The sequence below is a fragment of the Methylobacterium sp. 1973 genome (assembly GCF_040545035.1).
Lineage (GTDB): Bacteria > Pseudomonadota > Alphaproteobacteria > Rhizobiales > Beijerinckiaceae > Methylobacterium > Methylobacterium fujisawaense.
In genome coordinates this window covers 1-55,385 of record NZ_JBEPLA010000012.1, presented here as the reverse complement: position 1 = coordinate 55,385, position 55,385 = coordinate 1, and the positions used below count along the sequence as shown (strand labels likewise).

The window sequence follows — 55,385 nt, the reverse complement described above, 5'->3', positions numbered from 1 at the left end:
GATCGCGGAACGTCGCGGAGCGGCGCTCGGCCTCCCGCAGCCGGTCCGCGTCGAGGCGCAGCACCCGCCCGCCCACCTGCACCAGCCCGCTGACGGCGTTCGGCAGCCGGCCCTGGCCGATGATCCCGCCGACCGCCCCGTCGTGACCCACGCTCGCGGTCTCCGCCATCCGGCCGTCGTGGGTGGCGACGACCAGAGCGACAACGGCCTGGTCACAGGGGAAGATCACAGGGCTCGCGCCGGATTCAGCCGTGAGGATCGTGTCCCCCCTGGCGACGGTCACCGGTTCCAGATCGCGTTCGATCAGCGCGCGGTCCGAACCCGAAAGCGCGTCGAGGAGCAGGTTGCCGGTGGAGGCGGCAGGTTCGATCGGCATGGGGCGGCGAGATGCGGCAGAGAGGGTCCCGTCAGGACCCTCACGGATATGCGCCCGTCAGCGTGCGGACTCGCCAGCCATAGCCCGCAGGCTGCGCCCTCGAACTAACTTAGGTTTCGTTGCACCCGTTCATCTACTTGTCCGTGCATAGACCCTGCTCCGAGAGTCTCCTGTGCTCGCGCGGGTCGCAGTCGGTGGCCAGGAACGAGGCCCAGTCGGACGGGGTCCCGTAGAAGGCGTTGCGGTCGACGTCACCCCGCACGCCCGGGACCCGACCCGTGGAGGTGAACTGCCACAGCATCCACTTACGGTTGACGAACCGCTGCTCCGGCTCGGCCGCGGTGGAGCGCAGCCAGTGCGGATAGTCCGGGAGTTCGCCCTCCAGCACGTCCTTGTGGAAGGTGATGTCGGTGTAGATGATCGGGCGCTTGCCGGTGTAGCGCTCCATCTCCTCCAGCATCTCGGTGACCATCGCCAGGGCCTGGGCCTTGGGCAATTTCTTCGGGCAGGTCTGCGAGTGGCCGTTCCACTCGACGTCGAGGACCGGCGGCAGAGCGGTGGGGTCGTTCGGAACGTTCCGCTTGAACCAGTCCATCTGCTCCCTGGCGGAGCGGCACCAGAACACGAAGTGGTACGCGCCCCGCGGCACGCCGGCCCGCGCCGCGCCGTCCCAGTTGGTCCGGAAGCGCTCGTCGACGTGGTCGCCGCCCTCGGTGGCCTTGATGAAGGCGAACTGCGTTCCGGCGGCCCGGACCGAGGCCCAGTCGACGTTGCCCTGCCACTTCGAGATGTCGATGCCCTGGATCGGGTGGAGCTTGGCCTTGGCCACGCCCGGATGGGGCTTGGCGTCACCCTTCGTCGGATAGAAGTCGTTGTTGGAGGCACAGGCCGCGAGGCCGGCCAGGATGGCGGCGGCGGCGAAGCGCCCGGCGAGGCGCCGGGCCGGCTTCAGACGGTCGGTCAGACTCCGAGCGACTTCCCCGAACGGCGACCGCGAAAGTTTTGAAATCCGCGACATCAGTGTTTAGCCCGCCACCGAAGAAGCGCCACAGTCAGGCGTATTCGATGGCCCCGGCGCGGTTAACGGAGCTTTGCGATCATTGCGGCGGAATTCCGGGACGCGTTGCCTGCCCGCGACATACGGCGCCCATCCCCGGTTGGTTCACAGGGCGAGATCCGGCTAAGTCGCGGTCCCGCAACGCGAGTCCGGACACGGCGCCGTGAGTAAGCAACTCTTTACCATAGGCTACGAAGGCCTCGATTCGGAGCGCCTCGTCGGGGTCCTGCGCTCGGCGGGGGTCGCAACGCTGGCGGATGTCCGGGCGGTGGCGAACTCACGCAAGCGCGGCTTCTCGAAGGGTGCGCTGGGCACATCCCTGCGCGAGGCGGGCCTGGGCTACGCGCATCTGCGCAGCCTCGGGACACCGAAATCCGGCCGACAGGCGGCCCGGGCCGGGGACGCGGCGCTGATGCGCCGGATCTACTGCGAGGAGGTGCTGGACACGGCCGCAGGCCTCGCGGCCCTCGACGAGCTCGCCGCGCTGGCCGAGGGGGCCCCGATCTGCCTGCTGTGCTTCGAGCGCGATCCGGCCGGCTGCCATCGGCGCGTGCTGGCCGAGCGCCTCGCACCGCGCGGCTTCGTGGTCAGCGACCTCTTCGGCTGAGCCGGTCTCAGCGGCCCGACAGGGAAGGCGCGCGCATGCCCAGCGCGCCCGCGAGACGCCGGACGGGGCCGAGGGCGGCCGTCAGACCCAGCGGCGCGGCCTTGCGCGGCGCACGCGGCCGGCGACGGTCGGCATCCGCGACCGGCTCGACCGGCAGGTACAGCGCGTCGAAGAAGGACATCTCCAGGAGCGTGGCGCCGTCGTCGTCGGTGATCACCATCGCCGCCTCCATCAGCCGCGGGTCGCCGCCGTGCTGGCGCATCAGCCCCTGCACGATCGTGCGCGCGGTGGACCGGGCGGCCTCGACATCCTCGACCCACTGGGCCGCCGAGGCCGGGAGCGAAGCGTTGCCGAGGCGGATGGTGAAGTGGGCGCGGACCATGAAGCGCTCCTGGGAGGGGACCGGCGGGGACACCGCCGGCAACGGGTGTCAGGCGGCCTGGGCGTCGTCGACGGCTTCGGCGACGGGTTCGGCGACGGGTTCGGACTTCTCAGCCGCGGATTTCGGATCGAAGGCGTCCGCGAGCAGGACGAGGCGCCGCGCCATGTCCCGCACCTCGTTGAGCGCGATCGACTTCTGGCCTTCCTTCACCGCGCGGGTGATGTCGCTGACCTGCGTGGTGGCGATCCGCTTCAGTTCGTCGGCGAGCTGCTGGCTGGTCATCATCGCATCCGGACTCGGCTTGTCAGGCTGAGCCGGGACCGTGAGGGAACGGGGCTTACCAAGGCGTTTCGCCGGGCCGCGCAGCCTGTGGACAAGAGCGGGATGCGCCCTTCGGCTCACCCCTCCAGATGGCGTGCGGCGATGATCGAGGCCGCCGTGCGGTTCTCCACGCCGAGCTTGGCGTAGATGCCCTCGAGGTGCTTGGTCACGGTCCGGTGGCTGAGCCCGAGGATCTCGCCGATGTCGCGGCTCGACTTGCCACGGGACAGCCAGAGCAGAACCTCCGCCTCGCGGCCGGTGACCGGGAGGCGCGCCCGGAGCCGCTCGACCCCCGCCGAGAGCGCGTCCCGCGACAGGCGGAGCAGGATCTCGTCCGGCGTGCGGCCGATGAAGCTCAGGGCGTAGGCGAGGCCGTCGCGATCGGTCAGCGTCAGGGGCTGCGCGGCGCCGGCGAGGCATCCGCGCAGCCAGTCGCGCGCCTTGGCGGGCAGTTCGACGGCGCCGGAGCGATCGGCGCCGAGCCCGGCCAGCAGCCGGCCGGCCTGAGGCGTCGACCACAGCACATGCCCGTCCTCCGAGACGGCGAACAGGGTCCGCCCGGCCGTGTCGAGGGCAGCCCGGGCGCTCTGCGCGGCGCGGGCGCTGGCGAGGTGCACGCGGATCCGGGCCAGGATCTCGTCCGGCGCGATGGGCTTCGTGACGTAGTCGATGCCGCCGGCGGAGAGGCCCTTCACGATGTGCTCGGTCTCGCTCAAGCCGGTCATGAAGATCACCGGCACGCCGGCGAGATGCGGCTTGGCCTTGAGCCGCCGGCAGGTCTCGAAGCCGTCGAGCCCCGGCATCACCGCGTCGAGCAGGATCACGTCGGGCGTGATCTCATCCACGAGGGCCAGGGCGAGGTCGCCGCCGACCGCGACCAGCACGGTGGCCCCGGAGCGCTCGATCGCCTCGGTGAGGAAGCTCAAGGTGTCGGGCGAATCATCGATCACCAGGACGATGTCCCGGTTCGGCTGGAGCTTCGGCGCCTCAGCCATGACGGGCGAGCTCCTGCAGGACCGAGAGATAGCGGCGCAGGTCGTACCCTTCGACCAGCCCGCGCATCCGGGCGACGAAAGCGGGCGGCACGGTCGCGTCCTCCTCCATCTGGATCAGCTTGGCCTCGATGGCCCGGATATGCCCGATCCGGCCGAGGCGCAGGAGCTCGCCGATATGCTCGGGCCCGGGCCCCGGCCCGTCCGCGAAGGCCGGAACAGGCTCGGGCTGCGTCGGCGCGGGGCTCTCGGTCCATTCGAGGTGCAGGAGCTTGCCGATCCGCTCCATCACGTCGCGCAGGTCGAAGGGCTTGGCGAAGATGGCGTCGTGGGGCGCGTCGTCGCCGCGAACCGGGCTGATCTCGTGGACATTGGCGGACATCATGGCGATGGGGCCGGTATGTCCGGCCTGTCGCAGGGCCGCGGCCGCCGCCCAGCCGGTCATCCCGGGCATCGCGATGTCGAGCAGGATCAGGTCGACCCCGCCCCGTGCGACGATGGCCAGGCACTCCGGCCCCGAGCCGGCCTCCAGGACGGAGATGCCCTGCGGCTCCAGGATCGCCCGCATCAGCGCGCGGTGGGCGCTGTCGTCGTCGGCGACCAGGACGGTGCGTCGCGCGCCCGCATAGACCCGCTCCGGGGCCGCCGCCGGCGCGGGCGGGACAATCGGTGCCGGCTGGGCCACGGAGGCCAGCATCAGCCGCAGACGCGCCTGCGTGCCGCCGCCCGGCGCCGCCGTCACGGTAATCTCGCCGCCCAGCAATTGGGCCAGCAGGTTGGCGATGGTGAGCCCGAGCCCGGTCCCCGGCGTGCTGCGGGCGGCCGGCGTCGAGCCGCGCTCGAACGGCTCGAAGATCCGCGCGAGATCCGCCTCCGGGATGCCGGGACCGGTGTCGCGGATCGTGAAGATCGCGATCTGGCTCCGGTAGCTCAGGTCCAGTGAGACGGTGCCGGTTTCCGTGAACTTGATGGCGTTCGACAAAAGGTTGAGCAGCACTTGGCGCAGCCGCTTCTCGTCGGTGGCGACCACGGCCGGCAGGATCTCCGGCCGCGAAAAGCGGAACTCCAGCCCCGCCTCGCGCGCCTGGAGCCGGACCATGTCGACCAGCTGGTCGAGAAAATCGGCGAGGCGCACCTCGTCGCGGTGAATCTGAAGGCGTCCGGCCTCCATGCGCGAGATATCGAGGAGGCCGTCGATCAGCCCGGACAGGTGCTGGGCGCTGCGGCGGATCACCCGGAGACCGTTGAGGCGGTGCGCCGGGATCGCCGGATCCGATTCCAGGAGCTGCGCGTAGCCGAGCACCGTGGAGAGCGGCGTGCGCAGCTCGTGGCTGATCCCCACCACGTAGCGGCTCTTGGCCTGGTTGGCGGCCTCGGCCCGCTCCTTGGCCTCCTGCAGCTTGGCGTCGGTGATCTTATGGGCGGCGATCTCCGCCTGGTAGAGCGCGGTCTGGCGCATCGTCTCGGCCTGGGCGACGCGCCGGCTCTCCTGGGCGAGCACGAACAGCCACGCCACCACGCCGAGGATCACCACCAGGGTGAAGAACACGCTGGTCAGCGCCGTGCGCAGGAACTCGCGATTCTCCGGGTGGGCAATCGTCGCGCCCGCATGCACGATGCCGAGGATCAGGCCGATCACCGCGCAGAGCGTCAGCATCACCGCGAGGTAGCGGCCGAGCGGCGCGCCGATCCAGGCTGCGGTCCGGCCCGGCAGGATCTGGGCGGCTACGGCTTGCGCCTGCACCTCCAGCCTTCCGTGCGGCTTGCACAGGTCGCCGCAGCGGGCGTCGAGCGAGCAGCAGAGCGAGCAGATCGGCGCGTCGTAGGCCGGGCAATGGGCCATGTCCTCGCCCTCGAAGGGCAACTCGCAGACCCGGCAGGTGACCTCGGCGGTGCCCCAATCCTGCTTGGGCGTCCGGGCGAGATACCAGCGCCCCCCCGTCGCCCAGGCGATCGCCGGCGCGGCGCCGAAGGCGACGGCGAGGGTGAGCAGCGGCGCGAAGGGCTGCAGGATCGAGCCGAGCCAGCCGAGATAGGCCGCGCCGCCGGCCGTCAGCGCCAGCGCCATGGCGCCGGTCCCCACCGGGTTCACGGCGTAGAGATGGGCGCGCTTGAACTCGATCCCCGGAGGCGAGAGGCCCAGCGGCTTGTTCACCGCGAGGTCCGCGGCGAGCGCCCCGACCCAGGCCGAGACCACGGCTCCGTAGAGCGGCAGCGTGCTCTCGATGGTCTTGTCGATGCCGAGCTCCATCAGGAGCACCGCGATGGCGACGTTGAACACGAGCCAGACCACCCGTCCCGGATGGCTGTGGGTCAGCCGGGAGAAGAAGTTCGACCACGCGATCGAGCCGGCATAGGCGTTGGTGAGGTTGATCTTGAGCTGCGAAACGATGACGAACAGCCCGGTGAGCAGCAGCGCTGCCCGGCTGCCCTCCCCCGTCAGGTAGCCGAAGGCCACCGCGTACATCCGGGTCGGCTCGGCGGCGTGCTCGGGCGGGACGCCGTGCCCCAGGGCCAGGACCGCGAGGGCGGCGCCGAGCAGGATCTTCAGCATGCCGGGCAGGATCCAGCCCGCGCCGCCCGCTAGGACCGCCAGCCACCAGCGGCGGTCGCGCGGACCTGCCGGCTCCGGCACGAAGCGGAGGAAGTCGACCTGCTCGCCGACCTGCGCCAGCAGCGCCAGCAGGACGCCCGTGGCGAGCCCGAATCGGGCGAGATCGAAGCCGGCGCCGCCGCCGTCGAGGCCCGGGAAGACGGTGAGCGCGCGCAGCGGCCCCGCGCCCTGTGCCGCCACGAAGATCAGCGGGAGCAGGCTCAGCCCGATCCAGATCGGCTGCGTCCAGATCTGGAACCGGCTGATCAGACGGATCCCGTAGACGACGAGCGGGATCACCGCCCCGGCGCAGAGCAGGTAGCCGACGCCCAGCGGCAGCCCGAAGCAGAGCTGCAGCGCCAGCGCCATGATCGCCGCCTCGATGGCGAAGAACAGGAACGTGAAGCTCGCGTAGATCAGCGACGTGACGGTCGAGCCGAGATAGCCGAACCCGGCGCCGCGGGTGAGGAGATCCATGTCGACGCCGTGACGGGCGGCGTAGACCGTGATCGGTGCCGCCGTGGCGAAGATGATCAGGCCGACGACCAGGACGGCCGCCACCGTGTTGGGGAGCCCGGCCGTCAGCGCCAGCGTCCCGCCGATCGCCTCGAGCGCCAGGAACGAGATCGACCCGAGCGCGGTCTGCGCCACTTCGAGACTGGACCAGCGCCGCGCCTTCTTGGCGGTGAAGCGGAGGGCGTAATCCTCCAGGGTCTCGTCGGCGACGAAGCGGTTGTAGTCCCGGCGGATCGGGATGATGCGCTGCGGCCCGCTCATGGCGCCGGAGACCGGACGACCCGGCCGCCGCCCATGGCCGGCGCGGCGCATGCGGCGCCGACGGGCGCGGGCGCGCGCGAAACATCGAGCACCCGAACGGTGCTCACGCTCTTCGCGCTCCCCGTCACCCCAACCTCAAAGTATTCCGCGGCGATGGTGCACCGCATGCAAGAGTACGGCCATACGCAAAATCGCGTATAGGCCGCACCGCAACCCAGGACCTAGCCTGCGCTCGTCGATCCGCGGCCGCCTCTCAAGGCCCCGGACGCGAACAGGGTCAGGCACATGGCAGACGACACCGAGACCGGCGCCGATCACGGCTTGCGCTCCCCGCTGCGGCGCAGGCTGCTCATGGGACTGGCCGGCGCCCCGGCGCTGGCGCTGATGCCGCGGAAGGCCTGGGCGGCGCCGCCGACCGCGGCGGTGAACACCACCGGCCTCGCGGTGACCGACACCGAGGTGACGGTCGGCATCCTGCACTCGATCACCGGCACGATGGCGATCTCCGAGACCGGCGCCCAGGAAGCGGAAAAACTCGCGATCCAGCAGATCAACGATGCCGGCGGCGTGCTCGGCCGCAAGATCAAGATCATCCAGGAGGACGGCGCCTCCGACTGGCCGACCTTCGCCGAGAAGGCCAAGAAGCTCCTCGTCAACGACCATTGCGCCGCCGTGATGGGCTGCTGGACCTCGGCCTCGCGCAAGGCGGTGCTGCCGGTCTTCGAGCAGTATAACGGTCTTCTCTACTACCCGACCTTCTACGAGGGCCTGGAGCAGTCGAAGAACGTCTTCTACACCGGCCAGGAGGCCACGCAGCAAATCCTCGCCGGCCTCGACTGGGTGCACAAGGAGAAGGGCGGCGACAGCTTCTACTTCATCGGCTCCGATTACATCTGGCCGCGCACGTCGAACAAGATCGCCCGCAAGCACGTCGAGAACGTGCTCAAGGGCAAGGTCGTCGGCGAGGAGTACTTCCCCCTCGGCCACACGCAGTTCAATTCGGTCATCAACAAGATCAAGCTCACCAAGCCGAAGGTGATCTTCGCCGACGTGGTCGGCGGCTCGAACGTGGCGTTCTACAAGCAGCTCAAGGCGGCGGGCATCGACCTGTCGAAGCAGGTGCTGATGACGATCTCGGTCACCGAGGACGAGATCGACGGCATCGGCGGCGAGAACATCGCCGGGGCCTATGCCTGCATGAAGTACTTCCAGTCGATCGACAACGAGAACAACAAGGCGTTCGTCGCCGCCTTCAAGAAGATGTGGGGCGAGAAGACCGTCATCGGCGACGTGACGCAGGCGGCCTATCTCGGCCCGTTCCTGTGGAAGATGGCCTGCGAGAAGGCCGGCTCCTTCGACGTCGACAAGGTGGTGGCGGCCTCGCCGGGCATCGAGTTCAAGGGCGCGCCGGAAGGCTACGTCAAGATCGACGAGAACCATCACCTCTGGTCGAAGACGCGGGTCGGCAAGGCCAAGACCGATGGCCAGTTCGAGATCGTCTACACCAGCCCCGAGCTGATCAAGCCGGATCCGTTCCCGAAGGGCTACCAATAGCCCCAGGCCCGCACACAGTCCGCGCCGCCGCTCACCGGATGGAACGCGGGTCCCCTCTCCCGTGTGGGAGAGGGACAGGGTGAGGGACGAGGTCCTTCCGGAGAAGGCACATCCCTCACCCCAACCCTCTCCCGAACGGGAGAGGGAGTCCGTCGCGGACTTCAGAACCGGCACCGAACAATCCGCTCGGAGGACGCTCGCCCTCCGCCCCGATCTGCAGCGGAAGACCAAGACATGCTCGGCGACTATTCCCTCGGCGACCTCGGCGCGATCTTCGCCATGCAGGGCTTCGCCGGCCTGATCCTGTTCTCTGTCTACCTGCTGATGGCGCTGGGGCTCGCGATCATCTTCGGCCAGATGGGCGTGATCAACATGGCGCACGGGGAGTTCATGATCCTCGGCGCCTACGTTACCTATCTCTGTTCGACCTTCTGCCAGACCTACCTGCCGGCGCTGTTCCCGATCTACTTCTTCATCGCCATGGGCCTGGCGTTCCTCGCCTCCGGGGCTTTGGGCATGCTGGTGGAATGGGGCCTGATCCGGTTCCTCTACAAGCGCCCGCTCGACACGCTCCTCGCCACATGGGGTCTCTCGCTGATCCTCCAGCAGGCCTACCGGTCGATCTTCGGTGCCCGCGAGGTCGGCGTCGAGCTGCCGTCCTGGCTGATCGGCTCGGTGCAGGTCACCGACACGATCGAGATCCCGATCAACGGCCTGTTCGTCATGGCCGTGACCATCCTGATCACCGTCTGCGTCGCGCTGCTGATCTTCCGCTCGCGCTTCGGCCAGCAGGTCCGCGCCGTGATGTCGAACCGCGCCATGGCGGGCGCCGTGGGCATCGATACCGAGAAGGTCGACCGCTACACGTTCGGCCTCGGCTGCGGCATCGCGGGGATCGCCGGCTCGGCCTTCACGATGATCGGCTCCACCGGGCCGACCTCGGGCCAGCTCTACATCGTCGATACCTTCCTGATCGTCGTGTTCGGCGGCGCCGCGAGCCTCTTGGGCACCATCGCGTCGGCCTTCTCGATCTCCCAGACGCAGTCGACCCTGGAGTTCTTCCTCTCCGGCTCGATGGCCAAGGTCATCACCCTGCTCGCGGTGGTCGGCATCCTGATGCTGAGGCCCCAGGGCCTCTTCACCCTCAAGGTCCGGCGCTGAGGATGTTTTCCCGATGACGAACCCGGTCCAGACCCTCACCAAATCCGTCACCGTCAACGACAACCCGTTCATGAAGCCGGTGGAGTGGCTGAGCCTCTTCCTCCTGGCCGGGGTGATCCTGGTCGTCCTGCCGCTGATGCTCGACGGCTTCCGCCTCAACCTCGTCGGCAAGTACCTCACCTACGCGTTCGTCGCCCTCGGGCTGGTGATCTGCTGGGGCTATGCGGGGATCCTGTCGCTCGGCCAGGGCGTGTTCTTCGGCCTCGGCGGCTACGGCATGGCGATGTACTTGAAGCTGGAGGCTTCGAGCATCGAGAACACCAAGATCCAGTCCACGCCCGGCATTCCGGACTTCATGGACTGGAACCAGATCACGGCGCTCCCCTGGTTCTGGCAGCCGTTCAAGAGCCTGCCGCTCACCATCGTGCTGGCGGTCGCCGTGCCGGTCCTGTTCGCGATGCTGATCTCCTTCGCGATGTTCAAGCGCCGGGTCGGCGGCACCTATTTCGCCATCATCACCCAGGCCATCGCGGCGATCCTGACGATCCTGATCGTCGGCCAGCAGGGCTATACCGGCGGCATCAACGGCATCACCGATCTGCGCACCCTCCACGGCTGGGACATCCGCACCGACTCGGCGAAATTCATCCTGTACTTCGTCAATGGCGGCCTGCTGATCGCCTGCATCCTGGCGGCGCAATACGTGAAGAAGTCGAAGCTCGGCCGCATCCTCGTCGCCATGCGCGACAAGGAGGACCGGGTCCGCTTCTCCGGCTACTCGGTGGCGGGGTTCAAGGTCTTCGCCTTCTGCTTCGCCGCCGGGCTGGCGGCGATCGGCGGCGCGATGTTCACCCTGCAGGTCGGGTTCATGTCGCCCTCCTTCGTGGGCATCGTCCCCTCCATCGAGATGGTGATCTACGCCGCGGTCGGCGGGCGCCTGTCCCTGTTCGGCGCCGTCTGGGGCACGCTGCTGGTCAACTGGGCCAAGACCAGCTTCTCCGAGAGCTTCCCGGACCTCTGGCTGTTCGGCCTCGGCGCCCTGTTCATCGCGGTGGTGCTGGCCTTCCCGAACGGCCTCGCGGGGATCTGGCGCGAGCATATCGAGCCGCGCCTGACCCGCCGCGCCAAGAGCCTGCAGGCGCCCGAACCCGCCATCGTCCCGCCCCACGGCGCCCCGGCCGAGTGAGCACGCCATGAACGCCGCGATCCTCCCCTCCCCCGTGGTCGGCGCCGAGGCGGCCCCGCCCGACTACCTCCTCGCCGTCGAGGCGCTCACCGTCTCGTTCGACGGGTTCAAGGCGGTGAACGACGTGTCGTTCTACGTCGATCCCGACGAGATCCGGGTGATCATCGGCCCGAACGGGGCCGGCAAGACCACGGTGCTCGACCTGATCTGCGGGCGCACCAAGGCCAGCGCCGGCTCGATCAAGTACAAGGGCCAGGAACTCACCAAGCTCTCCGAGAGCGCCATCGTGCAGGCCGGCGTCGGCCGCAAGTTCCAGACGCCGTCGATCTACGACGACCTGACGGTGTTCGAGAACCTCGAGATCTCGTTCCCCCGCGGCCGCTCGGTGTTCGGCGCCCTGACCTTCAAGCGCGACGCCGAGGTCCGCGACCGCATCCACGCCATCGCCGAGACGATCTTCCTGAAGGACCAGCTCAAGGAGCGGGCCGAGTTCCTGAGCCACGGCCAGAAGCAGTGGCTGGAGATCGGCATGCTGCTGATCCAGGACCCGGAGCTGCTGATGCTCGATGAGCCGGTGGCCGGGATGAGCGTCGGCGAGCGGATCAAGACCGCGGAGCTGCTCAACCAGATCATCAAGGGCCGCTCGGTGCTGGTGATCGAGCACGACATGAAGTTCGTCGAGGACATCGCCCACCGGGTGACCGTCTTGCACCAGGGCAAGGTGCTCTCCGAAGGGTCGATGGACCGGGTCAAGAACGACCCGAAGGTCATCGAAGTGTATTTGGGACATTGACGATGGCGTCGCTCCAGACCGCGCACTCGGCCCCCGTCCAGGCGCCCCCGCTCGCCACGATCCCATCCGCCACGCCGGCGCTCGCCGTCGAGGACCTGCACGCCGCCTACGGCCAGAGCGAGGTCCTGCACGGGCTCACCTTCTCGGTGGCGCCGGGCGAGATCGTCGCCGTGATGGGCCGCAACGGCATGGGCAAGACCACCCTGATGAAGACCCTGATGGGGCTCGTTCCCGTCAAGGCCGGGTCGATCCGGGTCGAGGGGGCGGATGTCGGTGCCCTCAAGAGCCATGCCCGGGTCGCCAAGGGCCTCGCCTACGTGCCGCAGGGCCGGATGATCTTCTCGACCATGACGGTCCAGGAGAACATCGAGACCGGGCTCACGGTCACCGGCACCCGCAAGGTGCCGCAGGACCTCTACGACATGTTCCCGGTGCTCCTGGAGATGAAGGGAAGGCGCGGCGGCAACCTGTCGGGCGGGCAGCAGCAGCAGCTCGCCATCGCCCGGGCGCTCGCGAGCCGCCCGAAGGTCCTGCTTCTGGACGAGCCCACCGAGGGCATCCAGCCCTCGATCATCCGGGAGATGGGCCGGACCCTGAAGAAGATCCGCGACGCGCGCGGCCTGTCCATCGTCGTGTCCGAGCAGGTCCTGAGCTTCGCCCTGGACGTGGCCGACCGGGTGATCGTGCTGGAGAACGGCGCCATCGTCCACGAGGCCCCGCGCGACGGCATCGACGAGGCCGCCGTCGCCCGGTTCCTGTCGGTCTGAGGAGCGCGGAATGGCCGATTACGAGATCTTTGAACTCGGCGACTTCGTCCTTCAGTGCGGCAAGACGCTGCGCGCGGCCAAGCTCGCCTACAAGACCTTCGGGACCCTGAGCCCCGCCAAGGACAACGCCATCGTCTACCCGACCTGGTACTCGGGCCAGCACACCGAGAACGAATGGCTGATCGGCCCCGGCAAGGCGCTCGACCCGGACAAGTACTTCATCATCATCCCGAACATGTTCGGCAACGGGCTCTCGTCCTCGCCGAGCAACACGCCCGCGCCCTGGAACGGGCCGCGCTTCCCCGACGTCACCGCCTACGACAACGTCCGCGCCCAGCACCGCCTCGTCACCGAGCATTTCGGCATCGAGAAGTTGGTTCTGGTCACCGGCTGGTCGATGGGCGCGCTCCAGACCTACCACTGGGCGTCGATGTACCCCGACATGGTGCCGAAGATCCTGCCGTTTCAGGGCTCGGCCAAGTGCTCGCGGCACAACTACGTCTTCCTGGAGGGCGCCAAGGCGGCGCTCCAGGCCGACGCCGCCTGGGCGGAGGGCTGGTACACGATCCCGCCGACGCGGGGGCTGCGCGCCTTCGGCCGGGTCTATGCCGGCTGGGGCCTGTCGCAGACCTTCTACCGGCTCGAGGCCGACATCACCCACATGGGCTACGCCTCGCTGGAGGACTTCCTGATCGGGTTCTGGGAAGGCCTGTTCTACGAACGCGACGCCAACAACCTGCTCGCCATGCTGTGGACGTGGCAGCACGGCGACATCAGCGCCAACGACACCTTCAAGGGCGACTTCAAGGCCGCGCTCGGCGCCATTCGCGCCAAGGCGATCCTGATGCCCGCCTCCACGGATCTGTATTTCCCGCCCGAGGACAACGCCATCGAGGCGGCTGCCATGCCGAACGCGGAGCTGCGCGTGATCGACACGTGGTGGGGCCATTTCGCGGGCGGGCCCGGCACCAGCCCGGACGACATCAAGGTCCTCGACGACGCGCTGAACGAGCTGCTCGCGAGCGGGTGAGATTCGCGCACCGGCGCGCGGATGGGGTCCGCCCCAAGGTTCTAGGGAGCTGGAGACAGAACATGCCCGAGACGCTGATCAAGGTCGATCTCACGCAATCGGCCTACGACAACGACATGGTGCACAACCGCTGGCACCCGGACATCCCGATGGTCGCCTATGTGAAGCCGGGCGCCGACTTCATCGTCGAGACCTACGACTGGACTGGCGGCTTCATCAAGAACAACGATTCCGCCGACGACGTGCGCGACATCGACCTGTCGATCGTCCACTTCCTCTCGGGTCCGATCGGCGTCGAGGGCGCCGAGCCCGGCGACCTGCTGGTGGTCGATCTCCTCGACATCGGCGCAAAGCCCGAGAGCCAGTGGGGCTTCAACGGCTTCTTCTCGAAGAAGAACGGTGGCGGCTTCCTCACCGAGCACTTCCCGCAGGCCCAGAAGTCGATCTGGGACTTCGAGGGCATGTTCACCAAGTCCCGCCACGTGCCGGGCGTGCGCTTCCCGGGCCTGATCCATCCCGGCCTGATCGGCTGCCTGCCCGATCCGAAGATGCTGGAGACCTGGAACACCCGCGAGAAGGCGCTCTACGACACCGATCCGGAGCGCGTGCCGGCGCTGGCTACCCTCCCCTTCGGGCCGACGGCCCATATGGGCCGCCTGAAGGGCGACGCGAAAGACGCCGCGGCGGCCACCGGCGCCCGCACCGTCCCGCCCCGCGAGCACGGCGGCAATTGCGACATCAAGGACCTGTCGCGCGGCTCGAAGATCTACTTCCCGGTCTACGTCCCCGGCGCCGGCCTCTCGATGGGCGACCTGCACTTCAGCCAGGGCGACGGCGAGATCACCTTCTGCGGCGCCATCGAGATGGCCGGCTGGGTCCATCTCAAGGTCGAGCTGATCAAGGACGGCATGGCGAAGTACGGGATCAAGAACCCGATCTTCAAGCCGTCGCCGATCACGCCGAAATACGACGATCACCTGATCTTCGAGGGCATCTCGGTCGACGAGAGCGGCGGCCAGCATTACCTCGACGTCCACATCGCCTACCGGCAGGCCTGCCTGAACGCGATCGAGTACCTCAAGAAGTTCGGCTATTCGGGCGCCCAGGCCTACTCGATCCTCGGCACGGCGCCGGTCCAGGGGCACATCTCGGGCGTGGTCGACATCCCGAACGCGTGCGCGACGCTCTGGATACCGACCAAGATCTTCGAGTTCGACATCAACCCGGGCGCCGACGGACCGACCCAGTTCCTCGACGGCTCGATCCAGATGCCGCTCTCGCCGGATCTGTGATCAGGCCGTCTGCTGCGTGTCGCGCCCGCTTTCATCGGACGCGACCTGCCCCCTCTCCCGTGCGGGAGAGGGTTGGGGTGAGGGACCCGGTCTTTCCGGAGAGGTCGCATCCCTCACCCTGTCCCTCTCCCGCACGGGAGAGGGAACCCGCGTTTCGCCCGACAGCGGTCTGATCCGGCAGCCTTTCTGAAAGCGTCGCCATGCCCGTCTATGATTACGCCTGCGAGGCCTGCGGGCCCTTCACGGTAATGCGGCCGATGGCCGAGTTCCGCGATCCGCATGCCTGCCCGGACTGCGGCAGCTCGAGCCAGCGCGCCTTCCTGACCGCGCCGCGCATCGCCGGCATGGATGCGGGGCTGCGGGCCGCCCACGCCACCAACGAGCGCAGCCGCCACGCGCCCCGTCGCTCGGGGAGCCACGGGGCCGGCTGCGGCTGCTGCACCCCCAAGAAGGCGACCGCGGCCCCGGCCGCCGCCAAGAGCTTCCCGAAGGCGCGGCCCTGGATGATCAGCCACTAAGTCGAACGCGCATAGCCCTCCCCCCTCTGCGGGGGGGGGGGGGGGGGGGTGGCCCTCGCGTCAGCGAGGGTCGGGAGAGAGGAGCGCCGCATCCGGATGTGTCGCGACCGACGCGCGATCCTGCCGCGTCGCGCTGCCCCTCTCCCCCGCAGAGGGGGGGGGAGAGGGGCAGCGCGCCTCGGCGCAACAATCCTCAGGAGGACATCACGCCATGATGCACGGAGACATCTCGTCCAGCCAGGACAGCGTCGGCGTCGCCGTCGTGAACTACAAGATGCCGCGCCTGCACACCCGCGCGGAGGTGCTGGAGAACGCCAAGGCGATCGGCAAGATGATCGTCGGCATGAAGAGCGGCCTGCCCGGCCTCGACCTCGTGATCTTCCCCGAATACTCGACCCACGGCATCATGTACGACGCCGCCGAGATGTATGAGACCGCCTCCACAGTCCCAGGCGCCGAGACCGAGGTGTTCGCCGCCGCCTGCCGGGAGGCCAAGGTCTGGGGCGTGTTCTCCCTCACCGGCGAGCGCCACGAGGAGCACCCCAACAAGGCGCCCTACAACACCCTGATCCTGATGAACGACCAGGGCGAGATCGTCCAGAAGTACCGCAAGATCATGCCCTGGACGCCGATCGAGGGCTGGTATCCGGGCGACCGCACCTACGTTTCGGACGGGCCGAAGGGGCTGAAGATCAGCCTGATCATCTGCGACGACGGCAACTACCCGGAGATCTGGCGCGATTGCGCCATGCGGGGCGCCGAGCTGATCATCCGCTGCCAGGGCTACATGTACCCGGCGAAAGAGCAGCAGGTCGTCATCTCGAAGGCGATGGCCTTCGCCAACAACACCTACGTGGCGGTGGCCAATGCCGCCGGGTTCGACGGCGTCTACACCTATTTCGGCCACTCGGCGATCATCGGCTTCGACGGCCGAACCCTCGGCGAGTGCGGCGAGGAGGAGATGGGCATCCAGTACGCGGCCCTGTCGAAGTTCCTGATCCGGGATTTCCGCGCCCACGGCCAGTCGGAGAACCACCTCTTCAAGCTCCTGCACCGCGGCTACACGGGCATGATCAACTCGAAGGAGAACCGGCACGGGATGTCGGAATGCCCCTACGACTTCTACCGGCGCTGGATCGAGGATCCCGACGGAACCCGCGACGCGGTGCGGGCCATTACCCGTCAGAGCGTCGGCACGGAGGAATGCCCGATCGCGGGTATCCCCTTCGTGGGCAAGGGCGAGGGTCCCCCCGACCCGGCACGCTGAACGCCGGTCATTCGACCAGGAGAACCATGGACACGACGCCCCTCGGCCCCACCGCGTTCCGGGCCCCCGCCGTCCTGCTGTCGGGCGCGGTGGACTACGACATGTACCGCGACTTCCGCCGCCAGCTCGGGGCGGCGGCCGACCGCGAGATCGTCGTCGTCGAGCTCACGACGCTCGGCGGCGATCCGGAGGTGGCCCGGATGATGGGCGAGGACATCCGCTTCAACAGCGCCATGGACCCGGATCGGCGGTTCGTCTTCCTCGGCAAGGCGGCGATCTACTCGGCCGGCACCACCTTCATGAGCTTCTTCGCCCGGCCGAACCGATACCTGACCTGCGGCACGCGGCTGATGATCCACGAGCGCAAGATGAACAAGCAGCTCCAGATCGAGGGGCCGCTCACCACCTGCATCGCCTCCGTGACGGCAACGCTCAATGAGATCCAGTGCTCGATCGCGATCCAGAACGAGGGGTTTTCGAACCTGATCCAGGGCTCGGACGTGACCCTCGACGAGGTGCTCGAGAAGGCACCGTCGAACTGGTACCTCGAGGCCGAGGAGGCCAAGCGGCGGGGCCTGATCGAGGCGGTCATCTGAACCGCGCGGGAGGCGCTGCGCCCGGCCATGCGGCGGGGCGGCGAGGGCTCCCCGATGCAGTGACCCAGACCACCGGTGGCACCGCCCGGATCAGGGCGTCGCGGCCGGCTCGGTCAGACGATCGACCGACAGCAGATAGGCGATCAGCGCCCGCTGATCCTCGGGCGAGACGCCCGAACCGGCATCCGCCCAGAAGGCATGCCCCTTGCCGGTGACGCGGGCGATCCGCGCCGTATCCGAGGCGGCGTTGGCGGCGATCACCTTGGCCCGGAGATCCCGGTCCACCAGGGCGCGCAGGCTGTTGGCGGGATCGGGGGCGACGCCCCTGTAGAGCGTGCCCGGGACACCGAGCTGACCCTCGGCATCGGGCCCAACCGCCACGCCGGAATCGTGCAGGTACGGCGCCGTCCAGGCGAGGCCCACGAGGTTCGGCACCTTGTAGCCCCCCTCCGTGCCCCCCTGCCCCCAGGCGAGCTGCACCTGCGCCAGCGCGTCGCCCGCGAGCGGCACCGGGACGATCACCGGATCGGCCGGGACCGGGAACGGCGTGTCGGTGGCGAACATCGTCGGCGGCGACAGGCGCGCCTCCATCTTGGCGCCCGCCCGGGCCCGGGTCGGCTCGGTGCCGATCTCGGCCTCCGGGACGATCCGGTGGTTCGTGAGCGCCGGCCCGGCATGGCAGGTCCCGCAGCCGGCCTTCTCGAACACCGCGCGCCCGGCGCGCACCGTTTCGGGATCCCGTCCGGCGGCGGGCGGGTGCAGCAGGTTCTGGAACGCCGACATGGCGTTGTTGGCGTGGTTGACCGGCTCCCCGGGCACCGAGGTGAACAGGCCGTTGTCGGTGACGTAATTGGTCGCCGGATAGGTCGGCAGGACCGCGTAGCTGTTCAGGCCCGGCGAGGCCGGGGTCGGATCGACGCTGTGCAGCACCTCGGACGGGCTCCGGCCACCCTCCGGCTTGAAGCGGAACGCCTCCGTGGCCGCGCCGCGCAGCACGATGCCGAGATACGTCTCGGGATCCATGCCGAACAGCCAGGGCGCGGCGGCGGCGAGCTGGGTCGTGTCAGAATTGGCCGCGTGGACGTTGTTGTTCAGCGAGGACAGGCCCGCGAAGGGCCCGATCGCCTCGCGGCCGCTCCAGCTGTAGGGCTCGCCGTGGGCGGAGAAGCTCGACGGGATCGAGGTCGGGTTGGTGACCCGGTCGGCGGAGGAGTCGAAGCTGCCCGGCGGCCAGCTCGCCACCTGCACCTTCGTGGCCGCCTCGACGGAAGCGGCGTCCGGCAGCGCTGGCCCCGTCCCGGTCGCGCCGGTATGCTGCGGGTCGGCGGAAGGCCGGGCATCGGCCTCCGGCACGCTGGCGTGCATGAAGTAGGCCGACGAGTTCTTCGCGAGCGCCATCAGCAGCCCGGCATTGAGGTCGGTATTGGGCGCGCCCTCCACGACCTTGCCGGTGCCGGGATCGACCGCCGCGTGGCACAGGGCGCAGGTGATGCCCATGCGCAGGTGGCCGCGGTCGGAGAAGGTCTTGATCCCGATGATGAAGGCCCCGCCCCTCGGCACGTCGAGCCCGGTCGGGACCAGCTCGCCGGCCCGGTAGACACGGTCGCCGATGCGCACGTCCTTGGCCATGGCGACCTGGAGGTTTGTGGTTCCCTGACCGCCGAGCTTCGCCACCGCCATTGCGACCGCGGTTGGTGTGAGCCCGCCGTCGAGCATGCCCATGACGTCGGTGAGGAAGACCTCGTTCCCGAACGTCTCCTGGTAGAAGGCCTGCCGCCCGCGCTCGACCATGGTAGGATCGATGGCGACCGCGCCGTTCCCCGGCGCGAGGTCCTTCCGTCCGGCCTCGGTCCCGTTGAGCCGGTCCGCTTCCGCACGCGAGATGCGCCGTCCCAGCACGTCGAAGGCGGTCTGGATCGGGTAGCGGTCCGGGTTGAGCAGGTCCGCCCGGTCGGGCATCGGCGCGTAGCTGAAGCGGCCCACGCTCAGCGTGACACCCGCCGCGACGGTCACTAGTCCGGCGGTGATCAAGATGCGGCGCGGCCAACCCATGAAATCCGAGCGTCCTTCCAGGCCCCCGCCCGCGGAGATGCGGATCCGGAAGGCCGGGCCATCAACCCCCGGATAAAGCCAGGGTTCATCCCGACGGCCGGGACGGGGTGTCGCGTCCCGGCCGGCGCCGCATCCTCAGATCTGGACCTGCCCGCCATCGGCGAAGAGCTCGACACCGTTGACGAAGCTCGCCGCGTCGGAGGCGAGGAACAGCACCGCCTGGGCGATCTCCTCGGGCCGGCCGACGCGCCCGGCCGGGATCTGGCCGGCGAGGTAATCCTTGGTGGCCGCCGCCTGATCGCCGCCGCCGAACAGCGCATCGAGACCCGCAGTCTCGGTGACGCCGGGGCTGATCGTATTCACCCGGATGCGCCGGTCCTTCAGGTCGAGGATCCAGTTCCGCGCGAAGTTGCGCACCGCCGCCTTGGTGGCCGAGTAGACGCTGAAGGCCGGCGTGCCCGCGCTGCCCGTTGTCGATCCGGTGAGCACGATCGCCGCCCCGTCCCGCAGCAGCGGCAGCGCCTTCTGGACGGTGAAGAGCACGCCCTTCACGTTGGTGTCGAAGATGCTCTGGTAGTGCTCCTCGGTGATCGCCCCCAGCGGCGCGAAGGTGCCGCCGCCGGCATTGGCGAAGACCACGTCGATCTGCGCGTGCTTCTGCTGGACGGCATCATAGAGGCGGTCGATGTCGGCGAGGTTCGCCATGTCGCCGCGTACGCCGGTGATCCGGCCGCCGATCTGCTTCACCGCGGCGTCGAGGGCCTCCTGGCGGCGGCCGGTGATGAACACCGCGGCCCCCTCGTCCACGAAGGCCTGGGCGGCGGCGAGCCCGATGCCGCTGGTCCCGCCCGTCACAACCACAACCTTGTCCTGAAACCTGCCGGCCATCGTCGTTCTCCATCGTTCGGCTTCGTGTGCGCCGCTGGTTGGAGAGATGCCGACGGAACGATGATGCCGGTAGTCGCCAGATATGGCACTCAGCGTTCCCCTGGAGGAACGATGAGCCGCGCCGACCTGAACGACTACGTCTACTTCGCCGAGGTGGTGGCGCATGGCGGCTTCGCCGCGGCGGGCCGCGCCCTGCACCAGCCGAAATCGAAGCTCAGCCGCCGGGTCGCGGCCCTGGAGACGCGCCTGGGCGTCCGCCTGATCGAGCGGTCGAGCCGGCGCTTCCGCGTGACCGAGGTCGGCCAGGGCTTCTACGAACGCTGCAGGGCGATGATGCTGGAGGCCGAACGGGCCGAGGCGCTGGTCGCGGAGGCGCAGACCGAGCCGCACGGGCGGATCCGCATGAGCTGCCCGACGGGCCTCATCGATATCGTCGGCGCGATCGTGCGCGTGTTCCTCTCCCGGCATCCGAAGGTCAGGCTGCAGCTGGTGGCGACTGACCGGCCCGTCGACCTGATCGAGGAGCGGATCGATGTGGCCCTGCGGGTCCGGCGGGATCTGACCAGCGACGCGTCGCTGACCATGCGCTCGCTCGGGCTCTCGCGCTGGATCCTGGTGGCCGCACCGGAAGTCGCGCGCGGCCTGGGCCCCGATATCGCCAGCCTCGGCGCGGCTCCGACCCTCGGGACCCGCGACGATCCGGGCGAGGCGGATTGGCGGCTGGAGCGGGCGGATGGCCGGGTTTTCACCCTGCGTCACGAGCCGCGCCTGACCTGCGGCGACTTCGCCGCGCTCTGCGACGCGGCGGCCGCCGGCCTCGGGGTCGCGTTCCTGCCCGACCATGCCTGCACCGACGCCATCGGGGCGGGCCGGCTTGTTCCCGTCTATCCGGAGTGGCAGGGGCAGCCTGGGATCGTGCACCTCGTCTTCACGACCCGGCGCGGGCTGCCGCCGGCCGTGCGGGTGCTGATCGACCACCTCGCGGCGACATTCCCGACGCTGTGAGGCCACGCGTCGTCCCCACGCATCCGAAGGGCAAAGGTCACGCGGCGCGCCCGTCCACCTGCGCCGTCATTCCGGGCGCCGCAGGCGGGCTCGGACCGGGAGAGGCACGCCGGAGGCGGGCGATCCGGAGCCGCCGCCGGAGCAGGATCCTGGCGCCTCGGCGTGTCAGGATCCCGGGCACCGCTGCGCGGTCCCGGGACGACGGGACGAAGCGGCCGCGACGCGCGGCCTAATAACCCCGTGTCGCGTCGACCCCGTCCGGCACCTGACCGGTCCGGCGATAGGCCCGCAGGTTCTCCGCCACCGTGGCCGCGGCCGAGTCCATGTCGGTGGGCCCCGAGATGTGCGGCAGCACCGTCACCCCGGGATGTGACCACAGTGGGGAGTCCGCCGGCAGGGGTTCGACCCCGAAGACGTCGAGCACCGCATGCGCGAGGTGGCCGGAATCCAGGGCGGCGATCAGATCCTCGGTGACGACGATCGGCCCGCGGGCGAAATTGATCAGCGCGGCGCCCGGCGTCAGGGCCGCGAGGCGTCGGGCATCCACCAGGCCCCGCGTCTCGGGCGTCAGCGGCACGAGGCAGACGAGGATGTCGCACCGGCCGAGCATCGCCGGGAGGCTGTCGGTGCCGTGAAACGTCTCGAGGCCCGGCACGGCCTTCGGGCTGCGGCTCCATCCGACGACACGGAAGCCCGCGCCGGTGAGCCGCTCCGCCGCCGCGGTGCCGAGCGCCCCGAGGCCGAGCAGTCCCACCGTGGTGTCGGACGGCTTGCGGTAGGCATGCGGGCGCCAGACCCGATCCCGCTGCTGGCGGGCGTAGGCCGGCATGTCGCGCTGGAGATAATAGGTCCAGGCCAGCACGGCCTCGGCCATGGTGCGGGCCATTTCCCGGTCGACCAGGCGGACGATCGGCAGCGGCCGGTCGAAGGCGCCGACCAGCTTCTCGACTCCGGCCCAGAGGCTCTGCACCCAGACGAGTCCCGGGAGCGCCGCCACCTCGGCCGGATCGGGATTGGCCACGACGGCGATCCGCGCCGCCGCCCGAGCCGCATCATCCATCGTCCGGAACGGGATCAGCCGCTCCTCCGGCATGGCCGCCGACAGGATCCGCAGATACTCCGCCTCCTGGCCCGGCCCCTTGCACCCGACCAGGGCGATTGCCTCCGCCATCCGCGCCTCCGCACCGTCCCGACGAACCCGTCCACATGCGGACGAAGCAGGCGCTGTGCCTGACGGGATCCGGATCGTCGAGATGGAGTGGGCGAAGGATCGATTGCAGGCGCGGTCAGCGCGCCTCGACCAGCGCCGGGTAGACGAGGCGGACGTTCCGGCGATCCTCGGGGATCGCGGTCTCGGGCCGCCTGCGGACGCTGCCGGTCACCGTCACCACGGGCTCCGTCGGCCGCAACCGCCAGCGCTCGGCCGCCTGCAGGGCGACGCGCGGCTTGGGCCGTTCGAGATGCCGGTCCGCCCCCTCGGTGGGGACGGTGGCGAGCCCCGCGAGGGTCAGGACGGTCAGCAGGACGAGCCGAGCCCGGGGGCGGCGGGAAAGGGCAGGACGGGAGGACATGGGAAGGGCACCGCGTGGACCTCCCTGTTCTGCGCCGCGCATGTGAAGACGAAATCGAACCGAATCGATTTCCAACCCGTTCCCAACACCTGCCTACAGTCGCGGTAAATGCGCACTGTCCAGGCACAGTAAACGCTTGAGACGGGAGGACACGCGGACATGGCGAGCAAGGTCGAGGGGGGATCCGGGACGCCGGAGCGCGCGGAGATCGGCCGCGTGATCGACACGGACATCTCGGCGCGTCTGGACCGGCTGCCCTGGGGCCGCTTCCACGTGCTCGTCATCGTGGCCCTGGGCATCACCTGGGTGCTGGACGGGCTCGAGGTCACCCTCGCCGGCTCCCTGGTGGGCGCCCTGCGCCAGCCGCCGATGTCCTTCTCCGAGTTCGACGTCGGGCTGGCCGCCTCCTGCTACCTCGTGGGCGCCGTGACCGGTGCCATCGGCTTCGGCTGGCTCACGGACCGGATCGGCCGCAAGAAGCTGTTCTTCATCACGCTGGCCCTCTACCTCGTCGCCACGGCGGCCACCGGCCTGTCGTGGAACATCTGGAGCTTCTGCTTCTTCCGCTTCCTCACGGGGGCCGGGATCGGCGGCGAGTACACGGCGATCAACTCGACCATCCAGGAGCTTGTCCCGGCCCGGGTCCGCGGCTGGACCAACCTCGTCATCAACGGCTCGTTCTGGATCGGCGCGGCGCTGGGCTCGTTCATGTCGATCGTGCTCCTGAAGCCCGAGGTGATCGACCCGGCCTGGGGCTGGCGCGTCGCCTTCTTCACCGGCGGCGCCATCGGCCTCGTGATCCTGCTCCTGCGCACCTGGATCCCCGAGAGCCCCCGCTGGCTCGCGACCCACGGCTACGCGGCGGAAGCCGACCGGGTCGTCACCGGCATCGAGAAGCGCTTCACCGACGAGGGCGTGACCCTGCCGCCGGTGGACGAAAGCAAGCGCATGAAGGTCCGCACCCGCGACCACACCCCCCTTTCGGAGGTGTTCAAGGCTTTGTTCGTGACGAGCCGCAAGGAGACCATGGTCGGCCTCGCGCTGATGATTGCCCAGGCCTTCTTCTACAACGCCCTGTTCTTCACCTACGCGCTGGTGCTGGAACGCTTCTATCAGGTGCCCGGCAACCATGTCGGCTGGTACCTGCTGCCCTTCGCGCTCGGCTCCTTCCTGGGCCCGCTGCTGCTCGGGCGGCTGTTCGACACGATCGGACGGCGCAAGATGATCGCCTTCACCTACGGCATCTCGGCCCTGCTGCTGGCCGGCGTCGGCCTGCTGTTCCGCCTCGACGTGCTCGGGCCGGTCGGCCAGACCGGGGCCTGGATGGTGGTGTTCTTCTTCGCCTCGGCGGCGGCGAGCTCGGCCTATCTCACGGTCTCCGAGACCTTCCCGCTGGAGATCCGGGCGCTCGCCATCGCGGCCTTCTACGCGGTCGGCACCGGCATCGGCGGCGTGTCGGGGCCGCTCCTGTTCGGCAGCCTGGTGGAGACCGGCTCGCGGGACTGGGTCCTGTTCGGCTACGGCCTCGGCGCGGTGCTGATGCTCATCGCGGCAATCGTCGGCGGGATCTGGGGCACGGCCGCGGAGGGCAAGTCCCTGGAGGAGGTCTCGAAGCCGCTGGCGGCAGCCTGAGCGCCGGCCCTCACGGGCCGTCGCCGCCGCGACCGGGGCGCTGCCGTCCGGGCGGCGCCCCGTCCATTGACGGGGCGCCGTCGCCGGTCGCCTCGCCCCGTTGGCGGCGACGGCGCCCGTCCGTCACGCCTCCTTGCGCCAGACCTGCCCGTGGTAGACGAACTTGGCGCCCTCGTTCGCCAGCGCCGCCAGACCCCGGAAGGCCGGATCGTGGACGGTGATCACGCTGGTCGGGATCTGGCGCATCATGGCGGCGAAGGGTGCCTTCTTCTCGAAGGCGGCGCGGAAGCCGCTTTCCGCGAGCACCTTGAGGATCCGGGGCGCGATGCCGCCGCCGATATAGACGCCGCTGGTCGCCAGGAAGGTCAGCGCGAGATCCCCGCAGACTCGGCCGAGCACCCGGCCGAAAAGCTCGAGCGTCTCGGCGGCATGCGGATCGGTGGCGTTGAGCCCCGCCTCGGTGACGGCGGCCGGCTCGATCTTCCCGTGCGGCTGCCCGGTCCGGACATGGGCGACCGCCGCGTGCAGCCGCGACAGCCCCGGACCCGACAGCACCGTCTCCACGGTGATGCGGTCCTCGACCCGCTCCAAGACGCGCCAGACCTTCTCCTCGAACGCGTCGACCGGGCCGAGATCGGTGTGGCCGGCCTCGGTGGACACGATGGCGAGATGCGCCGCGTAGGGCACCAGCGCCGCCGCGCCGAAGCCCGTTCCGGGGCCCAGCACAACCCGCGCGCCGCCGGGCACGGGCGGACAGGGCCCCACGGGCGTGAGGTCGTGGGGCTCGATATCGGCGGCGCCGGCCGCCACCGGCACATAGTCGTTGACCACAACCGCGGCGGAGAGATCGAAATCCGCCGCGATGCGCTGGCCGGCGATCTTCCAATGCGCGTTCGTCAGCTGGATCTCCGGCCCGTCGACCCGGCCGGCGATCGCCAGGATGGCCGAGCGCGGCGAAGGCCCGCCCCCCTTCGCCAGCGACGCCCTGATGGCGCTCGACGGATCGGGATGGTCGGCGGTGGCCTCGTGGGAAAGCAGGCGGGGCTGTTGGCCGGCCGTCTCGATCAGGCCGAACCGCGCGTTCGTGCCGCCGATGTCGCCGACCAGAACCGGAAACTCGAACATCGCAACAAGCCCCTGCTACCTGTCCCGCCGCCGACGGGATCCGCACCCGACGCGGCTTCGGCGCTACATCGGCCCCGCGCCCCGGCGCGGGCAAGTCCCATTCGGCACCGGCCGCCTCTCAATGCGGCGCGATCGTGGTGTCACGCGGCCGGCCGATGACGCCAAGATGCGTATCGCCAAATCCGCTCGCGTATTTGAGACCATAGCCCAGCGCACGATCGAGGCCGATATGGGCGAGCCAGATCAGGGCCAATCCCACGAGATCGGGTTGGCCGAGGCCAGCCGCCAGACACAGGCCGACCAGCGGCAGGGCCAGGAAGTGAGCAAGGTTGTAGAGCACGGCACCGGCCACCGGGCCGGCCGCGTAGCCCAGCATGCTCACGTCGGGGACGAACAGCAGCGCGGCGAAGATCCACCACGATTGCCCGAGCCAGCCATAGGCCGACACGGCGCCGGCCAGGATGCAGGCGCCCTCGAGCCGCAGCAGCATCCGCGGCCAGCCGTCGACGGAACGGTTCGACATCGCGGCTCCCCATGATCGGCGCGCAGGACGACGGCCCGGGCCGCGGGCCGTCTGGCGAGACGGCTCAAGCCCGCGGAAGCGCGTCGGGATCGATCGCCCCCCCGGCGGCCCAGTCGCGCAGCAGCGCGCGGACGGCGGCGGGGTCGGGCAGGCGGCGGCGGGCGACGGTCTCGCCCTCGCCCACGCGTACCGCGATGCCGCCATCCTCGTTGATCGACGCGAAGGCAATCTCGTCGGTGCGGTCGTCCCCGAAGAAGACGGGTGTCCGGCCGGCATAGGGCGCCTCCGCCATGAAGGCGCGGATCGCGTGCGCCTTCGTCGCCTGCGCCGGGACGATCTCGCCGACCGCCTTGCCGAGTTGCAGGCGGTACGCGAGGCCGAGCGCGTCCGCCGCGTCCTTCACGAGCGTTTCGGCCCGAGCGGCATCGTCGGGATCCGCGAGGCGCCAATGCACCGCTACCGACGCGCCCTTGTCTTCGATCAGGACCCGCGCCAGCGCCGCGGTCTCGGCCTGGAGACGCGCGACCTGCCGGCGCAGATCCGGGTGATCCTCCATCTGGGCCCCAGTGATCGCACCGCCGACCCGGCGCTCGACGCCGTGAAGGCCGGCCGCGTCCAGGCGGGACGGCGTCAGAAAGCCGTCGATCACCGTCACCGGCCGGCCGGTCACGATCGCCAGCGCCCCGTCGAGGCGCGCCCGGAGCCGCTCCAGATCCTCCACCAGCCCGGGCTCGACCTGCACGGCGTCCGGCCGCGGCGCGATCTCGGTGAGCGTGCCGTCGAAGTCGAGGAAGAGGGCGATGTCCATCGCGGGCGATCCCGGGCTCGAGTGTCGGCGACGGGCTAGCACGGGCGAGGCCGACGACAAACGTCGACCCCGCCGCCCTATCTGTATCCCCACAGGCACGTCACGAGGTTTCCCATGAGAGGATCGCCCTTCCGGCCCGTTCCGGATCCGGTGAGGCCCGGCGAGGAGAGCGTCTGGGACTATCCGCGGCCGCCGCGGCTGGAGCCCGTCCGAGAGCGACTGCGCGTGGTGCTGGGCGGCGATACGATCGCCGAGACCGTCTCCGGCTTCCGGGTGCTCGAGACGTCGCACCCGCCGACCTACTACCTGCCGCCCGCCGACATCGCGGAGGGAACGCTCATGAATCCGCGGCGCGGCGGGATCTGCGAGTGGAAGGGCCAGGCGGTACTGTTCGACGTGCGGGGCGGCGACCATCTCGTCCCCGGGGCCGCCTGGGCCTACCCGGACCCGACCCCGGATTTCCGCGCGATCGCCGGCTATGTCGCGTTCTACGCCGGCCCGATGGATGCCTGCTTCGTCGGTGGCGCCCACGCGACGCCGCAGCCCGGAACTTTCTACGGCGGCTGGATCACGCCCGGCATCGTCGGACCGTTCAAGGGCGGTCCCGGAACGATGGGCTGGTGATTTTCCAGCCCTCCCCTTCTACGCTTCCGGACCGCCACGACGAGGAGACCGCATGAGCGCGCTGACCGAGACCGATCCGACCGGCGCCGGGTTCAGCCCGGAAGGTCTCGCCCGGATCGCGCCATGGATGGACCGCCTCGTCGACGAGGGCCGGCTCGCCGGCCTGTCGGTCACCGTGGCGCGGCGCGGCCGTGTCGCCTTCGCGCGCGCCTGCGGTCAGGCCGACCTCGCCCGGGCGACGCCCTTCACCCTCGATACGGTGACGCGGATCTACTCGATGACCAAGCCGCTCACCTCGGTGGCGGTGATGCAGCTCTACGAGCAGGGCCTGTTCCAGCTCGACGATCCGATCTCCCGGGTCCTGCCCGAATTCGCCGAGATGCGGGTCGCCGTGGGCGGCAACCGGGTGAAGCTGGAGACCGAGCCGGCCCGCCGGGCGATCACCGTGCGGGACCTGCTGACTCACACGGCCGGGCTGACCTACGGCTTCATGGAGGCGACCCTCGTCGATGCGCAGTATCGCGAGCACGGCGTCGACTACCTGGCGCGCGAGGGCACGCTCGCCGAGATGACAGCCCGGGTGGCGAAGCTGCCGCTCCTCGCCCAGCCGGGCAGCGCCTGGAACTACAGCGTCGCCACCGACGTGCTCGGCCAGTTCGTGGCCGCCCTGAGCGGTCGTCCGTTCGCCGACTATCTCCGTGAGGCGGTGATCGGGCCGCTGGGCATGATCGATACCGACTTCTTCGTCCGGCCGGAGCTGATGCCGCGCTTCTGCGCCACCTACGCGTATGACCGCGCAAGGCAGCTGCGCCTGTTCGACGATTCCGTAGAGACGGCCTTCGCGAAGCCGCCCGCCATCGCGTCGGGCGGCGGCGGCCTCGTCTCCACGGCCGCCGATTACCAGCGCTTCTGCCGGATGATCCTCAACCGCGGCACCCTCGACGGCACCCGCCTCTTGGGCCGCAAGACCGTGGAGTTGATGCTGTCGAACCACCTGCCGGGCGATCTGGCCGCGATGGGCACGCCGCGCTTCGCCGAGACTTCATACACCGGCATCGGCTTCGGTCTGGGCTTCTCGGTGATGCTCGATCCGGCCCGCGCCCAGATCCTCGGCACGCCCGGCGAGGTCGCCTGGGGCGGCCTCGCCTCGACGGCGTTCTGGATCGATCCCGCCGAGGATCTGTCGGTGGTGCTCATGACGCAGCTCGTGCCGTCTTCGGCTCTGCCGATCCGGCGCGAACTGCGCGTCCTGACCTACGCGGCCCTGGCCGATTGAAGGCCGGTGCCCCTCACTCCGCGGGGGGCGCCTCGGTGGCGGCGGGCTTCTGGGCCGGTTTGGCACCGGCCTTGGCGGTCGGCTTGGGGGCGGCGCTGGCGTACTCCGGATCGGTGCGCGGACCGTTCGGACCATTGGTCGGGCCCGGGAGCTGACCGGGCGCGAGATCGGTGACCTTGGTCCAGGTCTGCGACTTGCACAGGAACGCGATCAGGCAGCCGCGCACCGTCAGCTCGCCGGGCGTGTCGGTCCAGATGGTGACGTCGTAGGATTTGCCGTCCTCGGAATTGTAGATCTTGCCCTCGAAATGGGCGTCCGCGTTCGGCTTCAGGCCCAGGATCAGCTGGTGACCGAGCGACGGCCGCGCCTGCTTCTTGGGATCGGGGTTCTTGAAGTCGATCCGCGGCTCGCCCTTGTCGTTGAGCGGAACCTTCAGCCAAACCACGTAGCCACAGAGCCGGTCGCCCGCGGTCCCGCACTTCTCGAGACGCACGCGCGCCCGGCCGTCCTCGGTGAGGTAGGTGCCGCTGGGATCAGTGGGCGTCTTGGCCTGGGCCGTGCTCGCCAATGCCGAGAGCGCCAGGATTGCGAGCGGCGCAACCCGGCGACCGATCGATGTAAACCGCATACCTGAACTCCCATCCCTCGCGAGTCGTGATGGAGCCTTGACCGCCCGCCCTCGCGTAAACCGCTTTCGCGCGCGGAAAGACCGCTCTCTCCGCGCCATCGCGCCCGCGCCGAGCCGAGAACCGGACGACGTGCGCATCATGCCCGCCCTGTCCCGCGCGAAGTTGTCCGCATCATGACAACCCAACCGCAGTGTTGGGGCGTAATCGGCCCTGCGAAACGGGGGCTCGCGGTCCGATCCGCGTCGGCGGCAGGCTTCGGTCGGGTCAGAGCGCGCCCTGCATGAGCATCACGGCGCGCCAGCGCCCAGGCTTGCGGCCGCCACGCCAGCAAGGATGCGACAGGCGTGAAGCCGAGGCTTTCATGCAATGCAATCGAGGCGGGAGAGCCGCTGTCGGCGATGATGGCGACCAGAGTTCGACGGTCGATCTGCTCGCTACCCGCGACCGGGGTCGCAAGCGGGCAACGCCCGCCGCGGCCCGACCGGGCCCCGTGGATCAAATCCTCGCGGGTCGAGCGGCAGGCGGCGCGCTGGCGCTAGGGACCGGCATCGGCATAGCCCGCAACCGTGTCGGCTCAATCGGCCACGACGCGGGGATAGCCGCCTCCGCTCAGGACGTCGTAGCGGCGCCTCTATTCCGAGAGCGTCGGCGGCTCCGTCTCGACGCTGGCCGTGCTCGCAGTGACGGCGTCACCGTAGATCGCCGCGATGGCAGAACGATCGGCCCCGGTGGTCGAACGTATCACGTCTGTCACGGCGGCCCGTTAAGCGAAGCCGCCAAGCGCCGGCAATGGCACGGAGCTATCTCGGGGGGCACGGCCACCGCAGGCGGGCAACCGTGACGCTGCGGCGGGATGGTCGCTTGGCGACTGATCCCGCAGGCTCGGAGAGCCGGTGGATTACTCGGCGGCGGACATCTCGGCAGTGAAGTGGCCGCACCAGTCCTTGGAGGCGACGACCGGCCAGAGGCCCTTCGACTCCGGGGCGGGCTGGCTGACCGGCGGATTGAAGCGGCAGAGGCCTTCGTCACCCTTTGCCTGGGCGCCGTTGAGCTTGTGATCGTCGAAGAAGCGGCAGCTCTCGCAAGCGGCGTTCGCGGTACCGGCCATCGGGTCTCTCCATCGGCTGACTGGGGGGTGGTGGAACCGTTTCGTGATCGTTCCCCCGACAGTTCTTAATTAGAATAGCTCGAAAGAACGGTCAACGGGCAGGCTTGCGCGGAGCTTGCGTCGGGCCACGCAAGCTGGTGGTGGCCGAAGGCGAACGGGGCAGCCGCTGCGACGACGGCTGAGCGGCGGTGTTTCGAGATTCCGGCTGTACCCGCGGAGGTTGCAGCCAGGATCTGGGCTGGCCCCGAGGACGCCCGCGCAGCCGGCATCGACTCGGTGCGACCGAGTGAGGTTCGAGAATGCGAAGAGGCCGGATTCTCAGGGAGAATCCGGCCTCGGCAATAGACACTTGTCGAATTAGCGTCGTCGCTACGCGATCCCGTCGCCTACGACGGCATCGCGTGCAGACAGGCTAGCCCTGCTTGGCCTTCTTGTTGGCGTTGTGGTGACCGATGGCGCAGCCAGCGGCAGCGCCCATCTTGCCGTGGCCCGCCATATGTCCGGCAACGCCACCGACCACGGCACCCTTGAGGCAGCCCTTTGCCTCGGCCGGCGCGCCGGTGAGCAGGGCCGCGATGGCCAGGGCAGAAGCGAAGGCGATCCGGTTCGTCATCGACATGTCTCCTTGCAGTCGACCGGAAACGGCTGCGCGGTCCGACCCGTTCCATTGGGGGCCGGGACCGGGACGCGCCTGTTCCGGTTCACCGCGATGGGCGCGGTCAGCGCGCGAGACTCGCCACCAGTCGCACGAGGTCGGACTGGCGTGTCGCGCCGGTCTTGGCGAAAATCGCCTTCAGCTGCGAGCGGGCGGTTGCCGCAGTGATCGCAAACCGCGCTGCGCTCTCCGCGAGCGAGGTGCCAGTCGACAAGGCCAGGGCGAGACGTGCCTCCGCGGGAGTCAGCCGATAGACCGCCTGGAGAATGGTGGAGGTCGGCACCGTCATGGTCCCGGGAACGCTGCAGAGGAGGAGCGTGCTCGCTCCCCCGAACAGGCCGCGGGTCGGTCCGACCAACGGCACGACGTGGATCACGATGGGCGGCGCGTCCTGTCGCGGCACCACCACGGAGGAGATGGGCGGGCGGCCGAAGGGCCGCACCAGGGCTTCCAGCTGCCGGGTTGCCTCCGGATTGTCCGCAGTGAGGCGACCGCCCGTGAGCTTCAGGTCGCGACCGAGGAGCGCGCCGAAGGCGTCGTTCCAGCGGAGCGCGCGCCCCTCGAAATCGAGGATCAGGGCGGGCCGGTCGATCAGCTCGAAGGCCTGCGTCAGCCCCGCCAGGCGGGCCTGCTCCACCATCGACGTCAGCAGAGCCGCGCGCTGCAGAAGCGGCGACAGGGTGGCGAGGCGCCGTTGCTCGTGTGCCTCGTACGGCCCCTGCTCCACCGTCCGCTGCAGGGACAGGCACCAGAGACGGCCCTTTACTGCGAAGCCGATGCCGGCGAACCAGCGCAGGCCGCGGGAGGCGAGCAGATCCTGGTAGAAGGGCAGGCGTGCGACTTCCTCAGGGGTGGTGAAGTCCTGATCGACCGCGATCCCGCGCGTCCGCATGAACGGGATTCCGCGCAGGCGGTGGTCGTCGCGGTGCCAGCCTTCGTCGAAGTAGCGGCGCGATGCGTCGGCGAGCGAGGCGGTGCAGAGCGATTCAAGGCTTCTTCGATCGGACCGGAGGAGCAGGGCTCCCTCGCTGCCGGACGCCCGCACGGTGCGCTCGGCCAGATCAGGCCAGCGCGCAGGATCGATGACCGCCTCCTCGAGATCTTCCCGGAACCCTGTCTCAAGATCGTCGCGCAGGCGAGCGAAGAGATCCGGCCTCACGCCCGCCATGCGGCACGCCCTCCTCGCAACGAACAATGCCGTCCGGCACCGCGCCGCAGAGTTTCGACCCGCAGCTCGGACCGGCTTTCACCAGCGAACTATAAATCACGTCGTTAAATCCGAGCAAGCGTCCGGATGTATACAGCTTTCGATCGAGAGTACCGAAGTCTGAGGTGTCGGGATCTCGACGGGACCGCCTCGTCCAGCGGCTCGACCGTCGGGCCTTTTCATTTCGCGCTATCTCGAAGGTCGCGCCCGCAGGCGAGCCCGACGTCCCACACGGGCGGGAGTCCGCCTCCGCAGTTTGCCACGGCTTGCGATTTACAACCTCTGATAGAATTGGGAAAAGCCGGGTTCAAGCCTCGTTAACCAAGCTTTGCGATTGTATCGCGGTGCGCGGCTCGATCATGGGTTGTCTTCGAGCGAGCGCAGTCGAGCAGGATGCGGCTGAGGTCGATGGCGTTTTCCCTGTCTGGATTCCGCGGCGCGCCGTCCCGGCACGCCCGTCGCCCGGCCGGCGTCCTGGGGGTCGCCGTTGCGCTGCTCGGCTGCGCCTCGCTGCTCGCGGGCTGCATGTCGAGCCGTCCGCAGAGCGCGACGCGCGCGGGAACCGACGTGACCCAAACCGGCACCATCTCGGAGGGCCTGCCGCCCGCGTTGGTCGCCGCGGCGCAGGAGGAGGTCGGACGCACCATGCGCCTCGGGCTGGCGAACTACCGGCTCAATGTCGGCGACAATGTCGAAGTCTCGTTCCTGATCGATTCCAGCGTCGTCCAGCCGACCTACCGGCTGAATCCGAACGATGAGTTCGACGTCGATTTCCGCACCCATCCGGAGTACAACCGGACCGTGATCGTCCGGCCGGACGGCCGGATCTCGCTGCCCGGCAAGAACGGCATCAAGGTCGCGGGGCTGTCGCCGGAAGCCGCGGCCGCGCTGATCAAAAGCACCTACGACGACGTGCTGATCGACCCCGTCGTCACGGTGATGCTGCGCCGGTTCCGCACCGTGACGGACGATTTCCGCGACCTCACCCAGCGGGCCGATATGGGCCGCGTGAAGGTCCTGGCGATCGAGCCGGACGGCAAGATCAACCTGCCGATGGTGCCAGCCGTCCAGGCGGCGGGCCGGACCGTGCACGAGGTCGCCGGCAGCCTGAACGCCGCCTACAAGCACCAGCTCGCCTCGGTCACGACCAGCGTGCGGCTCGCGAGCCTCGTCCCGGCCAACACCATGGTGTTCGGCGAGGTGCGCGCCCCGGGCCCGGTCAGCCTTCAGGGGCCGCGGACCCTGGCACAGGTCCTGGGCTCGGCCGGCGGCGTCCTGCCGACGGCAGCCGGCGAGGCCGTGCGCATCATCCGCTTCGACGCGGAGGCGGCCGGCAGCGTCCGCATCGTCGATATCAGCCAGCCGGGGCTCGCGGACTCGATCGTCGTGCCGCCCAACGCCACCGTCTACGTGCCGCCGTCGCTGCTCGCGAAGACCGCCCGCGCGGTGGATCTCGTGGTGCGCCAGATCCTGCTCTTCAACGGGACCGGCTTCGGCGTGAACTACATCACCGGGCCGTCCGCCAGCACCTCCAACACCGCCACCGTGAGGTCCGGCACGTGAGCCAGACCGACCTGACCGCCCCCGACGCGGGCGAAGGCCCGGCCTTCGACCTCCGCGACGCCCTCGCGGCCCTGTTCCGGCACATCCGGCCGGCCCTGCTGATCCTGGTCGCGGCCATCGTCGGCGCCGGGATCTACCTTCTGCTGACCCCGGCCGAATACACGGCGGACGCCAAGCTGATCATCCGTCTCGGACGCGAGAAGGCGGGCGCCCCGCTCCAGGGCGGCGCCAACCAGAACTACATGTTCTCCGAGCGCGCGCAGAACGTGAACAACGAGATCGAGATCCTGCGCGACCCCAGCATCGTGCGCGACGAGTTCGCGGCGCTGAAGCAGATGACGCCCACCGGCGATCCCGGCCCGCCCCCCGCGGACTGGATCGACTGGTTCATCTACCAGGGGCGCCAGGTCCTGCGCAGCGCCAAGGCGGTCAAGACCTGGATCGTCGAGACGGTACGGGTGCCCTTCGAGGCGGTGGGCCTGCTGCGACACCTCACGCCGGACGAGAAGCTCTACGAGGCCTATCTCGCGGCCTTCAAGGTGGCGTTCGTCAAGGAGACGGACGTGATCGTGACCGGCTTCACCTGGACGGATCCGCACTTCGCCGCGCAGGCGCTCAACCGGCTGCTCGACGCCTACAAGCGCCGGCACGTGGAGGTCTACGCCGACGAGACGCCGGCCTCGTTCTACCAGAGCAAGCTGGAACGCGCCCGGGCCGACCTCGCCGCCATCGACGCGCAGCTCGCGACCTACCTCAAGGGCAACAACACCGCGAGCTTCGAGATCGAGCAGCAGAACGACCTCGGCACGCTGGCCGATCTCGCCAAGCAGAAATCGGCGGCGCAGATCGAGCGCGAGGTGGTCGAGACCCGTCTCAAGCGCACCCGCGAGGCCGGACCCGACCGCTGGCAGCCGACGCCCTCCGACGCCGACCCGACGGTCACCGCTTTCGACCAGCGCTGGGCGGACCTGAAGACGAAGCGTGCCGAACTCGCGGTCCGGTTCCGGCCGACCGCGCCCGAATACGTGAGCCTCGACCGCGATCTCGCCGCCCTGGCGCGGCAGAAGTATCAGTCGCTCCTCGCCGCCGACACGGCGAAGCTCGCCGTGCTGGCCGAGAAGATCCAGAGCATCACGGCGATTGAGCAGACGCGCCGCAAGGCCGCCATCGGCCAGAGCGACGCGGCGCTGGCCTATGGCCGGCTGACCCAGCAGAAGGGCCTGCTCACCGACGAGATCACCGAGACGCAGAAGCGGATCGACGCGCTGAAGACCGGCACCGGCCTCGACGCGCAGGCCGTCACGTCCTCGGCCCTGGTGGCGCGCGCCGTGCCGCCGCGGCTGCCCTCCGGCCCGAACCGGCCGCTGATCCTCGGCCTCGCGGCCGGTCTCGGTCTGCTCGCCGCGCTGGCCTACGTCGCCCTCGCGGAGATCCTGGCCCAGACCTACCGCAGCGCGTCGGAGGTCGCCCGCTCACTGCGGGTGCCCGTGCTGGCCGCGGTGCCGCTGCAGACAGGAACCGCCGGATGATCGCCGCCGCAGCCGCCCCCCGCATCGATCCGGCGATCCTCGAACCGGCGCTCGTCCAGCTCACCCGGAACGAGGCGCGCGTGCGCCGGGTCGGCATCACCGCGGTCCAGACCGGCGAGGGCGTGAGCACGCTCGCCCGCGAACTCGCCGGCGCCTACGCCCGGCGCGGCCGCAGCGCCGTGCTGATCGAAGCCAACTGGTCCCGCCCGTCCCTCGCCGAGGCCTACGGACTGATCGGACGGCCGGGCTTCGCCGACATCGTCGCCGGGGCGGTAGCGCCGAGCCGCGGCGTCCACGCGGTCGCCGACGGCCTCAGCGTCGTACCCGCGGGAACCCCGGCGGCGATCCGGAAGGCGACCTTGGACGACGGGCGCGTCGAGGATTTCCTGGCGCTGGTCGACGAGCGCTTCGATCTCGCCCTCGTGGATTGCGAGCCGATCACCGAGATCGGCGACGCCGCGGCGCTTTCACCGTTTGTGGACGGCTTCATCGTGGTGATCGGCGCCGAGCGCACCCGCCGAGCCGTGGCGCAGCAGGCCCTGGCCGACCTGAGGGCCGCCGGGGGTGCCCCGCTGGGCGTGGTTCTCAATCGCACCCGCAGACCGATCCCGAAATGGCTCTACCGGTGGCTCGGGTGAGCGCGGCGCACACTCGCACGCTGCGGGCCCTGCCCATCGCGGGAATCGGGTTCGCGGCGGCGGCTGGCGCGGTCGCACTGAGCGCGGCGCCCCTGAAGTTCGCCGTCGTCGGGTTGGCGGCGGCATTCGGCGGCGTCGGCGCCCTGATCGTCGGGCGGCTCTATCGCCTGACGCCGGTCCTCCTCGTGGCCCTCGCGGTCGGGCTGACGGTCAAGCTCGACGTGAGCTTCTTCCAGCATTTCGAGGCGGTCGGGCAGTACCTGCCGAGCATCGGCGGCGGGGCCGGCCTGACGGTGAGCGTCGCCCTTCTCGTGGCCGTGGCGCTGATCACCGCCAAGCTCACGGGCCTCTGGGAGAATGCGCCCGGCCTGCGGCTCGACCGCCCCCTCGTCCTGACGCAGGTCGGCTTCCTGATCGCTGGCCTGCTGTCGCTCACCAACGCCACCGACCCGGCCTATCTCTGGTTCGACACGTGGCGCTTCGTCGGCCTGCTCCTGGTCTCGGTCGCGGTCTCGAACCTGTCGGAATCCGACATCCGGACCCTGGCGCTGGCGATCTGCGCCCTCTGCCTCGTCCAGACCGCGGTGGCGGGGCTGCAATACGTCTCGGGCTCGGAACTCGGCCTCTCGGTGCTGGGCGAGGAACAGATCGTCGAGGAGAACATCAACTTCTCGGCGCAACGCCGCGCCGGTGGCCTGAAGGTCCACCCGAACATCCTGGGCTATTATTACGAGTTCGTCTGGCCCCTCGCCCTGGCGCTGGCCCTCTCCCGCGGCCCGCTGATCCTCCGCCTCGTCGGGGCAGCGGGCGCCGCGTCGGCACTGGTCGGGGTGGTCCTGACCCTGTCGCGCGCATCCTGGCTCACCTTCCCGGTCTCCGCCGCGCTCCTGATCCTGCTGGTTTATCGGGACCGTCTGTTCTCCCGGGCGAGTCTGATCGTCTTCGGTCTTCTGGCAATCGTCGGCAGCGTCGCGGCCCTCTATGCCGGTCCGCTGATCTGGGAGCGGCTCACCGCCGACGACGGCGGCTCGGCCGCCCAGCGCGGCCCGCTGAACGCGGCGGCCCTCGCCCTCTTCGAGCAGTTTCCGGTCTTCGGCGTCGGCCTGAACAACTTCGGCAATCAGTTCGCGGTCCTCGACAAGACCGGCCTGTCCCGGCTCGCCGGGCTCTTCGACCGGTCGAACCACGTGGTGCACAACCTGCACATCCTGATCCTCACCGAGGTCGGGATCGTCGGCTACGCGGCCTTCGCGCTGGTCTTCGGGATCGGGATCTTCCGTGGGTTCCGCGCGGCCCGCCGCGCGCCGGTGGGCGATCCCCTCGCGGCGATCGCGGCGGCCTGCGCGGTGGGCCTGATCGCGCATCTGCTGCACGGCCTGGTCGATCCGGGCTTCCGCCTGAATCTCGGCATCGCCGAGCTGCTCTACACCGGCCTCGGACTGATCGCCGGGGTGCGTGCCGCCCAGCGGCAAAGGGCCGTTCAGGCGCGCCGGCCGGTCGGGCCGCCAGAATCGACAGGCGCGACACGCGCCCTCCCCGTCCAACGGAGAGGAACCGCGTCCCCCCTCGCCAGCGCCCCGGGAGCGCCCGCGTCCAGGACCGGCCATACCCCCTTCACACGTGGAGACCGATCATGAGCGCCGTCAGCCTCAGCGTCCTGATCGTCACCTACAACGCCGGTCGGGACATCGCGACCTGCCTGGAACTGCTGGCCTCGAGCTGGATCGACCGCCCCTACGAGGTGATCCTCGTCGACAACGCCTCGACCGACGGCACGCCGGAGCGCGTCGCGAAGGCTTTCCCCTGGGTGCGGGTGATCGCCGAACGCTCCAACCACGGCTTCGCGGGCGGCAACGCCGTCGCCCTGGAGCACGCGCACGGCGAGGCGATCCTGCTCCTCAACCCCGACGCGTTCCTGCGCGACCCGGAGGCCCTGACCGGTCTTCTGGCCCATCTCGACGCGCATCCGGACGTCGGCGCCGTCGGCCCGCGGCTGACCTTTCCGGACGGGACGCATCAGGTCGGCGATGCCGGCTACGAGCCGCGCCCGCTCTCGATCCTGGTGCACGCCGCCGGCCTGTCGGGCCGCCTCGGCCGGCGTGGCCTCTATCTCGCCAGCCGGCAGGCCCGCGGCACCGGAGCCCTCGACGTGGACTGGATCTGCGGCGCCTGCCTGCTCCTGCGCCGGTCGGCGATCGCCGCCATCGGCGGTCTGCACAGCCCGATGTTCCTCTACGGCGAGGACGTGGATTGGGGATGCCGCCTGCGCGATGCCGGCTGGCGCGTCGCCTACCTTCCGGGGATTGCCGTTCTCCATCTCCAAGGGGGCTCGGGAGGTACCCGCTCGCCCCGCTGGCTCGACGGGCTGGCAACCATCTACAGCCTGCGCAACGCCGGCCGGCGCCTCTCGTCTCCGGCCTTCTTCTCGGCCCCGCTGCGGCTCGGCTTCACCCTGCGCGCCCTGGCCTACGGATTCGCGGCCCGGCTGCGCGGGCAGCCGGACCTCGCCCGGAAAGCCGAGGACATGCGTAGATTTGCCAGCCATCTGCGCAGTCTTCGCCTCTGACCGGACCGTCTCTCACGGTCGTTTACGAATGAACACCATGTGGTAGCCCTTGAACGGGCCCGGCGTGAGCCGGAACAGCAGCTCCCAGAACTTGCCCAGGACGATGTTCTCGCCATGATAGAACGGCTGCCCGTCGAAACTGTAGGTGAAGTGCTCGAACCGATCAGTTGGGAAAAGCCGCTTCCGCGCCGCCTCCGTGTTCATCGTGTAGAGCGGCACGAACGAGTCGATCTCGACCCGCCGGGGCTCGACGAGGCGCAGCACCCGGGCGTGCAGCCGCTTCGGGATGAGCCGTGCCCCGATCCCGACATAGCCCCAGCGGTTGGGCGTCCAGGCGCAGAGCCAGCCGTCCGGGGCGAGAACCCGGCCGAGTTCGGCCGCGGTGGGCTCGGGATGCTCGATGTGTTCGAGGACCGAGAAGGCCGAGATCAGGTCGAAGCTCCCGTCCGGGAATGGCAGCATCCCGTCGTGACCGATCAGCCGGACCTCGTCGGCCGACTTGTTGCCGAGAACCGCCTCGTCGACGTCGCAGGCGACCACGTGGGCGCAGCGCCCGCGGAAGTCGCCGAGGTGCCGGCGCAATGGGACCGGATCATCGCTCCACTTGCCGCGTCCCGCGCCGAACTCCATCACCCGCATGTCCGGGCGGAGCAACGCGTTGACGCGCACGATGTACTCCATCCGGTGGTCGTGCCGGGAGTAGCCTCCGGCTCCCATCTCCCGGAACAGACGCTGTTCGACCGTGACCATGCCTCAGACTCCTCTGAACGTGTCGCGCCCACGGCGCATGTGAAGGCGGGGGAGCCGGGCGGGCGCCCGGCGGTGGCGATCCTCGGCACACGCGGGGTGCCGGCGGCGCATGGGGGGTTCGAGACCCTGGCGGAGCGGCTCGCGCTGGAACTCGTGGCCCGGGGCTGGCGGGTCGAGGTCTACTGCCAGGTGCGCGAGCCGGCACCGCCGACGGTGTGGCGTGGGATCCTGCTGATCCCGGTCGCGGTCCGGGGCGACGGTGCCGTCTCGACGATCGTGTTCGACCTGAAATGCACCCTGCGGGCGGCCTTCCGGCCCGCCCTGCCCCTCGTGCTCGGCTACAACACCGCGGCGTTCTCGCTGCTCTACCGGCTGACGGCCAAGCGCAGCGTCATGAACATGGACGGCATCGAGTGGAAGCGCGACCGCTGGTCGAAGCCCGCCAAGGCCTGGTTCTGGCTGAACGAGCGCCTCGGCAGCCTGTTCTCGACGCACCTCGTGGCGGACCACCCGGAGATCGCCAAGCACCTCGCCCGCGGGACCTCGGCCGCCCGGATCACCACCATCGCGTATGGCGCCGACCCGGTTCTGGAAGCCTCGACCGAGCCGCTGGCGAAGTTCGGCCTGCGCCCCCGCGATTACGGACTGCTGATCGCCCGGGTGGTGCCGGAGAACCTCGTGCTCCAGGTCGTCCGGGCCTGGAGCGAGGTGCGCCCGGGCCTGCCGCTGCTCGTGCTGGGCAAGCTCGCGGAGTCCGACCCGTATCACCGCGCCGTCCGGGCGGCGGGCGGACCGGACGTGATCTTCGCCGGCGCGATCTACGAGGCCGAGCGCGTGGCCGCGCTCCGCTTTCACGCCCGCTTCCACATCCACGGCCACACGGTGGGCGGGACGAACCCCTCGCTGGTCGAGGCCCTGGGGGCGGGCTCGCCGATCCTCGCCCACGACAATCCGTTCAACCGGTGGGTGGCGGGGCCGCAGGCGCTCTATTTCGGCGACGAGACCGAGTTGCGGCGGGGCATCCTGAGCCTGGTGCGGGCCGGGCCGGGCCGCCTCGACGTCATGGGCGCCGCCTCCCGTCGCCGGCACGCCGAGGCCTTCACGTGGCGCGTCATCTTCGACGCCTACGAGCGCGTCCTGCGCCGCCAGATCGCGCCCGCACGAGCCGGCCGCGGCGCGCTGCGGGCGGTCCGCGGGGAGCACGGGCGCGCGTGACAGGCGCCACATCCCTGTGCGGCCGGGTCTAGCGCCCATGAATCGTCCCCTGGGGGCGCCGCGGACCGCGAACCTGCCGCTGGGCGATCATCGTCACGGTGCCCGCCGGCACATCCCGAAGACTGCAGACCGCGATGCCGACCGTCGCGCCCGCGCCGATGGCGACCGATCCCTGGATGGCGGCGTGCGCGCCGACGATCGCGCCGTCCCCGAGATCAGGACCGTCGGCGGGAAACGGCTGGTCCGGAAGGACCCAGTCCCGCGGTCCGACCAATGTCCCGGGCAGCAGCGTCAGGTCGGCCCCGGCCGTCGCGCAGAAGGCGACTCGCGCCGGATGCGGCACGAACAGGCCCGGCCCCACGCGCGAGCCCGGATGCAGGCTGGCCCCCGTGAGACGCAGCGACAGGTCCGCCACGAGGGCGGCCGAGCGGCGCCAGCCCCTGCCGTGCAGCAGATGCGCGGTTCGATGCAGGATCGCCACCTGCATGGCCGGAAGCAGGAGGTGCATCAGGCGCCGGAGCCGGGCGGTCGGCTTCCCCCCCGTGGTCTGGTGCAGGATGCGGGCGAAGTCGGCCGCCAGGAGGCGCCGCATCCCCGACAGGGTGCCATGGTCCGACATCGCGTTCCTCATGGCGCGACGTTCCGGCCGGGGAGCGGGCGCCAGGGTTGCGGCATGATCTCTTCGTCGGCCTCGACGGACTTCAGGGTGATGGTCCGCGGCCCGATCCGGGCGCGGTCCCCAACATGCACGGCGCCGAGGACGATGGCGCCCGCCTCCAGCATCACGTCGTCGCCCAGCACCGGAAGGCCCGGGCCGCCGCCGATATCCTGGTCCGGCTCCTTCAGCAGGCCGCCGATGGAGGCCTGGATGCCGAACGCGGCGTCGCGGCCCACGGCGCCGGCGATCACGGTCCCATAGGGCTGCGGCAGGAACAGGCCGCCGGCGATCCGGCTGGAGGGCGGGATGTCGGCGCCGGTCCACCAGCCGTTCACCAGCCACAGCAGCCACGCCGCCATCCGCCAGCCGCGCTCATGGGCATAGCGGGACAGGCGGTAGAGCCAGATCGCGTGGTAGCCCCGGCGGAAGGCCGCCGGCCCGCAACCGCGGCGGCGCCAATGATCCCGATCGGCGGCCAGGGCGGCCCGCACCTCCCCCCATCGGAGGCGCCGTCCCGGCTCCGCTTCTGATCGGCGCGAGAGACACAGGTCCGACCCAGCGGCTGTCTCGGACATACGCAGTCCTCCGGTTTTGCCAACGCGATAACTCTGCAACCATAAATTGAGACACCGGTTGCAAGCCATACGCAGCATGCCACGATGCAATCGTAGGTCGCAGTTTTCAGTCAGACGTCACCGAGAGATGATCCGCTTGGTAAACCGATTGTCGGGGCGCGGACGGGCCGGCGGGCTCCGTTATGGTGCGAATCTGCTCGGGCAGGCTGCCGGCCGCGGCGTCTACCTTGCGGCAGGCCTCGCAGCCTTCGTGATGGTCGGGCACATGGCCGGGCCGGCGGCCCTCGGTCGCTACGGCCTCGCCCTGGCGATCCTCGCGGTGGCGCTGATCGCGGCGGATTTCGGCACGACCCTGACCTTCGGGGCGCGCCTCGGTGCGATCGAACCCGAGATGCGGGCGGACGAGTTCGGCCGAATGCTGTCGGCGCGTCTCGTCCTCGGCCTCGGGACCGGCGCGGCGCTGCTCTGCATTCTGCCGATGCTGCCGGACGCCATCCAGCCCGCGCTGGCGCTGGCCGCCCTGCTGATGCCCCTCGCGGCCGCCCGCTTCCTCGACGCCCTGTTCCAGGTCTGCGGGCGGCCCGGCTGGTCCGTCTGGCCGGCGCTCGCCAACGCCGTCATTCTGATCGGCGGGACCGCTCTCGCGCTCCGGTTGCAGCTTCCGGAGGCGGCCCTGAGCCTTGTGGCGGTCGGCGCCGGCATCGCCTACGGCGCCGTGGGACTGGCGCTCGCGCTGCGCCTCGTCCCCGCCCGCCTCGCCCCCCTGCCGCAGGCCCTGGCGACCATCTGGAGCGCGGCGGGCGTGGGCGTCGCGAATGCCCTCGGTTCGCTCAACGGCCGGATCAGCCTCATGATGCTGGCTGCCTTCGCGGGCGCGGCCGAGCTCGGCCAGTTCACGGCCGGCTTCCGGTTCTTCGAGCTCGGGGCCGCGGTGGCGATCACCCTGTGTGCGCCGCTCGTGCCGGTCTTCGGACGGGCCGTCGGCCCCCTGGTGGACGGACGGCCGCGGACCGGGACGGCAGCGCTGCGGACCCGGGTTCGCACCGCGCTGGTCCCGATCCTGGCCGCCTCCTGCGCGGGAGCGGTGGCGGCCTGCGCCCTCGCGGAGCCGCTCGTGCGCCTCGCCTTCGGGCCGGACTTCCCCGGCGCCGTCCCGGTGCTGCGCATCGCCACCGGGATGAGCGTCCTGCTGATCGCAGCCACGATCCTGTTCGCGGGCCTCGTGCCGCTGGGGCGGACCGGCTTCGCCGTACGCGGGAGCGCGGCGGCCTGCGCCACCAACCTCATCGCCTGCACGCTGCTGATCCCCTGGAACTCCCTGCTCGGCGCGGCCCTCGCGGCGCTGCTCGCGGAGGCCGCGATGCTCCTCGTGCTGGCCCATGCCTTCTGGCGGCAGGCTGGACCGCCCCTGGCGCTGGCGGACATCCCGATCCTGGCTGCGCCGGGCCTCCTCACCGCCCTCGCCTGGGCGGCCGGCCCCGCCGCGCTGGCGCCCGGGACGGTCCCCGCCGTCGCGGCCGTCTCGGCCGCCCTGGTCGGGTGGCTGTGCCTGCGCCGCCCCCCGACCGATCCCCTCCCCCTCCCGCTTCCGGAAGCCTCGTCATGAGCGATGATCCCGTGCTCTCGGTCATCATCCCGACCTACAACCGCGCCGACACGCTGCGCCTGTGCCTCTGGGCCTTCGATCGGCAGGAGACGGACGCGCCCTTCGAGATCGTGGTCTGCGACGACGGCTCGACGGACGGCACCGGAGCGGTCATCGACCGCGCCGTCGCGACGGCCCGGATCCCGGTGGTCCATCTGCGCCAGGAGAATGCCGGCGCCAACGCCGCCCGCAACCGCGCCATTGCGGCGGCCCGGGGCGAGCGCCTCCTGATCGTCAACGACGACACCATCCCGGTGCCGGGCCTCGTCGAGGCGCACCGGCGCGCCCATGCGCGGCGGGGGGGACGGAGGACCGCGATCCTCGGGCGCATGACCATCGACCCGGCCCTGCCGTTCTCGCCGTTCTCGGCGCTTCACCACGACGCCTCCTACGATGCGCTCGCGGGCCGCGACGAGGTCGGCTGGGACGCGTTCCTGACCTGCAACGTCAGCGTCGACCGGGGCTTCCTGGAGGAGGCCGGGGGCTTCGACCCGAAGCTGTTCTGGCACGAGGATATCGAGCTCGGCGAGCGGCTGGCCCGGCGCGGCATGCGCCTGTTCTACGCCCCCGAGGCGCTCGGCTATCACCATCACCTCCTGGACGAGGCGGCCTATCTGCGCATCGCAGAGCGCGAGGGCGCAGCCCTGGTGCTGTGGTACCGCAAGCGCCCGGACCTCGTCGCGGATCTCGGCCGGCTCGGCCTGGTCGGGCCGCCGCCGCTCGGCGCGGCGGCACGCCACCGGGTTGCCGACCTCGCGATGCCGCAGGCCCTGCTGCCCGGCTGGCAGATGGCGGCCCGCGCGCTGACGCGGATCAGCCCGGAGGCCGGCCGCAGCGTGTGGCGCCGGCTGTTCCAGCGGCGCAAGCGGCTCGCCATCGCCCGGGCGCTCGCGGCATGAGACAGCCCCGCACGATCCTCGGCAGCGCCCTCGCGGCGCTGGTCCTGCCGGTCCTGGCCGCCTGCGGCCCGGCCGGCGCGCAGGTGCAGCAGAACATCCTGGTCGATCCCGCCGGCGGCACGAAGCCCGGCTACACCACGGTGGCGCGCCTCGCCGACGTGTCCTTCGCCACCCTCGGCCCCGGCTCGACCGTGCTGGTCCGCGGGGGCAGCTATGGCGACGTCGTCTTCATCGGATCCCGCGGGACCGAGGCCGCGCCGGTCACGGTGGCGGCCGAAACCGGCACGCAACCGCGCCTGTCCAACTCGGTGGTGTTCGAGAACGCCGCCTACGTGACGGTCACCGGCCTGACCGTGCAGGGCGCGGTGAATTCCGGCTTCATCATCCGCCGGGGGTCGAGCCACGTGACGGTCGCGGGCTCGACCGTGTCCCGGTCCGGCCTCGGCATCTGGATCGGCGACGGCGCGGGCGCCGGGCACCGGATCACCGGCAACACCCTCTCCGACAACCAGACCCACGGCGTCGCCGTCGACGTCATCAACGCGCCCCCCGAGGACCCGAGCTACATCCTCGACAACACCGTGACCGGCAACGGCATCCACGGGATGGAGATCAACGGCTCCGGCTACGTGGTGGAGGGCAACCGGGTCTCGGGCAACGGCGTCGGGATGTCGGGCACCTCCGGCATCCACGTCTACGCCAAGGACGCCGCCCAGGACGCGGGCGACCGCAACACCATCCGGTACAACATCGTCACCGGCCAGAAGGAGACCACCGGCCAGGACGGCAACGGCATCCAGATCGACCAGTGGTGCGACGAGAACATCGTCGCGTTCAACGTCGCGGCCGACAATGACGGCGCCGGGATCAACCTGTTCGACGCCGGCTCCAACACGGTGGTGAACAATACGACCACCGGCAACATGCGCGATTCCGGCGGCAAGCACGTCTATCGCGGCGAGATCGTACTCGCCTCCGACTATACCAAGCAGGTCGACCGCACGTCGAACAACCGGGTGCTCAACAACATCGCCTACGCGACCCGGCCGAACGTGGCCGCGATCGTGGTCGAGGCGACCACCACCGACAACAACAACGCGATCGGCCCGAACTTCCTCGGCAGCGCCGTCGGCGCCCCGCTCTACCGCTGGGGCAATCAGGCCACCGGCGACGGGACGAGCCTGCCGCTCAACGGCCAGGGGCCCGACCTCACCGGCACGCCCGCCTTCCGCGATCCTGCAAGCCCGATGACCGGCGGCCTCGCCCTGACCGCCGCCCCCGCCCGCGTCGGCATCCCGCTCGGCGCCACCCGCGACATCGCCGGCCGGGCCTACGCCCCCGGGGAGGCCCCGACCTTCGGCGCCTACAGGAGCCCTTGATATGCTTCGCATCGGCGTCGACGCGCACGTGCTCACCGGCAAGCCGCAGGGCAGCCGGACCTGGCTCGTGAACATCATCGGCCGGGCCGCCGCCCAGCACCCCGACGCCACCTACGTGGTCTATTCGGGCGATCCGGAGGCCTGCGCCCGCATCGTCTCGGGGGACAACATCGAGCACCGGCGGCTGCCGCGGGTCCCCGCGACCGTGCGGCTGACCCTGGTCTGGCCGTGGCTGTTCCTGCGGGATCGCCTGGACACGCTGCTCACCACCTACATCGCCCCGCCGCTGGTGCCGGGCGACCGGCAGGTGGTGGTGGTCCACGACATCCTGTTCGAGACCCATCCCGAATTCTTTCCCTGGTCGATGCGCTGGCGGAACAAGATCCTGACCCGGCTCTCGGCCCGGCGCGCCAAGCTGGTTCTGACCATCTCCGACTACAGCCGCGACTCCATCGCCAAGGTCTACGGCATCGAACGCCACCGCATCGCCGAGGTGCGCTGCGGCTCGACCCCGCCGCAGGCGGTCTCGGAGCGGACCCCGCTTGCGGACGGGCGGCCGTACCTGCTCATGGTCGGCCGGCTGGAGCCGAGGAAGAATCTCGGTCTCGTCCTCGATGCCTTCGCGCGGCTGCCGGAGGGCGCGGCGCGGCTCATCGTGGTGGGCAAGGGTGACGGCGAGCGGCCCGAGACCCTGGACCGCCTCGCCCGGACGCCGGACGCGGTGCACATCGCCGGCATCGACGACCGGGGGCTCTCCGACCTCTACGCCCGGGCCGCCGCCCTGGTCTTCCCGAGCCGCGGCGAGGGCTGGGGCATCCCGGTCCTCGACAGCCTCGCCCGGGGGACGCCGGTCATCGCCTCGAGCCTGACGGCCATCCCGGAGGCCGGCGGCAGCGCGGCGAGCTACTTCGACCCCGACGCCCCCGACCGGGTGGATCGGCTCGCCGAGCTGATGGGCGCGGCGATCGAGGGGCGGCTGCCCTTCGACGCGACCGCCGCCCGGGCCCATGCCGCGCGCCACGACTGGGACGGACCGGCCGCCACCTTCGTGGACCTGATGCGCGGCAGCTTCACGGCCCGCACGCATCTCCGGGACCTGATCCTGGCTGCCCCGAACCTGCGGGGGTGACGCCAGCGGAGACCGTCCGCCGGCTCATCGCGCGGCCCTCAATTGACCGACCACCGGACCCTCCGGCGCCTCGTCGGCGATGGGATCCCTGATCAGCGTCCAGTAGCCGAGCGCCGCCACCAGGGCGATCACCGCCCCGGTGATGAAGGCCATCGAGAAATGGCCCGTGCCGCCGACGATGAAGCCCGTCACGGTCGGCGCCAGGGCGCCGCCGATATAGCCGCCGAAATTCTGCATCGCGCCGAGCGACGCCGTGCAGCTGGCCGGCGCCGCCACGGAGGCCATCGCCCAGGCCGACGACGAGCTCACGTAGACGAGGAAGAGCGAGGCCGAGATGCAGGCGATGGCGAGGGTGTCGCTCGGCGTCAGCGCCGCCACGACCGTGCAGGCGGCGGTCGCCACCAGGGATCCGACCATCGGGATCTTGCGGCTGCGGATCGGGTCGACGCCCCGGCGGACCAGCATGTCGACCACGCGGCCGCCCAGGATCCCACCCAGCACGCCGAAGGCGAAGGGGATCGAGCCGACGAGACCGGTCTTCTGCAGGGTGAAGTGCCGCTCGATCTCGAGGTAGCTCGGCAGCCACGCGGTGTAGAGCCACGTCATGTAGATGCAGCCGAAATAGCCGACGATCATCCCCCAGCTGGTGCGGAACCCGAAGAGCCGGCGCCACGCGCTCCAGGTGACCGGGCGGCTGGCATTCGGGGCATCGCCCTCTTCCAGGAAGGCGCGCTCCCCCGGCGTCAGGTCGGTCTCGCGCGGGTTGCGGAAGACCCCGTAGACGATCGCGGCGAGCACGAGGCCGGCCGCCCCCATGATCACGAACATCGCCCGCCAGCCGAAGCTCACCATGAGGAAGGTCAGCAGCGGCAGGGCCAGGAAGGTCCCGAGCGAGGAGGCGCAGTTCCAGATCCCCGTGGCGGTGCCGCGCTGGCGGATGTTGAACCAGTCGCGGGAGACCCGGGCGCAGGTCGGGAAATGCGGGGCCTCGCCGATCCCGAGCACGATCCGCGCGCTCACGAACTGCCAGAACGACGTCACCGCGCCGCCGAGCATCTGGCCGAACGACCAGCAGGTCAGGCCGAGCGTCAGCGTCAGGCGCGGTCCGAACCGGTCGGCGAGCACACCGGCCGGCAGCTGTGCGAAGGCGTAGGCCCAGAGGAAGGCCGAGAGCAGCAAGCCCATCTCGGGGATCGAGAGGCCGAGATCCTCCCGGATCAGCGGGTTGGCCACCGCCAGGGTGGCCCGGTCGACGTAGTTGACGACGCCCGCCGTCACGAGAAGGGCAAGCGAGATCGTCTGGATGCGGCGCACGCGCGGCGTTGCGGCCAAGGCCATCGTATCCTCCCGGAATGGCGGGCCCGTTGAGGGTCTCCGTGGCCGGCCGGTCCTGTGCGACTCGTGGCGGCCCGGCACCATTCTGCACCGAACGCGGCCGGACGGAAGGTCCGCTACCCCTCGCCTCGCGGCGCCGGGCGTCGTAGACCGGCCGCTCCGTCATCCTTCGAGTCCGGACCGTTGCGCCTGATCCAGATCACCCACCACGACCTCGACGGCTACGGCGCCTCCACGGTCGCCGCCGCCTGCGCCACGGTCGAGCGCGTCGTCCACGTGCCCCGCTACAGCGATGTCGGCCCGGTCTTCGAGGACGAGATCAAGCGTCTCGGCCGCGCGGCGGAGCGCGAGATCCTGCTGATGACGGATCTCGGCCTGGAGGAGCAGACCATCGCGGGCCTGAGGAAGTTCGCCGCGATGAACCGGCGCCGGGAGGACGGGCAGAAGCACCGCCTCGTGGTCCTCGACCACCACGCCTCGTCCCTCGACCAGATGCGCCGGCTGGGCCTGGAGGCGACCGCCGATGCAGCGCGCCCGGCGCTCCACCGGATCGATCTGGGCGATCCCGAGATCGCCGTGCTGATCGAGGACGACATCTGCGCCACGCGGATGACCTTCGAACACCGGGCCCTGTTCGCCACGCACGAACCCGCGACCGACCTGTCGAGCCTGCTGTCCGCGGTCGATGCCGTCGACCTCTGGCGCAAGGAAAGCCCGGCCTTCCGCGGCGGGCTCGCCCTGGACGAGTTGTTCTGGGAAGTCGTGTCGAGCTACGTGCCGGTCGGTCATCCCTGGCACGACCGGTTCGTGTCCGACATCCTGCTCGCGGCCGCCGCGTCCCTGCGGGACGGCGCCAACCCGGCCGAACTCGAGCGGCGCGCCTCGGAGATCCGCACCGGCGTGGTCGACGCCCTGCTGCGCGAGGCGCCCGACGACGATCCGACGCTGACCACGCGCATGCGCCTCGCCCGGGCCCTCGCCCGCTCGGACGCCCTGTTCCGCCCGCTGAAGGACGGCACGCTCCTGTCCTTCGCCCTCGATTCGGGCACCTTCCAGCGGGTCTCCGACCTGATCATGGATGCGGGCCGCGCCAAGCGCGTCGTCAACGTCCAGCGGATGGGCACGCTGTCGTTCCGCTCCAATGACGGCACGGCGCTCGACGGCGCCCGCCTGTTCCGTGGCGGCGGCCACCGCGACGCGGCGGGCGGCCGGCTCCAGAGCGGCTCGGCCTTCTCGATGGCGGACGCGATCGCGCAGGTGGAGCCGGTGCTGAACCCGGAGAAGCCCGCGGGTTCCGACAGCCCGTTCGCGGCGCTCAAGAACTGGAAGGGGTGAGGCGCGGCCGCCTCCGCCCCGTCTTCGCTCCCCTCGTAGGGGCAAAGTCCGGCCTAAAGCCTGAAATCCTCGCCGAGATACAGGCGCCGCGCATCCGGGTTCGCCACGATCTCCTCCGGCGTGCCCTCGGTGAGGATGCGGCCGGAATGGGCGATGTAGGCCCGGTCGATCAGGCCCAGCGTCTCGCGGACGTTGTGGTCGGTGATCAGCACGCCGATGCCGCGCTGCTTCAGGTGCTTCACCAGATCCTGGATGTCGCCCACCGCGATCGGGTCGATGCCCGCGAAGGGCTCGTCCAGCAGCATGAAGGTCGGCGAGGAGGCGAGCGCCCGGGCGATCTCGCAGCGTCGCCGCTCGCCGCCCGAGAGCGCGATCGAGGGCGACTTGCGCAGGCGCGCGATGTCGAACTCCTCCAGCAGGGAATCGAGCTTGCGGGCGCGCGCCTTGCGGTCGGGCTCGGCCACCTCCAGCACCGCGCGGATGTTGTCCTCGACGGTGAGCCCGCGGAAGATCGAGGCCTCCTGCGGCAGATAGCCGATCCCGAGCCGCGCCCGCTGGTACATGGGCAGGTGCGTGATCGGCAGGCCGTCCAGGGTGATGTGGCCGCGATCGGCCGCCACCAGCCCGGTGATCATGTAGAAGATCGTGGTCTTGCCGGCGCCGTTCGGGCCCAGCAGTCCCACGGCCTCGCCGGTGCGGACGGTGAGCCCGGCCTCGTGGACCACCGTGCGGGCGCCGTAGCTCTTACGCAGGCCGCTCACGCTGAGGATGCCGAGGCCGCCCGCCTCGGCCGCGGACCAGCCCTCGGCCTCGGCCGCGTCCGGCTGCCGCGCGCGCCGGCCGAACAGGCGGCCGAGCCAGCTCGTTCGGCCCGCCGGGTCCTGCGGGCCAGCCTGGAACGCCACGGCGCCGCTCAATCGACCTGCGCCTTCGGCCTGGGCGGCGGCTGCGTGCAGCCCTTCGCCTTGCCGTCCTTGGCGTCGGACTTCTCGCCGGGCACGAACAGGGCCGAGACGCGGCCGCCCGCCACCGGGTCCATGTTCGCGCGCCCGGTGTTCATGTCGTAGACGAGCCGCTGGCCGCGGGTGACGTTCTGGCACTGGCTCAGGACGACATTGCCGGTCAGCACGATCCGCTTGGCGTCCTGATCGAACACCGCATGGTCGCCGGTGGCGACCTGGTCCTTCTGCACCACCGTCACCGGACCGGCGCAATCGACCTTCTGGATCCCGTTCTCGGCGGGATTCCGGGGCGCCGCTTCGGCCCCCTCCTCCTTCGCCTCGCCCTTGGCAGCCTTGCCGGGCGCGTCCTTGCCGCGCTTGTAGGTGACCGTCATGGTCGAGCACCGGATGGTGCTGTCGCCCTGCACGGCCACGACGTTGCCGGCGAAGATCGCCTTGTTCTCCCGGTCGAACACGTCGAGCCGGTCGGCGTCGATCTTGATCGGGTCCTTGCCTCCGCCCCCGATATTCCCGAAGGGCGAATCTTTCCGCGCGGACTTCTCGGCGAAAGCCGGGCCGGCGAGAACCAGCCCCGCCGCCAGGGCGGCCCAGACGAGGCGGGCGGCGCTCATCGCGCACCGTCCGCGGCTTGGGCGTCCGACGTCAGGATGCGGGCCTGCGGCTTCTCGGCCTGATCCTCGTTGAGGATCACCACCTGGACCTTGCCCACGAAGGAGATCCGCTTACCGTTCTCGACGACGTCGAGGGTGTCGGCCTTCACGGTGGCCCGCGGGCTCGAAACGGTGACGGGCTCCTGCGAGCTGATGGCGCCGGTCTTGAACGCCACGGCGGCCGAGCGCAGGCGCACCTCCTCGCCCTTGTCGGTCCAGATCCGGATGTCGTCCTTCAGGTCGAGCGCCTCGCGGGCCGTGTCGAACAGGCCCGACACCGCCGAGAGCCGGGCGATGCCGCCCTGATCGTCGGTGGCGATGTGGCCGCGCATCTGCTGCAGCTCGATCTGGCTCGGCTTGCGGACGTCCTGCAGGGCGGCGTCCGCCGTCACCTCGTAGCCGCGCGTTCCCTGGCGGAAGCCCGAGAGCCGCGGATTCTCCATGCGGACCTTCGAGCCCGCCAGCGTCACAGGACCGACCGAGACGCCCGGCAGCTGGGCCGCGAAAGGATTGAACAGGTACCCCAGCAGCAGCGCCACCGAGCCCCCGGCGACCACGGGAATCATGCGGCGCATGGTGCGCACGCGTCCGCTGTGGCGATACGCCCGGGCATGGGCCCGGGTCCGCGCCGCCGCGACCGCCTGTCCGTTGCCGGCTTCAGCCTCGACCGGGTTCATGCAGCGTCCGTGAGGCGCGCCTGACGCGCGCGAGAGGGTTCGGCTCAGACGCCTGCGGCCCCCACCGCGCCCGCGCCATCGGCCGGGCAATGATCCCGACCGGTGGCGAAGTTATGGCTCGACCGTTTCCGAATGATCAACCGAACCGACAATCGTCCGGCGCGGATGTGTGTGGAGACACACGCCGCGCGCGGCTTTCCGCCTGCGCCCGGCGCGTGTCTCCGTAGTCCTACGCGCTGCGCGCCGCCGCCAGGGCCGCCGCCACGGTCCGGGCGAAGGCCGCCGGGTCGCGGGGGCTGTCGCCATCCTGGATGCGGGCGAGGTCGAGGAGCGTGCCGGCCGCCTGCGGCACCTCCGATTCGGGTGCCGCGGCCAGCGCCCGAATCAGCGGATGGCGCGGGTTGATCTCCAGGACCGGCTGCCCGGCCCCGGCCCGCCCTGCCCGCCGCATGAGCCGCTGCATCTGCAGGTCTGGGCCTCCGGTCCCGGCGGACAGGACCACCGCCGAGTCGACCAGCCGGTCGGTGGTGCGCACGTCCGAGACCTCGCTGCCCAGCGCGGTCTTCACGGCGGCCACGAACGCATCGATGCCCTCGGGCGCCTCCGGCTGCTCGCCCTCGAGGGCGAACTTCGACAGGTCGAGCCCGCCCTTGGTGATCGAGCGGAGCGGCTTCTCCTCGAAGCTGCCGAGCTGGTCGGGCCAGAAGGCGTCGACGTGATCGGAGAGCAGCAGCACCTCGAGGCCGCGCGCCTTGAAGCCCTCGAGCTGGGGCGACGACTTCAGCGCCTCCGCATCGTCGGCGACGAGGTAGTAGATCGCCTCCTGGCCATCCTTCATGCGGGATACGTAATCCGGCAGGGAGGTCCAGCCCTCCGCCGCCGAGGAGCGGAAACGCAGGAGCGGGGCGATCTCACCCCGGCGCTCGAAATCCTCGTAGATGCCCTCCTTAAGGACGGGGCCGAAATTCTCCCAGAAGGCCTGGTAGCCCTCGGCGTCCTTGGCGCGGGTTGCGAGTTCGGACACGACGCGGCCGGTCACGGCGCGGCGGATCCGCGCCAGGGCCGGGGTCGATTGCAGCATCTCGCGGGACACGTTGAGGGGCAGGTCTTCGGTATCGACCACGCCCTGGACGAAGCGCAGCCAGGGCGGCAGCAGTTCGGCCTCGTCGGTGATGAACATCCGCCGCACGTGGAGCCGGACCTTGCTCTGCCGCTCGTTCTCGAGCGCCTGGAAGGGCTTCGAACCGGGGATGAACAGCAGCGCGGCAAATTCGAGTTGCCCCTCGGCGCGCCAGTGGAGCGTCGCCCAGGGCTTGTCGAAGTTCATGCCGATGGAGTGGTAGAACGCCTCGTACTGCTCCTCGGTGACCTCGGACTTCGCCTTGCGCCAGAGCGCGGTGCCCTGATTGGCCGATTCGTCCTTGCCGTCGCGCACGACCGCGATCGGCACGGTGATGAAGTCGGCCCATTTCCGCACGAGATGGTCGAGCCGGTAAGGCTCCAGGTACTCGTCGGCGTCGTCCTTGAGATGGAGCACGATGTCGGTGCCGGGTTCCGCCCGGGTGGCAGGCTCCAGGGTGTAGTTGCCCTGGCCTTCGGAGGCCCAGGTCCAGGCCTCGTCGCTGCCGGCGCGGCGCGACGTGACCGTCACCCGGTCGGCGACCATGAAGGCCGAGTAGAAGCCGACGCCGAACTGGCCGATCAGGCTCGGCCGGTCCTCGGCCTTGGCGGATTCCAGCGTCTGCGAGAACGCCCGCGTGCCGGAGCGCGCGATGGTGCCGAGGTTGGTGGCGAGATCCTCCTTGGTCATGCCGATGCCGGCATCCGACACGGTCAGGGTCCGCGCCTCCTTGTCGGGGGCGATGCGGACCTTGGCGTCCGCCGGCAGGGCGCTCGCCGCCGAGGTCAGGGCCTCGAACCGCCGCCGGTCCATGGCGTCGGCGGCGTTGGCCACGAGTTCGCGCAGGAAGATCTCGCGGTCGGAATAGAGCGCGTGCACGACGAGGTCGAGGAGCCGGCCTACCTCCGCCCCGAACTCGTGCCGCTCAATCGTCTCGCTCACGGGTCATGCCTCCGCTGTGGGAAAATCGCGGTGGCGATATGCTGGCGAACGCGGCCGTTTTCAATGCGCCGCGCGGGCTCGGCATCGCCGTCATGGCGGTCCGTCGCCTGTGGAGGCCCTGCCCTTCGGGCGTGCCGCGGCGCGGCCCTGTTCAGGGCCCCGGTTCAAATCTCGATCTCGGTTCCCACCTCGACGATCTGCCGGGTCGGCAGGCCGAAATGGGCGCCGGTGCGCTCGGCATTGCGCTTCATGAAGCTGAACATCGCCTCCCGCCAGGGCGCCATGCCGGGATGGGTCGGCGACGGGATGACCACCTCGTGGCCCACGAAGTAGGTGATGTCCTCGAGGTATTCCGGAGGCAGGAGGCCGCTCGCCACGGCGCATCGCAGCCCCTCGGGGATCGAGGCGGTCTGCATGAAGCCGTACCGCAGGACGACCCGTTCCATGCCGGGCGTGAACTTCGAGATCGCCTTGCGGATGCCCTGCGCAACCAGCGTCACCTGCGCCCGCTCGGCGGCGCAAATGACCGGCTCCTCCTCGTAGACGACGGTGATCAGGAGGATCCGCTCGTGGAGGCACCGGCTGCGCTCCAGCAGACGGCCGAGGGCCATCGGGATGCCATCGGTGGCGGCGGTCAGGAAGGCCGCGGTGCCCGGGAGCGTCACCGGCGGGTGCGAGGTCAGTCGGGCGAGAAAGGTCGCCTCGGACATCCGCATGGTCTGGCGGACGGATTCGAGAACGCGGTTGCCCGTCATCCATGTCAGCATCAGGAAGGCGACCGCGGCGGCCAGCAGCAGCGGAAACCAGCCGCCCTCGAAGAGCTTCACGCTGTTGGCGGCGAAGAACACGGCGTCGAGGGTGAGGAAGGCGCCGTTGACCGCGAAGACCAGGATCGGATTGTAGCCCCAGCGCAGCGCGATGAGCGCGGCGAGCAGGGTGGTGATGCCCATTAGGGCCGAGACCGCGATGCCGTAGGCGCCGGCGAGGGCGTCGGAGGAGCCGAACACCACCACCGCCGTGAGGGTCGCTGCGGCCAGGAGCCAGTTCACCGCCGGCACATAGATCTGACCGCGCTCGTCCCGGTCTGTGTGGACGACCCGCATCATCGGCATGAAGCCGAGCTGGATCGATTGCTGGGTCAACGAATAGACGCCCGAGATCACCGCCTGCGAGGCGATGACGGTCGCCATCGTGGCCAGGGCGACCAGCGGATAATGGGCCCAGTCGGGGGCGAGCCGATAGAACGGATTCTCGATCGCACCGGGATCGGCGATGATCAGGGCGCCCTGCCCGCAATAGTGGATCAACAGCGCCGGCAGCACGAGACCGAACCACGCGAAGCGGATCGCGGGGGCGCCGAAATGGCCGAGATCGGCATACATCGCCTCGCCGCCGGTCACCGCCAGGAAGGCCGCGCCCAGCATCAGGAAGCTGACATGCCAGCCG

At 70.2% G+C, this 55,385-nt stretch carries 52 protein-coding genes (1 of these 52 running past the window's edge); 26 read left to right on the top strand and 26 right to left on the bottom strand.

Going from position 1 to position 55,385, the window contains the following annotated elements; all coding sequences use genetic code 11:
* On the bottom strand, positions 1–376 hold the beginning of the coding sequence (locus tag ABIC70_RS21215; protein WP_354441002.1) for a Crp/Fnr family transcriptional regulator. 407 nt of this gene lie to the left of the window's left edge; the window shows 376 of its 783 coding nt (coding positions 1–376); its start codon is at positions 374–376; its stop codon lies beyond the left edge, outside the window.
* 133 nt (positions 377–509) lie between these two features.
* Positions 510–1,394 carry a glycoside hydrolase family 25 protein gene (locus ABIC70_RS21210; protein WP_051044925.1) on the bottom strand — a complete coding sequence of 295 codons (885 nt, stop codon included), beginning with the start codon at positions 1,392–1,394 and terminating at the stop codon, positions 510–512.
* 202 nt (positions 1,395–1,596) lie between these two features.
* Here ABIC70_RS21210 and ABIC70_RS21205 point away from each other — a divergent pair, with 202 nt between their 5' ends.
* Positions 1,597–2,040 (top strand): DUF488 domain-containing protein, encoded by a 444-nt coding sequence (locus tag ABIC70_RS21205; RefSeq protein WP_043354156.1) that lies wholly within the window; start codon positions 1,597–1,599, stop codon positions 2,038–2,040.
* A 7-nt stretch (positions 2,041–2,047) separates the two neighbouring features.
* Here the strand turns inward: ABIC70_RS21205 and ABIC70_RS21200 are convergent, their stop codons facing one another.
* The 4 genes from ABIC70_RS21200 to ABIC70_RS21185 all read right to left on the bottom strand — a co-directional run bounded on the left by ABIC70_RS21200 (position 2,048) and on the right by ABIC70_RS21185 (position 7,105).
* The gene (locus ABIC70_RS21200) at positions 2,048–2,422 is read right to left on the bottom strand and encodes a DUF6894 family protein (RefSeq protein WP_043381776.1); all 375 of its coding nucleotides are present in this window, start codon (positions 2,420–2,422) and stop codon (positions 2,048–2,050) included.
* Positions 2,423–2,470: 48 nt separating this feature from the next.
* Positions 2,471–2,707 carry a hypothetical protein gene (locus ABIC70_RS21195; RefSeq protein ID WP_354440999.1) on the bottom strand — a complete coding sequence of 79 codons (237 nt, stop codon included), beginning with the start codon at positions 2,705–2,707 and terminating at the stop codon, positions 2,471–2,473.
* Between the two features lie 113 nt (positions 2,708–2,820).
* Entirely contained in the window at positions 2,821–3,738 is a 918-nt protein-coding gene (locus ABIC70_RS21190; RefSeq protein WP_043381778.1) for a response regulator transcription factor, read from the bottom strand.
* The gene (locus tag ABIC70_RS21185) at positions 3,731–7,105 is read right to left on the bottom strand and encodes a hybrid sensor histidine kinase/response regulator (protein ID WP_354440997.1); all 3,375 of its coding nucleotides are present in this window, start codon (positions 7,103–7,105) and stop codon (positions 3,731–3,733) included. The genes ABIC70_RS21190 and ABIC70_RS21185 overlap by 8 nt, the downstream gene beginning before the upstream one ends.
* Before the next feature lie 285 nt (positions 7,106–7,390).
* On the opposite strand from ABIC70_RS21185, the gene urtA reads away from it, so the two are divergent.
* From urtA to ABIC70_RS21135, 10 genes are all read left to right on the top strand, one after another.
* Positions 7,391–8,659: an urea ABC transporter substrate-binding protein gene (gene urtA, locus ABIC70_RS21180; protein WP_043760424.1), complete on the top strand. Its 1,269-nt coding sequence runs from the start codon at positions 7,391–7,393 to the stop codon at positions 8,657–8,659.
* A 234-nt stretch (positions 8,660–8,893) separates the two neighbouring features.
* On the top strand, positions 8,894–9,820 hold the full coding sequence (gene urtB / locus ABIC70_RS21175) for an urea ABC transporter permease subunit UrtB (protein WP_043353442.1): 927 nt from the start codon (positions 8,894–8,896) through the stop codon (positions 9,818–9,820).
* A 13-nt stretch (positions 9,821–9,833) separates the two neighbouring features.
* Positions 9,834–11,006: an urea ABC transporter permease subunit UrtC gene (urtC, locus tag ABIC70_RS21170; protein ID WP_043353440.1), complete on the top strand. Its 1,173-nt coding sequence runs from the start codon at positions 9,834–9,836 to the stop codon at positions 11,004–11,006.
* Positions 11,007–11,013: 7 nt separating this feature from the next.
* Positions 11,014–11,799, top strand: coding sequence for an urea ABC transporter ATP-binding protein UrtD (gene urtD, locus ABIC70_RS21165; protein ID WP_043353438.1), 786 nt, complete (start codon positions 11,014–11,016; stop codon positions 11,797–11,799).
* 2 nt (positions 11,800–11,801) lie between these two features.
* Positions 11,802–12,566 carry an urea ABC transporter ATP-binding subunit UrtE gene (gene urtE / locus ABIC70_RS21160; RefSeq protein WP_043381786.1) on the top strand — a complete coding sequence of 255 codons (765 nt, stop codon included), beginning with the start codon at positions 11,802–11,804 and terminating at the stop codon, positions 12,564–12,566.
* Positions 12,567–12,576: 10 nt separating this feature from the next.
* On the top strand, positions 12,577–13,596 hold the full coding sequence (locus ABIC70_RS21155; protein ID WP_053608846.1) for an alpha/beta fold hydrolase: 1,020 nt from the start codon (positions 12,577–12,579) through the stop codon (positions 13,594–13,596).
* 62 nt (positions 13,597–13,658) lie between these two features.
* Positions 13,659–14,888 (top strand): formamidase, encoded by a 1,230-nt coding sequence (gene fmdA, locus ABIC70_RS21150; protein ID WP_043760420.1) that lies wholly within the window; start codon positions 13,659–13,661, stop codon positions 14,886–14,888.
* 200 nt (positions 14,889–15,088) lie between these two features.
* Positions 15,089–15,406, top strand: coding sequence for an FmdB family zinc ribbon protein (locus ABIC70_RS21145; RefSeq protein WP_043353431.1), 318 nt, complete (start codon positions 15,089–15,091; stop codon positions 15,404–15,406).
* A 211-nt stretch (positions 15,407–15,617) separates the two neighbouring features.
* Complete coding sequence (locus tag ABIC70_RS21140) at positions 15,618–16,673, top strand: aliphatic amidase (protein WP_075381391.1); 1,056 nt, start codon at positions 15,618–15,620, stop codon at positions 16,671–16,673.
* Between the two features lie 26 nt (positions 16,674–16,699).
* The gene (locus tag ABIC70_RS21135; RefSeq protein ID WP_043349319.1) at positions 16,700–17,269 is read left to right on the top strand and encodes a ClpP family protease; all 570 of its coding nucleotides are present in this window, start codon (positions 16,700–16,702) and stop codon (positions 17,267–17,269) included.
* 90 nt (positions 17,270–17,359) lie between these two features.
* On the opposite strand, the gene ABIC70_RS21130 is transcribed toward ABIC70_RS21135, so the two are convergent.
* Together ABIC70_RS21130 and ABIC70_RS21125 are read right to left on the bottom strand one after the other, a co-directional pair.
* Positions 17,360–19,321 (bottom strand): hypothetical protein, encoded by a 1,962-nt coding sequence (locus tag ABIC70_RS21130; protein ID WP_043760415.1) that lies wholly within the window; start codon positions 19,319–19,321, stop codon positions 17,360–17,362.
* Between the two features lie 135 nt (positions 19,322–19,456).
* Positions 19,457–20,209 (bottom strand): SDR family NAD(P)-dependent oxidoreductase, encoded by a 753-nt coding sequence (locus ABIC70_RS21125; RefSeq protein ID WP_043349326.1) that lies wholly within the window; start codon positions 20,207–20,209, stop codon positions 19,457–19,459.
* A 111-nt stretch (positions 20,210–20,320) separates the two neighbouring features.
* Between ABIC70_RS21125 and ABIC70_RS21120 the strand changes: the two genes are divergently transcribed.
* A complete protein-coding gene (locus ABIC70_RS21120) occupies positions 20,321–21,214 on the top strand; it encodes a LysR substrate-binding domain-containing protein (RefSeq protein ID WP_043760413.1) in 894 nt (297 codons plus the stop codon).
* Positions 21,215–21,443: 229 nt separating this feature from the next.
* On the opposite strand, the gene ABIC70_RS21115 is transcribed toward ABIC70_RS21120, so the two are convergent.
* Both ABIC70_RS21115 and ABIC70_RS21110 read right to left on the bottom strand, forming a co-directional pair.
* Entirely contained in the window at positions 21,444–22,385 is a 942-nt protein-coding gene (locus ABIC70_RS21115; RefSeq protein ID WP_043760410.1) for a 2-hydroxyacid dehydrogenase, read from the bottom strand.
* Between the two features lie 115 nt (positions 22,386–22,500).
* Positions 22,501–22,785, bottom strand: coding sequence for a hypothetical protein (locus ABIC70_RS21110; RefSeq protein ID WP_236961717.1), 285 nt, complete (start codon positions 22,783–22,785; stop codon positions 22,501–22,503).
* Positions 22,786–22,944: 159 nt separating this feature from the next.
* Between ABIC70_RS21110 and ABIC70_RS21105 the strand changes: the two genes are divergently transcribed.
* The gene (locus ABIC70_RS21105; protein ID WP_043349334.1) at positions 22,945–24,417 is read left to right on the top strand and encodes an MFS transporter; all 1,473 of its coding nucleotides are present in this window, start codon (positions 22,945–22,947) and stop codon (positions 24,415–24,417) included.
* 123 nt (positions 24,418–24,540) lie between these two features.
* On the opposite strand, the gene ABIC70_RS21100 is transcribed toward ABIC70_RS21105, so the two are convergent.
* From ABIC70_RS21100 to otsB, 3 genes are all read right to left on the bottom strand, one after another.
* Entirely contained in the window at positions 24,541–25,542 is a 1,002-nt protein-coding gene (locus tag ABIC70_RS21100; RefSeq protein WP_053610495.1) for a glucokinase, read from the bottom strand.
* Positions 25,543–25,660: 118 nt separating this feature from the next.
* Entirely contained in the window at positions 25,661–26,065 is a 405-nt protein-coding gene (locus ABIC70_RS21095) for a DUF4260 domain-containing protein (protein ID WP_354440990.1), read from the bottom strand.
* Between the two features lie 64 nt (positions 26,066–26,129).
* Positions 26,130–26,873, bottom strand: coding sequence for a trehalose-phosphatase (gene otsB, locus ABIC70_RS21090; RefSeq protein WP_053610497.1), 744 nt, complete (start codon positions 26,871–26,873; stop codon positions 26,130–26,132).
* Positions 26,874–26,987: 114 nt separating this feature from the next.
* Here otsB and ABIC70_RS21085 point away from each other — a divergent pair, with 114 nt between their 5' ends.
* Together ABIC70_RS21085 and ABIC70_RS21080 are read left to right on the top strand one after the other, a co-directional pair.
* Positions 26,988–27,497 carry a DUF427 domain-containing protein gene (locus ABIC70_RS21085; protein WP_354440988.1) on the top strand — a complete coding sequence of 170 codons (510 nt, stop codon included), beginning with the start codon at positions 26,988–26,990 and terminating at the stop codon, positions 27,495–27,497.
* Between the two features lie 52 nt (positions 27,498–27,549).
* The gene (locus ABIC70_RS21080; protein ID WP_274926212.1) at positions 27,550–28,773 is read left to right on the top strand and encodes a serine hydrolase domain-containing protein; all 1,224 of its coding nucleotides are present in this window, start codon (positions 27,550–27,552) and stop codon (positions 28,771–28,773) included.
* Between the two features lie 13 nt (positions 28,774–28,786).
* Here ABIC70_RS21080 and ABIC70_RS21075 read toward each other — a convergent pair whose 3' ends face one another.
* From ABIC70_RS21075 to ABIC70_RS21060, 4 genes are all read right to left on the bottom strand, one after another.
* A complete protein-coding gene (locus ABIC70_RS21075; RefSeq protein ID WP_043349347.1) occupies positions 28,787–29,401 on the bottom strand; it encodes a DUF2147 domain-containing protein in 615 nt (204 codons plus the stop codon).
* A gap of 899 nt (positions 29,402–30,300) precedes the next feature.
* Positions 30,301–30,510, bottom strand: a complete 210-nt coding sequence (locus tag ABIC70_RS21070; protein WP_043386991.1) for a hypothetical protein — start codon at positions 30,508–30,510, stop codon at positions 30,301–30,303.
* 412 nt (positions 30,511–30,922) lie between these two features.
* Positions 30,923–31,123, bottom strand: a complete 201-nt coding sequence (locus ABIC70_RS21065) for a glycine zipper 2TM domain containing protein (protein ID WP_043349362.1) — start codon at positions 31,121–31,123, stop codon at positions 30,923–30,925.
* A gap of 106 nt (positions 31,124–31,229) precedes the next feature.
* On the bottom strand, positions 31,230–32,333 hold the full coding sequence (locus tag ABIC70_RS21060; RefSeq protein ID WP_354440985.1) for a helix-turn-helix transcriptional regulator: 1,104 nt from the start codon (positions 32,331–32,333) through the stop codon (positions 31,230–31,232).
* 447 nt (positions 32,334–32,780) lie between these two features.
* Here ABIC70_RS21060 and ABIC70_RS21055 point away from each other — a divergent pair, with 447 nt between their 5' ends.
* The 5 genes from ABIC70_RS21055 to ABIC70_RS21035 are packed head-to-tail and all read left to right on the top strand — an operon-like array spanning position 32,781 to position 38,668.
* On the top strand, positions 32,781–33,935 hold the full coding sequence (locus ABIC70_RS21055; RefSeq protein ID WP_354440983.1) for a polysaccharide biosynthesis/export family protein: 1,155 nt from the start codon (positions 32,781–32,783) through the stop codon (positions 33,933–33,935).
* Complete coding sequence (locus tag ABIC70_RS21050; protein ID WP_043386987.1) at positions 33,932–35,464, top strand: GumC family protein; 1,533 nt, start codon at positions 33,932–33,934, stop codon at positions 35,462–35,464. The genes ABIC70_RS21055 and ABIC70_RS21050 overlap by 4 nt, the downstream gene beginning before the upstream one ends.
* Positions 35,461–36,102, top strand: coding sequence for a CpsD/CapB family tyrosine-protein kinase (locus ABIC70_RS21045; protein ID WP_053610503.1), 642 nt, complete (start codon positions 35,461–35,463; stop codon positions 36,100–36,102). Before ABIC70_RS21050 ends, ABIC70_RS21045 begins: the two co-directional genes overlap by 4 nt.
* Positions 36,099–37,739: an O-antigen ligase family protein gene (locus ABIC70_RS21040; protein WP_287089762.1), complete on the top strand. Its 1,641-nt coding sequence runs from the start codon at positions 36,099–36,101 to the stop codon at positions 37,737–37,739. The genes ABIC70_RS21045 and ABIC70_RS21040 overlap by 4 nt, the downstream gene beginning before the upstream one ends.
* Positions 37,736–38,668: a glycosyltransferase family 2 protein gene (locus tag ABIC70_RS21035; protein WP_354440980.1), complete on the top strand. Its 933-nt coding sequence runs from the start codon at positions 37,736–37,738 to the stop codon at positions 38,666–38,668. Before ABIC70_RS21040 ends, ABIC70_RS21035 begins: the two co-directional genes overlap by 4 nt.
* A 12-nt stretch (positions 38,669–38,680) precedes the next feature.
* Here the strand turns inward: ABIC70_RS21035 and ABIC70_RS21030 are convergent, their stop codons facing one another.
* Positions 38,681–39,418: a class I SAM-dependent methyltransferase gene (locus ABIC70_RS21030; protein WP_274926217.1), complete on the bottom strand. Its 738-nt coding sequence runs from the start codon at positions 39,416–39,418 to the stop codon at positions 38,681–38,683.
* 72 nt (positions 39,419–39,490) lie between these two features.
* Between ABIC70_RS21030 and ABIC70_RS21025 the strand changes: the two genes are divergently transcribed.
* Positions 39,491–40,633 (top strand): DUF1972 domain-containing protein, encoded by a 1,143-nt coding sequence (locus tag ABIC70_RS21025; protein ID WP_043354830.1) that lies wholly within the window; start codon positions 39,491–39,493, stop codon positions 40,631–40,633.
* A gap of 28 nt (positions 40,634–40,661) precedes the next feature.
* Here the strand turns inward: ABIC70_RS21025 and ABIC70_RS21020 are convergent, their stop codons facing one another.
* Together ABIC70_RS21020 and ABIC70_RS21015 are read right to left on the bottom strand one after the other, a co-directional pair.
* Positions 40,662–41,264 carry a serine acetyltransferase gene (locus ABIC70_RS21020; RefSeq protein WP_354440977.1) on the bottom strand — a complete coding sequence of 201 codons (603 nt, stop codon included), beginning with the start codon at positions 41,262–41,264 and terminating at the stop codon, positions 40,662–40,664.
* On the bottom strand, positions 41,261–41,782 hold the full coding sequence (locus ABIC70_RS21015) for a serine O-acetyltransferase (protein ID WP_236961721.1): 522 nt from the start codon (positions 41,780–41,782) through the stop codon (positions 41,261–41,263). Before ABIC70_RS21015 ends, ABIC70_RS21020 begins: the two co-directional genes overlap by 4 nt.
* Positions 41,783–41,993: 211 nt before the next feature.
* On the opposite strand from ABIC70_RS21015, the gene ABIC70_RS21010 reads away from it, so the two are divergent.
* Genes ABIC70_RS21010 through ABIC70_RS20995 form a run of 4 tightly spaced genes read left to right on the top strand, consistent with a single transcriptional unit; the run spans position 41,994 to position 46,918 of the window.
* Positions 41,994–43,472: a lipopolysaccharide biosynthesis protein gene (locus ABIC70_RS21010; protein ID WP_354440975.1), complete on the top strand. Its 1,479-nt coding sequence runs from the start codon at positions 41,994–41,996 to the stop codon at positions 43,470–43,472.
* Entirely contained in the window at positions 43,469–44,410 is a 942-nt protein-coding gene (locus tag ABIC70_RS21005) for a glycosyltransferase family 2 protein (RefSeq protein ID WP_043760388.1), read from the top strand. Before ABIC70_RS21010 ends, ABIC70_RS21005 begins: the two co-directional genes overlap by 4 nt.
* Entirely contained in the window at positions 44,407–45,789 is a 1,383-nt protein-coding gene (locus ABIC70_RS21000) for a right-handed parallel beta-helix repeat-containing protein (protein ID WP_354440973.1), read from the top strand. The genes ABIC70_RS21005 and ABIC70_RS21000 overlap by 4 nt, the downstream gene beginning before the upstream one ends.
* Position 45,790: 1 nt before the next feature.
* A complete protein-coding gene (locus tag ABIC70_RS20995) occupies positions 45,791–46,918 on the top strand; it encodes a glycosyltransferase family 4 protein (protein WP_043760383.1) in 1,128 nt (375 codons plus the stop codon).
* A gap of 24 nt (positions 46,919–46,942) precedes the next feature.
* Here the strand turns inward: ABIC70_RS20995 and ABIC70_RS20990 are convergent, their stop codons facing one another.
* Entirely contained in the window at positions 46,943–48,256 is a 1,314-nt protein-coding gene (locus ABIC70_RS20990) for an MFS transporter (protein ID WP_354440971.1), read from the bottom strand.
* Between the two features lie 180 nt (positions 48,257–48,436).
* On the opposite strand from ABIC70_RS20990, the gene ABIC70_RS20985 reads away from it, so the two are divergent.
* Positions 48,437–49,588 (top strand): dimethylmenaquinone methyltransferase, encoded by a 1,152-nt coding sequence (locus ABIC70_RS20985; RefSeq protein WP_043386967.1) that lies wholly within the window; start codon positions 48,437–48,439, stop codon positions 49,586–49,588.
* A gap of 53 nt (positions 49,589–49,641) precedes the next feature.
* Here ABIC70_RS20985 and lptB read toward each other — a convergent pair whose 3' ends face one another.
* From lptB to ABIC70_RS20960, 5 genes are all read right to left on the bottom strand, one after another.
* Entirely contained in the window at positions 49,642–50,493 is an 852-nt protein-coding gene (gene lptB, locus ABIC70_RS20980) for an LPS export ABC transporter ATP-binding protein (RefSeq protein ID WP_374701317.1), read from the bottom strand.
* An 8-nt stretch (positions 50,494–50,501) separates the two neighbouring features.
* A complete protein-coding gene (locus ABIC70_RS20975; RefSeq protein ID WP_075381379.1) occupies positions 50,502–51,161 on the bottom strand; it encodes an LptA/OstA family protein in 660 nt (219 codons plus the stop codon).
* Entirely contained in the window at positions 51,158–51,877 is a 720-nt protein-coding gene (gene lptC, locus ABIC70_RS20970; RefSeq protein ID WP_043350977.1) for an LPS export ABC transporter periplasmic protein LptC, read from the bottom strand. Before lptC ends, ABIC70_RS20975 begins: the two co-directional genes overlap by 4 nt.
* A 229-nt stretch (positions 51,878–52,106) precedes the next feature.
* A complete protein-coding gene (htpG, locus tag ABIC70_RS20965; protein ID WP_354440969.1) occupies positions 52,107–53,939 on the bottom strand; it encodes a molecular chaperone HtpG in 1,833 nt (610 codons plus the stop codon).
* A gap of 164 nt (positions 53,940–54,103) precedes the next feature.
* Positions 54,104–55,385, bottom strand: a 1,282-nt coding sequence (locus ABIC70_RS20960) for a KUP/HAK/KT family potassium transporter (RefSeq protein WP_091955124.1), incomplete at its 5' end; no start/stop codon positions are given.

Excerpts from the sequence above, each read along its gene's own strand:
- ABIC70_RS21155 (WP_053608846.1), top strand. The coding sequence starts at position 12,577 with ATGGCCGATTACGAGATCTTTGAACTCGGCGACTTCGTCCTTCAGTGC.
- ABIC70_RS21120 (WP_043760413.1), top strand. The coding sequence starts at position 20,321 with ATGAGCCGCGCCGACCTGAACGACTACGTCTACTTCGCCGAGGTGGTG.
- ABIC70_RS21100 (WP_053610495.1), bottom strand. The coding sequence starts at position 25,542 with ATGTTCGAGTTTCCGGTTCTGGTCGGCGACATCGGCGGCACGAACGCG.
- ABIC70_RS21190 (WP_043381778.1), bottom strand. The coding sequence starts at position 3,738 with ATGGCTGAGGCGCCGAAGCTCCAGCCGAACCGGGACATCGTCCTGGTG.
- ABIC70_RS21000 (WP_354440973.1), top strand. The coding sequence starts at position 44,407 with ATGAGACAGCCCCGCACGATCCTCGGCAGCGCCCTCGCGGCGCTGGTC.
- ABIC70_RS21110 (WP_236961717.1), bottom strand. The coding sequence starts at position 22,785 with ATGTCCTCCCGTCCTGCCCTTTCCCGCCGCCCCCGGGCTCGGCTCGTC.
- ABIC70_RS20975 (WP_075381379.1), bottom strand. The coding sequence starts at position 51,161 with ATGAGCGCCGCCCGCCTCGTCTGGGCCGCCCTGGCGGCGGGGCTGGTT.
- ABIC70_RS21195 (WP_354440999.1), bottom strand. The coding sequence starts at position 2,707 with ATGATGACCAGCCAGCAGCTCGCCGACGAACTGAAGCGGATCGCCACC.
- ABIC70_RS21020 (WP_354440977.1), bottom strand. The coding sequence starts at position 41,264 with ATGAGGAACGCGATGTCGGACCATGGCACCCTGTCGGGGATGCGGCGC.
- ABIC70_RS21035 (WP_354440980.1), top strand. The coding sequence starts at position 37,736 with ATGAGCGCCGTCAGCCTCAGCGTCCTGATCGTCACCTACAACGCCGGT.
- ABIC70_RS21135 (WP_043349319.1), top strand. The coding sequence starts at position 16,700 with ATGGACACGACGCCCCTCGGCCCCACCGCGTTCCGGGCCCCCGCCGTC.
- urtE (WP_043381786.1), top strand. The coding sequence starts at position 11,802 with ATGGCGTCGCTCCAGACCGCGCACTCGGCCCCCGTCCAGGCGCCCCCG.
- ABIC70_RS21045 (WP_053610503.1), top strand. The coding sequence starts at position 35,461 with ATGATCGCCGCCGCAGCCGCCCCCCGCATCGATCCGGCGATCCTCGAA.
- urtB (WP_043353442.1), top strand. The coding sequence starts at position 8,894 with ATGCTCGGCGACTATTCCCTCGGCGACCTCGGCGCGATCTTCGCCATG.
- otsB (WP_053610497.1), bottom strand. The coding sequence starts at position 26,873 with ATGGACATCGCCCTCTTCCTCGACTTCGACGGCACGCTCACCGAGATC.
- ABIC70_RS21130 (WP_043760415.1), bottom strand. The coding sequence starts at position 19,321 with ATGGGTTGGCCGCGCCGCATCTTGATCACCGCCGGACTAGTGACCGTC.
- urtC (WP_043353440.1), top strand. The coding sequence starts at position 9,834 with ATGACGAACCCGGTCCAGACCCTCACCAAATCCGTCACCGTCAACGAC.
- ABIC70_RS21140 (WP_075381391.1), top strand. The coding sequence starts at position 15,618 with ATGATGCACGGAGACATCTCGTCCAGCCAGGACAGCGTCGGCGTCGCC.
- ABIC70_RS21105 (WP_043349334.1), top strand. The coding sequence starts at position 22,945 with ATGGCGAGCAAGGTCGAGGGGGGATCCGGGACGCCGGAGCGCGCGGAG.
- ABIC70_RS21030 (WP_274926217.1), bottom strand. The coding sequence starts at position 39,418 with ATGGTCACGGTCGAACAGCGTCTGTTCCGGGAGATGGGAGCCGGAGGC.
- ABIC70_RS21055 (WP_354440983.1), top strand. The coding sequence starts at position 32,781 with ATGGCGTTTTCCCTGTCTGGATTCCGCGGCGCGCCGTCCCGGCACGCC.
- ABIC70_RS21185 (WP_354440997.1), bottom strand. The coding sequence starts at position 7,105 with ATGAGCGGGCCGCAGCGCATCATCCCGATCCGCCGGGACTACAACCGC.
- ABIC70_RS21200 (WP_043381776.1), bottom strand. The coding sequence starts at position 2,422 with ATGGTCCGCGCCCACTTCACCATCCGCCTCGGCAACGCTTCGCTCCCG.
- ABIC70_RS20990 (WP_354440971.1), bottom strand. The coding sequence starts at position 48,256 with ATGGCCTTGGCCGCAACGCCGCGCGTGCGCCGCATCCAGACGATCTCG.
- ABIC70_RS21125 (WP_043349326.1), bottom strand. The coding sequence starts at position 20,209 with ATGGCCGGCAGGTTTCAGGACAAGGTTGTGGTTGTGACGGGCGGGACC.
- ABIC70_RS21060 (WP_354440985.1), bottom strand. The coding sequence starts at position 32,333 with ATGGCGGGCGTGAGGCCGGATCTCTTCGCTCGCCTGCGCGACGATCTT.
- ABIC70_RS21065 (WP_043349362.1), bottom strand. The coding sequence starts at position 31,123 with ATGACGAACCGGATCGCCTTCGCTTCTGCCCTGGCCATCGCGGCCCTG.
- ABIC70_RS21210 (WP_051044925.1), bottom strand. The coding sequence starts at position 1,394 with ATGTCGCGGATTTCAAAACTTTCGCGGTCGCCGTTCGGGGAAGTCGCT.
- urtD (WP_043353438.1), top strand. The coding sequence starts at position 11,014 with ATGAACGCCGCGATCCTCCCCTCCCCCGTGGTCGGCGCCGAGGCGGCC.
- ABIC70_RS21075 (WP_043349347.1), bottom strand. The coding sequence starts at position 29,401 with ATGCGGTTTACATCGATCGGTCGCCGGGTTGCGCCGCTCGCAATCCTG.
- ABIC70_RS21010 (WP_354440975.1), top strand. The coding sequence starts at position 41,994 with ATGATCCGCTTGGTAAACCGATTGTCGGGGCGCGGACGGGCCGGCGGG.
- lptC (WP_043350977.1), bottom strand. The coding sequence starts at position 51,877 with ATGAACCCGGTCGAGGCTGAAGCCGGCAACGGACAGGCGGTCGCGGCG.
- fmdA (WP_043760420.1), top strand. The coding sequence starts at position 13,659 with ATGCCCGAGACGCTGATCAAGGTCGATCTCACGCAATCGGCCTACGAC.
- urtA (WP_043760424.1), top strand. The coding sequence starts at position 7,391 with ATGGCAGACGACACCGAGACCGGCGCCGATCACGGCTTGCGCTCCCCG.
- ABIC70_RS21070 (WP_043386991.1), bottom strand. The coding sequence starts at position 30,510 with ATGGCCGGTACCGCGAACGCCGCTTGCGAGAGCTGCCGCTTCTTCGAC.
- ABIC70_RS21005 (WP_043760388.1), top strand. The coding sequence starts at position 43,469 with ATGAGCGATGATCCCGTGCTCTCGGTCATCATCCCGACCTACAACCGC.
- ABIC70_RS21080 (WP_274926212.1), top strand. The coding sequence starts at position 27,550 with ATGAGCGCGCTGACCGAGACCGATCCGACCGGCGCCGGGTTCAGCCCG.
- ABIC70_RS21095 (WP_354440990.1), bottom strand. The coding sequence starts at position 26,065 with ATGTCGAACCGTTCCGTCGACGGCTGGCCGCGGATGCTGCTGCGGCTC.
- ABIC70_RS21145 (WP_043353431.1), top strand. The coding sequence starts at position 15,089 with ATGCCCGTCTATGATTACGCCTGCGAGGCCTGCGGGCCCTTCACGGTA.
- ABIC70_RS21085 (WP_354440988.1), top strand. The coding sequence starts at position 26,988 with ATGAGAGGATCGCCCTTCCGGCCCGTTCCGGATCCGGTGAGGCCCGGC.
- ABIC70_RS20995 (WP_043760383.1), top strand. The coding sequence starts at position 45,791 with ATGCTTCGCATCGGCGTCGACGCGCACGTGCTCACCGGCAAGCCGCAG.
- ABIC70_RS21115 (WP_043760410.1), bottom strand. The coding sequence starts at position 22,385 with ATGGCGGAGGCAATCGCCCTGGTCGGGTGCAAGGGGCCGGGCCAGGAG.